A 46,846-nucleotide genomic window follows, 5' to 3' on the forward strand; every position below is an offset into this window, starting at 1 on the left:
CTCACCTGCGACCCGGTCGGCGGCCTGGTCCAGATCCCCTGCATCGAGCGCAACGGCATGGCCGCGGTCAAGGCGGTCACCGCGGCCCGGATGGCACTCCGAGGCGACGGCCGCCACCACGTCTCCCTCGACAAGGTCATCAAGACCATGAAGGAGACCGGCGCCGACATGAAGGTCAAGTACAAGGAGACGGCTCGGGGCGGGCTTGCCGTCAACGTCATCGAGTGCTGAGAGGGCGGGCCGAGCCGCGCAGTTCGGGCAGCGCCCCATAGGGGCGCGGGGCCATGTCGATATGCGGCTCCCCCGCCGGGCGCGACCAGCCACGACGGCGCCGCAGGGAATCGACGGGACCAGGAGTTGAGGCAAGGGGACGTGTGGCGCACCCCCGGTGACGACTTCGCCCTGGCCGCCGGCTTCCTGGTGAGCGAGGGAGTCCTGGCCCGGGCCGAGGAGGTGGCGAACATCGTCTACTGCACGGGCGCCACCGTGGACGGCTCGAACACGTACAACGTCGTCGACGTGTGACTGGCCCCCCGGCGTACCCGTCCCCGACATCACGCTCGAACGGAACGTCTGCACCACCGCCTCCTGCGGACTGTGCGGCAAGGGAGCCTGGACGCCGTACGGACCACCGCGCGACCCGCCGATCGCCGACACGCCCCCGGTCCGCGTCACGCCCGCCCTGCTGTCCGCGCTGCCCGAGCAACTACGCGCCGCCCAGTGAGTGTTCGACCGCACGGGCGGCCTGCAAGCCGCCGCACTCTTCTCGCCCGAGGGCGAATTGCTGGACCTGTGCGAGGACGTCGGCCGGCACAACGCCGTCGACAACTGATCGGCCGCGCACTCCAGTCCGGCCGACTCCCGCTCTCCCAGAGCATTCTGCTGGTGTCCGGACGGGCCTCCTTCGAGCTGGCGCAGAAGGCCGTCAGGGCAGGCATCCCGCTGCTGGCGGCGGTCTCCGCGCCGTCCTCCCGCGCGGTGGACCTGGCGGCGGAGGCCGGACTCACGCTCGTGGGCTTCTTGCGCGGTGCCTCCATGGACGTGTACGCGGGCGAGCAGCGCATCGACCTCATCGCCGAGGCCGTGGCGTGACCCGGCGCCCCCCGCTGCACGGCGGCACCCTCCTCGCCCCGTCCCGCCCGGCGCCCGCAGCCGCCCCCGCCGCGTCGCCATGCTCGGCGTGCGCACCTCACCCCTGCACCAGCCCGGTACCGGCGACGCGGGCGGCATGAACGTCTACATCGTGGAGCTCGCCAAGCGCCTCGCCGCCATCGACATCGAGGTGGAGATCTTCACCCGGGCCACCTCCGCCGCCCTCCCGCCCGGCGTCGAACTCGCGCGCGGCGTCCTGGTGCGGCACGTGGCCGCCGGACCCTACGAGGGCCTGGCCAAGGAGGACCTGCCCGCGCAGCTGTGCGCCTTCACGCACGGCGTGACCCAGGCCTGGGCCGACCATCACCCCGGCCACTACGACGTGGTCCACTCCCACTACTGGCTCTCCGGCCAGACCCCCGAACCCGCGCACCGCGTGCTCGGCGAGACCCAAGTGGCCCGCGCAGCCGACCGGTTGACGGCGAACACCGACAAGGAGGCGGCGGAACTCCTCCACCACTACGACGCCGACACCGACCGGGTCCCGGTCGTCCACCCCGGCGTCAACCTGGAACGCTTCCGGCCCGACGCGTCCGGGGTGGCGCCCGGCCGGGCCGCGGCCCGAACCCGCCTCGGGCTGCCGGCGCACGCCCTCATACCCCTCTTCGCGGGCCGTATCCAGCCCTTGAAGGCGCCGGACGTGCTGCTGCGCGTGGTGGCCCGGCTCCTGGCGGAGCGGCCTCACCTGCGGGAGCGGATCGTGGTGCCCGTCGTGGGCGGGCCGAGCGGCAGCGGCCTGGCCAAGCCGGAGAGTGTGCAGAAACTGGCGGCCTGCCTGGGCATCTCCGATGTCGTCCTGTTCCGGCCGCCGGTCGGCCAGGACCAGCTCGCCGACTGGTACCGGGCGGCATCCGTCCTGGTCATGCCCTCCTACAGCGACTCCTTCGGCCTGGTCGCCGTCGAAGCCCAGGCCTGCGGTACCCCCGTGATCGCCGCCGAGGTCGGCGGCCACTGCGCCGCTTCGCCGACGATCCTGCGCTCTCCACCCGATTGGGTGAGACCGCCGCCCGCCACGCCCGCTCCTTCGGCCGGCACACGGCCGCGGCGGCGACGGCGGAGGTGTATACGGCGGCCATGCGCGAGAGCCGTCAGGCCGTTTGAGGGGCCGTCCCGCACGCCGCAGCCGTCTCCTGCCTCGCCGACGTCGACTCGTCGGAGGTACCGCCGTCCCTGACTGCAGTAGCGTCCTGCGCAAAGGACGCCTGCCCCTACTGCCGCACCAACCGCGGCAAGCCCGCGCGTGATCACCACGGCACCTGCGTGTGCGCCCGCGGACGGCGACCTGACGCGTGAGCAGTGGCGGCGGTATGTGCTTGGCGCGAGGCCACACAAATCCCGAACAGCGCCGCGCCGCCCATCAGAGTGGGCGGGCAGGTCGAGGCGGGTGATCCACAGGCTTCCGCCAGTGTGGCGAGGATGCGCTCGATGACCTCGGCTCCGACCTCCCGGCGCCAGTCCCCGTCCATGACCGCCACGTCGATCACCATCACGTCGACCTGACCGGCATCCGTCGGCAGTCGGCCCCCGATGGCCGTCATGTCCGGCGCGCGCTCCGCGAAGTGCACCTGGAATCCGGCCCGGGCGGCCGGCGCGAACCGGCCGACCTCGGGCACGAGCACCGCATCCGTCAGCGTCTCGCCATAGAGAGGGCCGGCTGCCGCACCCGCTTCGAAAATACCCCCCGGGGTACTCGTGCTACTGTCGAAATACATACCCCATGGGGTATTGCCTCGACGGAAGGGAGTGCCTCGTGTTCTTCGTCGACACGATCGAAGTGGCCGGCCTCGGCAACCGGAGCTATCTGGCGGGCGGCAGGCTCACGGCCGTAGCGGTGGATCCGCCGCGCGACATCGACCAGGTGATCGCGGTGGCAGCGCGGCGCGGCGTGCGGATATCGCATGTGGTCGAGACCCACGTGCACAACGACTACGTCACCGGCGGCCTGGAGCTGGCACGCGTCACGGGCGCCGCCTATCTGGTCCCGGCCGGCGCCAGGGTCGCCTTCGAGCGGGTGCCGGTTGGCGACGGGGATCGCACGGAGGTGGACGCCGACGGTGGGCTGGTTCTGCGCGCGGTGGCGACACCCGGACACACCCCTCACCACACCTCCTATGTGCTGGAGGAGGACGGCGCGGCGGTCGCGGTGTTCACCGGCGGCTCGCTGCTGATCGGCACGGTCGGACGGCCCGACCTGGTCGAACCGCGGCTGACCGAGCGCCTCGCCCGCGCCCAGCACGCCTCCGCGCACCGCCTCGCGGCCGAACTGCCCGACGAGACGCCCGTCCTGCCCACCCACGGCTTCGGCAGCTTCTGCTCCTCGGCCCAGGCGGAGGGCGCGGACACGACCATCGGCAAGGAGAAGGCGTCCAACGAGGCGCTCACCCGGGACGTGGACACCTTCGTCGCCGACCTGCTGGCCGGACTGGGCGACATCCCCGCCTACTACGTGCACATGGGCCCCGCCAACGCGGCGGGACCGGCCCCCGTCGACCTCACCCCACCCGCCGTCGCCGACGCCGACGAGATCGCCGCCCGGCTCGCGGCGGGGGAGTGGGTGGTGGACCTGCGCAACCGCGTCGCCTTCGCCGAGGGGCATGTCGCCGGCTCCGTCAACTTCGAGGCCGAGGGGCAGCTCGCCACCTATCTGGCCTGGCTGATCCCGTGGGGCAAGCCGCTGACGCTGCTGGCCGAGTCGGCCGGACAACTCCTCGCCGCCCAGCGCGAGTTGGCCCGGGTGGGCATCGACCGTCCGGCCGCCGCGGCCACCGGCGATGCGTCGGACTGGGTGCGCGCGGGCGAGACCCCGGTCTCCTTCCCGCGCGCCACGTTCGCCGACCTGTCGGACCGCCTGCGCGACGGGGACGGGCACGTGGTCGTGCTCGACGTCCGGCGGGAGAGCGAACGCGCCGGCGGTTTCGTGGAGGAAGCCGTCCACATCCCCGTCCATGCCCTGCACCGTCGGCTCGACGAGGTCCCCGACGGCCAGCTATGGGTGCACTGCGCCGGCGGTATGCGCGCCGCGATCGCGGCATCCCTGCTGCACGCCGCCGGACGGGACGTCGTCGCAGTCGACGACACCTTCGACGCCGCGGAGAAGGCCGGACTGACCATGGGGAGCGGACCGTGTCGCTGAACCTGTTCAGGCGCCGACCCGGCCGGGTCGATGCGCGGCTGGCCGCGGAGTGCACCGGGCACGTGGACGGTGTCCCGGCGGAGCGGGATGCCGTACTGCTGGACGTCCGTGAGTCGTACGAGTGGCAGGCGGGCCACGCCCCGGGCGCGGTGCACATCCCCCTGTCCGCGCTGGCGGCGGGTGCGGCACTGCCCGAACGGGTGGCGGGCCGGCCCTTGATCGTCATCTGCCGCTCGGGCAACCGGTCCCGGCAGGCGGCCGAACTCCTGACCGCTCGGGGCGCCGACGCCGTGGACGTCATCGGCGGGATGCGCGACTGGGCCCGGCTGGAGCTGCCCGTGGTGGACCGGCGCGGCGAGAGCGGAACGGTGGCGTGAGCGTTCTCGTACTCGCCCTGGTGTCCGGTGCCGTCATCGGTGTGGCGCTCGGTGCGCTCGGCGGAGGCGGCAGCGTTCTGGCCGTCCCCGCCCTGATCTACCTGCTCGGGTTCACCCCGGTCGCGGCCACCACCGCCAGTCTGGTCATCGTGGCCGTCACCACGGCCACGGCGCTGCCCGCACACGCCCAGGAGGGGCATGTCCGCTGGCGTACGGGACTGCTGTTCGCGGCCGCGGGCATCGGACCCGCCATGCTCGGCGGGCTCGTGGCGGCACGGCTGCCGGCAGCCGTAGTCACCGCGGCCTTCGCCCTGGTGGCGCTGGTCGCCGCGGTGCGCATGCTGCGCCCGCGGCCCGGCCCGCCCGCTGCCGTCCGTACGGTCCGGCCCGGCCGGGCGGCAGCGGCGGGGGCCGGGCTCGGGGCGGTCACCGGGGTCCTCGGAGTGGGCGGCGGCTTCCTGGCCGTACCGGCCCTGGTGGGTGTCCTCGGGCTGCGCATGCGGGCGGCGGTGGGGACGAGCCTGCTGGTCATCACTCTCAACTCGGTCGCCGCCCTGGCGCTCCGCGCCGGCACGGCCGACGGACTGGAGTGGGCCGTCATCGGACCGTTCGCCGGGGCCGCCGTTCTCGGAGCATGGGACGGCAAACGCCTCGCCGCAAAGGTGTCGGGGCAGGCGCTTCAGCGGATCTTCGCCCTGGTACTGCTGGGGGTGGCCGGTTTCATGCTGATTGGCTCAGCTGTGTGAGGGCCGCCGACGCGTGCGGCCTCCTCACGCCAGTGACAGGAACAGCTTCTCCAGGCGGGCGCGCATCTGCTCGACGTCCTCGCCGTTCCTGCGGCTGGACTCGACGTCGGTCAGGCACTGCTGCAGACCGGTGGCAATGATGGCGAAACCCGCCCGGTCCAGGGCTCGGGAGGCCGCGGCGAGCTGAGTGATGACGTCCTCGCAGTCACGCCCCTCCTCGATCATCCGGATCACACCGGCGATCTGGCCCTGAGCGCGACGCAGCCGGTTCAGCACTGCTTTGAGTTCCGCACCCGCGAGCTCCATGTCCACGACGACTCCTCCGTCAACCTATACCCCTAGGGGTACTGTACGTCCCGGTTCGGGACGGCGTCGAACACCAACGAACTCAGAGCTCAACAAAGGATCACAACTGCCGTGACCGCTTCCCCCGTTCCCTCCGCCCTCGCCCCCGATCAGGTCCATGGCCTGCTCCACCAGCTGACGGTCATCGATGTGCGCACGCCCGGCGAATACGCCGGCGGCCATCTGCCCGGAGCCCTCAACATCCCCCTCTATCAGATCCGCCGCGCCCTGCCCGACATCCGACAGGCCGCCGAGCGTGGCGACGTCCTGGTCGTGTGCGCCTCCGGGGCCCGCTCGCAGAACGCCTGCACACTCCTTGCCGAGCAGGGCATCCCGGCGGCGACGCTGACCGGCGGCACCGGCGCCTGGGCCGCCGCGGGCCGCGATCTGCACCGGCCGGCGACCCGCAAGGCCCGGGCCGCCTGGGGCATGGAGCGCCAGGTGCGTTTCACCGCGGGCACGCTGATGATCCTGGGACTGGCACTCGGCCTCCTCGTGCACCCGGCCTTCCAGCTCGTCTCGGCGGCCATGGCGGGCGGCCTGGTCTTCTCCGCGCTCACCGGCACCTGCGGCATGGCGGCCCTGCTCGGCAGGCTCCCGCACAACCGGCCCCGCCCGGCCGACCTCGACGCCGCGCTGACGGCGCTGCGCAGCCGCTGACCCGTCCCGGTCGAGACCGTGCGTCGGCCGGCCCTGACCGTGCCGCCGGTACGCCGCGCGAGCGGATGCCGAACGTCTTGGCGGCACCGCCCAGCGCCGCGAGTCCGAGGCCGGGGACCGCCTCCGAGCCGATGGCCGGCGGGAAGGATGCGATCTCCTGGCGCCAAGGCCCCGGGAGACCGGGACCACTCCGTTAGTCTGACAGTGGAGGTGGTCAAGTGGCCGAAAACACAAGGGAGTTGGCGGATCCACCGGAATCCACGACCGTCGTCGTGATCGGCGCGGGCCCGGCCGGTCTGACCGTCGCCAACCTGCTGCGACGCAGCGGCATCGACTGCATCGTCCTGGAACGCCGCAGCCGCGCCTACGTGGCGCAGCGTCAGCGGGCCGGCATCGTCGAAACCCGCGCCGTGCGGATGTTCGACTCCTGGGGGCTGGCCGACCGCGTCCTGGGCGGCATCCCCTACGACGGCATCCTGGAGCTCAGGGTGGACGGCGAGAGCCACCTGGTGTCCGACAACGACGGCTCCGAAGGCCCCCGGGCGCGCCTGTGCCCCCAGCAGGTGCTGGTCCAGAAGCTGACCGCCGCCTACCTCGACGACGGCGGCGATCTGCGCTTCGAGGCCGCCGACGTCTCCCTGCACGACCTGACCGGCGACCGCCCGACCGTCCGCTACCGCACCGCCGAGGGCGCCCTCCGCGGCATCACCTGCGCCTTCGTCGCCGGCTGCGACGGCGACCACGGCATCAGCCGTACCGCCGTCCCCGACGGTGCCCTCACCGCGTACGCCCAGGACCACGGCATCGGCTGGCTCACCGTCCTCGCCGACGCCCCGCCTCCCGCTCACCCGCTCCTCGCCGTCAGCCCGCAGGGTTTCGCCGCCCACTTTCCCCGCGGCCCGCACACCAGCCGCTACTACCTCCAGTGCCCGCCCGACGACCACCCCGACGCCTGGCCCGACACCCGCATCTGGGAAGCCCTGCGCACCCGGCTCGCCGACCCCGCCCTCACCGCCGGCCCGATCACCGACCGCGAGACCTTCCGCCTCCGCAGTCTCGTCCACGACCCCATGCAGTACGGCCGCCTCTACCTCGTCGGAGACGCCGCCCACATCGTCTCGCCCATGGGCGGCAAGGGCATGAACCTCGCCCTCCACGACGCCGACGTCTTCGCCCGAGCCGTCCGGGACTCCGTCCGCGACCACGACGACACCGCCCTGCGCAGCTACTCACAGCGCTGTCTGCGCCGTGTCTGGAACGACCAGGAGTTCTCCCACTGGCTCACCCGCACCCTCCACGACGCCGGCGACGACACCGCCTCCGGCCCCTTCCACCGCAACCTGGCCCGCGCCCGCCTCGACCGCCTCCTCACCTCACCCACCGCGGCCCGCGCCTTCGCGGAACTGATGACGGGGCTGGACCCCGCTCAGGCGTGAACTGGGTTCATCGCTCATGGACTCGGCTTCCCTGCTTCTCCCTCTGCGCGATGAACTCCATGCGTTCCGCGCCTGCCTCGACGGCGACCTGTCCGTACCGATGGAGCACTGCGCGGGGTGGACGCTGCACGACCTGGCGGAGCACCTGGGCACTTCGAATGAGTGGGCGGCAACCGCCGTGACCGAACAGCACGGCGACCACGACCCCGCACCCGCTCCCCGCGATCCGGCAGAGCTGGTGCGATGGTTCGAAGAGACGTCGCAGAGGCTGCTGAAGGTCCTGGACACGGACCCGGCGGCGAGTGCCTGGACGTTCCATCCGCCCCACACGGCCGGGTTCTGGCAGCGGCGCCGCGCTCTGGAGGCGCTCGTGCACCGGTGGGACGCCGAGCACGCGCTCGGTGAGGCGCGCGCTCGACCCCGAACTGGCAGGTGAAGGCGTGGCGGAGGTCTTCGACACGATGGCGCCGAGGCAGCTGGCGCGGGGCCGTGCGCAGCCGCCCCGGAGCGGACTGCGCCTTGCGGCCACGGACATCGGGGCTTCCTGGACCCACGGCCCCGGAACCCCCGCAGCCGCGCTGTCCGCCACCGCGGAACACCTCCTGCTTCTGCTGTGGGGCCGTATGCCCGGCATGAGCGAGGCATTCAGCCGGAGTGGGGACCGGCAGGCCGGTCTGGCCGTCCTGGCGGCCGGCGCCCTGAAGCAGCGATATCTGCTCGCCCCGCACAACTGTGAACTGGCACGCTGCCTCCCATGGACCGTGCGGAGGTGCTGCTCATCGGAGGGCGGGCCGGAGTCGGAAAGACGACGGTGGGGTGGGAGGTGTCCGCGCTGCTGCGGGCCGCCGCGGTCGCTCACGCCATCATCGACGGCGACTTCATGGGCCAGGTGCACCCGGCCCCGGAGGGCGATCCGCATCGCGCGGAGATCACCGAGAGCAATCTGACCGCGGTGTGGGCGAACTACGCCCGGCGCGGCTACCGCCGTCTGATCTACACGAACACGGCGAGTGTGCTCCCCGAGGCGGCGGGCATGTTCGAGCGCGCCATGGGGGCGGAGGTGCGGGCCGTACGGGTCCTGCTCACCGCCACCGATGCCACCGCCCGGGAGCGGCTGGTACGGCGGGAACTCGGCTCGGAGCTGGAAAAGGAGCTTGAGAGCAGCGCCCGCAAGGCCCGGCTCCTGGACCGGCGGGCCCCCGCGGGAGCGGTGCGTGTCATGACGGACGGACGCACCGTCGGCGACATCGCGCGCGAGGTCGTTGCCCTCACCGGCTGGGCGGGACAAGGGAGTTGACCCCGTCCGCGGAGCCCCCACAGCCGTCGGGTCGCGCCGAAGGGTGGGGCACATGAGCATCGACCGTGTTGCGCTGCGTCCGGTGGCCGAGCCCGACCAGTCCGCCATGGAACGCTTCCCGAGGGCATCTGATGGTGGTGCGCGGCGAACCGGCCTGAGCACGGCACAAAGAAAGCAAGGGCAAGGAGGTTGGTCACTCCTTGCCACTCTCAACGTATAGCGCAGTGGGGGGCTTGCGGCAAGGCCCCGGTCGTGCCGCACAATCGCACGCCGAGGCCGGCAGCTGCGAAGTTGGGAGTTCCACGTAGTGCGTGTTCTGTCTGGTGACATGACCCCCCTGACCACCCGTGCGTTCGACCTTCCCGACCGACTCGCCCACAAGGCCGACCCCACCCTGATCGCCGGCGACGAGCAGCACTTCGCGGCGATCGCGGAGAGCCTCGAGCAGACGATCGCCGAACTGTCCGCCCGTCTCGAAGCCGAGCTCAAGGGGCCCGGCGGCATCGGCCGGCAGGCCATGGACCGGGACACGGAGGTGCACCGGCTGACCGGCCGGCTGCGCGCCCTGCGCCGCTTCGGCCTGGACCTGTGCCTCGGGCACATCGTGGCCGCGGACGACCCCGAGCCCGTCTACATCGGACGACTCGGCCTGACCGACAGCACGGGGCGTCGCCTGCTGCTCGACTGGCGCTCTCCCGCGGCCGAGCCGTTCTTCGCGGCGACCCACGCCAACCCGATGGGCCTCGCCAGCCGCCGCCGCTATCGCTGGACCCGCGGCCGTATCAGCGACTACTGGGACGAGGTGTTCACCGCCGAAGGGCTGGAAGGGCGCGCCGCGCTCGACGACCAGTCGGCGTTCATCGCGAGTCTGGGCAGCAACCGATCGGCGCGCATGCGGGACGTGCTCGCCACCATCCAGGCCGACCAGGACGCCATCATCCGGGCGGGATCACGCGGCGCGCTCGTCGTCGACGGCGGTCCCGGCACCGGCAAGACCGTCGTCGCCCTCCACCGCTCCGCCCACCTCCTCTACTCCGACCCCCGCCTCGGGCACCGTCGGGGCGGCGTTCTGTTCGTCGGCCCGCACCGCCCCTACCTGGACTATGTCGCCGACGTCCTGCCGAGCCTCGGCGAGGAGGGCGTGCAGACCTGCATCCTGCGGGACCTCGTCGACGAGGGAGCCGACGCGAGCGTCGAGACCGACCCCGAGGTGGCCCGTCTGAAGTCGTCGGCGGAGATGGTGAAGGCGATCGAGAAGGCCGTCCGGTTCTACGAGGAGCCGCCCGCCGAGGGGATGACGGTCACCGTCGACCGGACCGACGTCCGGTTGACCGCCGGGGACTGGGCCGAGGCCTTCGACGCGCCGGAACCCGGCACCCCGCACAACGAGGCGCGTGAGCAGATCTGGGAGAAGCTGGTCACGATCCTGGAGGACGGATACGACGGCGACGACCTCCCGCCGGAGCAGTTCCGCAGGGCGCTACGGCAGGACAGGGAGCTGGTGGGGACCCTCAACCGGGCGTGGCCGCTGCTCGAAGCGGCCGACCTGGTCGGAGATCTGTGGTCGGTGCCGGCCTATCTGCGGATGTGCGCGCCCTGGCTGAGCCGCGAGGACGTCCGCACGCTGCAGCGGGCGGATGCCCAGGCCTGGACGGTGTCCGATCTGCCGCTCCTGGACGCCGCTCGGCAGCGGCTCGGCGACCCGGAGACGGCCCTGCGCAAGCGGCGGCACGCGGCCGTCATCGCCGCCCAGCGCGAGCGCATGGCGCAGGTCGTGGACAACCTCATCGACGCGGTGGCCGATTCCGGTGCCGACGGTGATGACGGCGAAGGCCTGGTAAGGATGTTGCGCGGCCAGGACGCCAAGGTCAGCCTGGTCGACGAGGCCGAACTGAGCACCGCCGAACCGGACCTGCTCGCCGGTCCGTTCGCGCACATCGTCGTGGACGAGGCGCAGGAACTGACCGACGCGGAATGGCAGATGCTCCTGCTGCGCTGCCCGTCCCGGAGCTTCACCATCGTCGGTGACCGCGCCCAGGCCCGGCACGGGTTCTCGGAGACATGGCAGGAACGGCTGCGGCGGATCGGGCTCGACCGGGTCAGTGTGGCCTCCCTCAGCATCAACTACCGCACGCCGCAAGAGGTCATGACGGAAGCGGAGCCGGTCATCCGGGCCGTGCTCCCGGACGCCAACGTGCCGACCTCCATCCGCAGCAGCGGCCTCCCCGTGGTACACGGCACTGTCCCGGAACTGGACTCGATCCTGGACACCTGGCTCGCCGCGCATGCCGAGGGAATCGCCTGCGTCATCGGCGATCCCACGTTCCAGGCGACGCCCCGGGTCAAGTCGCTGACCCCGGCACTGTCGAAGGGGCTCGAGTTCGACCTGGTCGTCCTTGTCGACCCGCAGGCGTTCGGCACCGACGTCGAAGGAGCGGTCGACCGCTATGTCGCCATGACCCGAGCGACGCAGCAGCTTGTCATCCTCACACCCTGAAAACCTTTGACGGGCCGTCGGGGATCTCGCCCCTGCCACCCTTGGCATAGCAATAAAAACCAGGGCAAAATCGGGCAGGAGGTGCGCGGCTCCCGGTCGTCTGGAGCCGTCGAGGCGCCTCGCGGAACAGGCCCGTGGGAGACATGGATGGAGTGGCTGGTCTCGCTGGTGGGCGTCGGACTGGTCCTGGCTGTCCTGCGGGATCTGTTCCACACGCTCTGGCACCCCACCCGCCACGGAGGCATCAGCCGACTCGTCATGACGAGGATGTGGCGACTGGCCCGGGGCTCGCGGCTGCGTCCCCGCCTGCTCGGGCTCGTCGGGCCGCTGGCGATGGTGACGGTGGTGGGGCTGTGGGCCGTCATCATCATCATGGGCTGGGCGATCATCTACTGGCCCCATATGCCGGACGCGTTCACGCTCACCCCTGGCTCACGAGCGGCCCAGCAGCCGGCGCTCCTCGACTCGATCTACCTGTCCCTGGTCACCGTCGCCACCCTCGGCCTGGGGGACATCACGCCCGGCGAAGGGTGGCTCCGCCTGGTCTCCCCGCTGGAGGCCCTCGTCGGCTTCGCCCTCCTGACGGCCACGGTCTCCTGGGTGCTGGAGATCTACCCCGCATTGACCCGCAGACGGGTCCTGGCCATCCGGCTGTCGCTGCTGCACCGCTCGGCACCGACGGCCGAGCACATCGACGGCGTGGCCGGTGCGGTGCTGCTGGACAGCCTGGCCACCGAGGTCGTACGCGTCCGCGTCGACTTCACCCAGTACGCCGAGGCCTACTACTTCCACGACGGGGAGGACCGCTCGTCCCTGGCGGCCGTCCTCGGCTACGCCGTCGCCCTTGCCCGGCAAGGGCAGGCGGCCCGACGGCCGGACGTGCGACTGGGCGGGGACCTGCTCGCGGGCGCTCTGGACGACCTCGCCACCATTCTCGACCAGCGCTTTCTGCACGTCGACGGCACCACGACGGAGGTCTTCGCCGCGTACGCCGCCGACCACGGCCTTGAAGCCGCGCGGCCCTGATCGCTGCGGGCATGGCGAAGGCGGTGCCGTAGCGGATACGTTTTGTATCGCTGCGAGAAAGCGTTTGCCATACGCGGACACGCCGACGGGGTACAGCCCGACCACACTGTCCCTCACGAAGCCCCGGCCGCCCCGGCTCAGGTGGTTCAGCCGGCGTAGACCTTGCCCTGCTTGACCACGTAGTGCGCCGGCTGGGAGCAGCCGATGGACGGGGTGATCAGCAGGCTGACGGTGAGGGGCGCGGGCTCCATGCTCGCGGTCGAGAACTCGCAGACGGACCGGCTGCCGGTCAGCGGGTACCAGAACCATCCGTCGACCTCGCCCACCGTGACCCGGTCGGACTCCTTCCACCTGCCGCTGTCGTGCGTGTAGACCTGCAGCCGCACCGAGGCGGCGTACTCGTCCTGGGTCGAGCGCAGCGCGGTGAGCGTGATCTTGTAGTCGCTGCCGAGGACGGACGAGGCGATCTGCTGTGTCTGGGGCGCTGCGGCTTCGGCGCCGGAGGCGGTGGCGCCGGCGGTCCCGAGGACGCCCGCCAGCAGAAGGGTGACGCCCGCGGTCGCGGCGCGACGGGTGCGGTGATTGCGGAGCAGGTTCATGTTTTCCCCCGTGGGGTCGAGTGCTGCGGTTCGTGCGGTCGCCGCGATGCTTCACGGCCACGCCGCGCCGACGATGTTCGGCCCTGCGGCGGCGGGGGAGAAGCATTTCGAATGTGCTCGAATCACGGGCAGCTCGTGGACCACGGCGGCTCCGCCGGAGCCGCCGCCACAGCGGCGACTCCCGCTAAGGGGTGCCGCCGACGGCCTGGCCCGTCTGCTGCAATTGTCCTCCGTCTCCGTCCAGGAGCCGGTGGCCCATGAGCGTCGCCGAGTGCCGCACGTACTGTCCCTCGCGCCGGCTCGCCACCAGCCCTCCGTCCCGGAGTACGGCGAGCTGGTAGCTGGCGCTGGGCAGGCCGATGCCGACAGCCGTCGCCACCTCGGAGGTGGTCCGGGGGCCGCCGCGGGCCACCTCGGTGAGGACCGAGGCCCTGGTGCGGCCCAGAAGGCGGTCGAGTGGGTTGTCTTTGAAGGTGGTCGAGTCGAGCGGCCGTGCGGTGACCGGGTAGACCAGGACCGGGCCGAGGGCCGGATCGGCAAGGGCGGTGGGCCTGCGCCAGCAGAAGTAGGAGGGGAGCAGAAGCAGCCCACGGCCCTCCAGATGGAGGTCGCGGTGGGTGGGGTACTCCACTTCCAGGACGGGCGCCCGCCACCGGGCGAGCGGCCGCAGGCTCTCCAACAGGGCCAGGACACCACCGTCGAGGAGGACACGAGAACGCAGGTCGACCTCGTCACGGATGGCTCTGCGGGCATGGGCCCAGCGCGGTTCGAGCAAGGTCGTGGCGGAGATTTCGAGGGACCTGGCCAGAGATCGCAGACCACGGTCTCCCGGTCGGCCCAGCGCCGTGGTCCATCCGGGGAGGGGACGCGCGGCAGCGAGCCTGCCCAACTCGTGCCGCAGCCGGCCGGGAGGGGTGGCCTGTATCTCCTCCAGGGCCGCGGGCAGACCTCCCTCCAGGACGGTCGGGGTGAGGAAGTCGGGGATGTATCCGAAGGGCGGGACGAGTGTCTGCAGCGTGTGCAGGGCACGGCCGGCCACCGGGTCCGTGGCGAGCCGTTCCCGGACGGAGCGACGCCATGCCCCGAACTCGAGCGGTCCCTGGTGTGTGACCAACCGGCAGGCGGCGCAGACGAGTTCCCACAGGGGGTCGGGATGCCGTGCGATTCGGATGTTCTGTAAGTCGGTGGTGGTGAAATGGATACGGAGCATGCGGCCTCATTCGCGGACAGTGGGGGGTTGGCCGAGGGCGAAGAGCGCTGAGCGTCATCATGGGGGACGACTGACAAGTACGGTGCTTGGTTGCGGCGTTGAGCCCGATGTACGGGAGATCGGCTGGATGCCGCCGTACTCGGCTGCCCGCACCGGGCACGCCGTGTCGCACCGTGAAGTGCCGTGCAAATCCTGTGGAAGTGGTGTCAGTGGGGGCGTTTGTGCTGCACCGGACGATCACGCGGCACCAGGGGAAGGTGCGGCATGCGCCTGACCCGTGCCCGCGCGCTGCGCGAGGGGGAGGATCTCAAGGCCGCCACGGCGGAGTGCGTCGCCCTCGCGGCCGAGTCGGCCGACTGGGACGACGACCCGGGGAGCCATGCCATGATCGCCGCTGAGACGGCCGTACTCCTCGGGGAGTCGGGCGAGTTCGCGCGGGCGCGCGAGGCAGCAGAGCAGGCTCTCGCCGCCCGAGGCGCGTACGAGGACGCCCTGGCCGCCTTGGACAAGGCCCTCGAGCTGCTCGGCGAACCGGGAACGGACGACGGGCGGGCCGGCGAGTGGGCCGAGTGCATCCGCCTCGCGGCTGCTGTCGAGGGCCTCTACCTGGAACGCCCGGCGCCCGTCCGCACCCGCCTCGACGCGGCGATCTCCGCCTGACCGCCCTCGGCCGCACGGAGGAGACCGAACCGCTGACCTCTCTGGCGGACCGGCTGCGCGACGAGGAGGTCAGGCCCGGTTGAGCCGTGCGGCAATTCCGTGACCGATCAGCAAATACAGAAGCGCCGGAAGACCGTAATTGAGGATGACGCGTAGACCCTCGGTGTTCATCGTGAAAATGTCCTGTGACCATCCGGCCAGCCAGTCCGACATTCCGTGCACGAACTTGACGAATACATTCGCCTGGTTCGCGTCGAGCAGGAACAGCAGAATCCACAGGACCAGCAGTCCGGCCGCCGTGTCGGCGATCGTGCAGATCGTCAGTGCCGCCCGCCGGCCGGCGGCCTGACGTTGCGCGGAGCGGTCCGGCCCCGGGGGCTGCTGGTATGTCTGGTATCCGGAAACCGGGTCTGTGTTGCTCACGAGAAATTCCGATCTGACGAGTTGTCGTGGTGGCACGGTCGCCCGAGGCGTCTGAATTTGAATCGAGGGTTTCCTACGCCTCTGTTCTTCAGCGCCTCGCCGACGTCGCCGCGTTACACCTCCTTCCGCGATGTCCCCATAATGGTTCCTTTACGACAGCGGCCCGAGGATCTCCTGGGACTCGACGAGCCCCTGGTCGCTGGGTGCCTTGCCGTCGGCGAAGACGCGGGCGGTCTGGCGGGCCCGGAATTCGAGGTGGGCCTCGGCGGGCTTGGCGTAGCCGTAGCGGGCGCGGGCCTTTGCGGGCGTCAGTACTTCCTCCGTGCGGGGAGGGATGCCGAGCTTGATCGGCGCGATCACCGCAACCGTGGAGGGCGAGAGCCGCGCCAGCAGTCGCAGCTCGGCCTTGGGGCTCATGTGGGCGAGCCCGAAGGCCGTTTTCATGACGGGCACGATGAGTGTGTCGAGGAGACGCGACTGCCGGATCCCCGCCATCTCACGCATCCAGCGCGGCAGGGTGGCGGTCGTGGCGATCCGTTGCGCCTTGGCGACAGCCAGGCTCGCCGGCTTTGCCCACCATGGTGTCGGCGGCAGTACGAGCTCGCTCCTCAGCAGGTGGTTCATGGCCTGCCGGGCGATCGGGCTGGCGGAGAGCCGCGGGCGCATGTCCTCGAAGTACGCCCGGACGCCGTCACGGCTGCGGGGGACGTCGTCGGGGGAGCAGGTCTGCAGTTCCGCGGCGAGCGCGCAGGCCTCCCAGTACTCCTGCTCCTCCTGTGCGGTGAGCTTGCCGGGGCCGTACTTCTCGTACGCGTAGAGGATCGAGTGCCACCCGGTGAGCTGGATCCACAGCTGCGAGGCGGGGTCGTTGGCGTCGTAGGTCCCGCCGCCGTGGGGCAGTTCGCCGATCGCCTTGGAGTGGACCTTGACCAGGACGTCGGCGGCCTTGCACACGTCCCGGGAGCCGGCGAAGGCGACCATGGCGAAGTAGCGCAGGGTGCGGTCGTAACGGGTGCGGGGGCGGCGGTAGATGCCCTGGGTCGCGTGGACGGCGGCCACCAGCGGCGGGTCGAGTTCCTCCACCACCACGGCCCGCTGAAAACCGACCGTCGGCGCGGTCGGATGGCTCCAGACCTTCCACACCACCGAACCCGGGCCGAAGAAGCCGTAGTCCTCGTGCGGCTCGACCTCGCTCCACTTCGACTTCGACCTGGCCATGGAGCCGCTCCTCATACGTCCGCGGCCTGCGCCGCCCTCGATTACGACACTACTGTCTTAAATTAAGACACGCATGTCGTAAGATGCCAAGGTGTCAGCACCCCCCGCTTCGCAAGACAGGCCGCGCAAGCGACGCCCCTACGCCCCGCGCGTGCCGCTCGCACAGCGCCGCGAGCAGCTGCTCGACGCGGCCCTCGCCGTGATCGTGAGCGACGGCTACGACCGGGTCTCCATCGACGCCGTGGCGAAGCGGGCCGATGTCGCCCGGTCGGTGGTCTACGGCGCCTTCGAGAACCTCGACGCCCTCCTGATGGCGCTGCTCGACCGGCAGCAGGCCCGTGCCTTCGGGCGCCTGCTGGAGACCATCCCGAGCGCGCAGGACCTGCGCGACCCCGCCGCGTTCGTCTCCGAGGCGGTGCGCCGGATGTCCGCGATGCTCCGCGAGGACCCCGACACCTGGCGACTGATCCTGCTGACCCCCGGCAACATGCCCACGGTCGTCCGCGACCGTATCGAGGCGGACCGCGAGTGGTTCCGGCGCCGAGTCCAGGAATGGATCTCCGTCGTCCTGGCGGACAGGGGCGGCCCGGCGCTCGACCCGCAGGTCGTCGCCCACGCCCTCGTCGCCTGCGCGGAACACTTCGGCCGTATCGCGCTCACCGATCCCGGCAGATTCGACCCGCCGCACCTCGTCGACCAGGTGCGGGTGCTCCTCGGCGCCCTCTGGCCGCCGGTGCGGTGACGGCACATCAGCGCGGCTTCAGGCCATGACGTGGAGAACGGCCCAGCTGGTGGTCCTCTCGGGGTGACGGGAGATTCCGTGCCGGGTGGCGAGGGCCGCGATGATGCCGGTCCCGCGGCCGTTTTCCCGGTGTTCGGCGAGGTGGGGATCGTCGGGCGCGGAGCGTCGTCGACACACCGGTCCCGCGTCGGTGACCTCGATGCGGAGCCCGCGGCAGGTGCCGTCCTGCGGCATGGACAGCCGCAGCACGGCAGGCGGCAGTGCGTGGACGATCGCGTTGGTGGTCAGCTCCGAGATCACCAGGAGGGCGTCGTCGGCCGTCGACGTCGGAACCCGCCAGCGGGCCAGAACGGTGCGGGCCCGTCGGCGCACGGCGGAAACGGCCTCGGGGATGTGCGGCACCCAGAGGTCCTCGGTCCGCGAGGGCGGCCGTGTTCCGGTGTCAGGCGTGTGCGCGGCGGGAGTGCTCACCTCGGTCACCTTCACTGATCTCTGCTTCTGGTGTCGCCGAGCGGCAGCCGGTTCGTGCCGCCGGCGGCCTCAGGGTCACTCGGCGGTGGCGAGGATCTGGGCCAGTGCCGTGACGGCCTGTTCGGCGTCGGGGCCTTCGGCGCGGACGGTCACGGTGCTTCCGAGGGTGGCCCCGAGGCCCATGACGGCGAGTACGCCGGTCGGATTGACCGTCCGGTCGCCGTACTCCAACTGGATGGCACTGGTGAAGGTCGCTGCCGCCCGGGCGAGTTGACCCGCGGGGCGGGCGTGGAGAGGGGCGGGCAGCACGACGGCCGCCTCCTGCCTGGCTGCGGTCGTGGTGGTGGGCTCAGAGCTTGTGGACATGACGGGCCTCCTTGGCGGCGTCGGCGACGGCCTTGAGGTCGGCGCCGGATGCGGCGGTGACGACGGCTGCGACGGCTCCTTCGACGAAGGGGGCGTCGACGATCAGCACGTCGGGGTGGGGGTGGTCCTCCAGGACGGTGCGGGCGGTCAGGACGGAGCTGCCCAGGTCGGGCAGGACGACGACACCCTGACCGCGGTCGACGCTGCGGATGGCGGTGAGGACGAGGTCGTAACTGGTGCCGATCCGGCCGTCGTCGGTGCCTCCGGCCGTGGCGAGGGGGACCGTGTCGGAGCCGATCTGCTCCGCCAGCAGGCGAAGGCCCGCCGCGAGCTCGGCGCTGTGGGACACGAGTACGATGCCGACAGATGCGCTCATGAACAGCTAACCTAGATGTCGGAACGGCGTTCAGCAATAGTGAACCGAGGAGAATTTTTCGATGGTGCAGGCCGTGCAGCGAGCGGTGCAGATACTGCGGGAGCTCGCGTCCACCGGTCCGCGGCTCGGGGTGACGGAGCTGGCCGACCGCCTGGGCGTGGCCAAGCCGACCGTGCACGCGCTGTTGCGCACGCTGGAGGCCGAGGGTCTTGTGGTGCAGGACCGGGACAGTTCGAAGTACCAGCTCGGCCCGGAACTGGTGCAGCTCGGCAATGCCTACCTGGACACCCAGGAGCTGCGCACCCGCTCGCTGACCTGGGCGGACCAGCTCGCGAACCGGACGAACGAGGCGGTCTGGGTGGCCGTGCTCACCGGTGACCACGTCCTGGTGGTGCACCATGCCTTCCGGCCCGAGGGCGCCGTGCAGATCCTCGAGGTGGGCGCCAGCATCCCGTGGAGCACCTGCGCCCTGGGCAAGGCCATCGTGGCCTTCCTGCCGGCCGTCGAGCGTGAGCGGCTGCTCGCGGGTGAGCAGGCGGTGCTCACCGGTGCCAGCATCACGGCCCCGGAGGAGCTGGCCGGGCAGCTGAAGGAGGTCCTCAGGACGGGCTACGCGATCGAGGACCAGGAATCCGCCATCGGTGACGCCGGTATCGCCTCCCCCGTCTTCGACCGCTCCGGCGAGGTGGTCGGCTCTCTCGGCATCGTCGGACCCGTCGAGCGGATTCTGGCCGAATCGGCACGTCAGGAGCTTGCGGTCGCCGTCCGTGAGACCGCCCGCAACCTCTCCCGCGACCTGGGAGCCCCCCGCGGCGCGGCCGCCCGCACCACGTTGAACTGACCCCCCGCCTGATCAGGCCCCTCGGCGCACCGCCGCGGGGCCTTTTTCGTATCGGTCTGCCCGTCAATGGAGCGCGAGGCTGCCGAACCTCTTGACAGGCCGGAAACGCGGGCTTAATTTCCGGAACAACGTTCATCCATAGTGAACGATCTGCAGTCGGAGGCTCAAAGCCGCCCGGCTTCCCCCTCCCTTCACAGCCCGCTCCCCGCGGAGGAGGTGAGACGCCCGAGCCGCCGTTCGGCGCTGGGCGCCTTTCATGGAAGAAAACACCTACCCACAGAAGCTGCTGGCCGAGGTTCTGGGCACCGCGATGCTGGTGTTCATCGGCGTCGGTTCGGTTCCCGCAACACTCATCGTCAACGGCAAGGCCCCGTTCACCTTCGCCGACCTCGGCATGATCTCGCTGGCGTTCGCCACGGTCGTCATCGCGATGATCTACGCGATCGGCCACATCTCCGGCTGTCAGATCAACCCGGCCGTCACCCTCGCGCTCGCCGCCACGAGGAAGATGCCGTGGCGGGACGTCCCCGGATACATAGCCGCCCAGGTCGCAGGCGCCGTACTGGGAGCCCTCGCGATCATCGGGGTGCTCGGCCACAAGGCCGTGACCGTCGGTCTGGGCATCGCCTCCTACGGCCCTCAAGTCAGCGTCGGCCAGGCCTTCTTCGCGGAAGCGCTCGGCACGGCCGTCCTCGCCTTCGTCGTCTTCGGCGCGATCGACCGCCGTTCGGCCGGCGGGTTCGCCGGTCTCGCCATCGGCCTCGCCGTGTTCGCCGTCATCATGGTGGTCGCGCCCGCCACCAGCGCGTCCATCAACCCTGCCCGCACGATCGGGCCCATGCTGGTCGGCCAGTTGTTCAACGGCACGGTCCACTGGAGCCAGCTGCCCGTCTACCTGATCGCCGAGGTCGTGGGAGCGGTCGCCGCCGGTTTCCTCTACGTCGCCCTGAACGCCCGCAGAGGCGTCACCACCCTCGCCGAGCCGACCCCCGAGCCCGTCGCAGCCGCCGAAGGAGCCCTGTCATGAAGAAGCTGATCAACGCACCTGAAGCGGTACTGGCCGACGCGCTGTCCGGGATCGCCGCCGCGCACCCCGCGCTGAAGGTCGACGCGGAGAACAGGGTGATCGCCCGCGCCTCGGGCACCAAGCCGGGCAAGGTCGCCCTCGTCTCCGGCGGCGGCTCGGGCCACGAACCCCTGCACGGCGGCTTCGTGGGACAGGGGATGCTGGACGCGGCCTGCGCCGGCGAGGTGTTCACCTCGCCCGTGCCCGGCCAGATGCTCACCGCGGCCCAGGCCGTCGACGGCGGCGCGGGCGTGGTGTTCATCGTGAAGAACTACACCGGAGACGTCCTCAACTTCCAGATGGCCGCCGAACTCGCCGTCGAGGAAGGCATCGCAGTGGAGACCGTCCTGGTCGACGACGACGTCGCGGTCCAGGACTCCACCTATACGGCCGGCCGCCGGGGCACCGGGGCCACCGTCTTCGTCGAGAAGATCGCCGGGGCCCTCGCCGAGCAGGGCGCCGACCTCGCCACGGTCGCCGAGATGGCCAAACGGGTCAACGCCGCCTCCCGGTCCTTCGCCGTGGCCCTGACCGCATGCACCACGCCCGCCTCCGGGAAGCCCGGCTTCGAACTGCCCGAGGACGAGATGGAGGTCGGCGTCGGCATCCACGGTGAACCCGGACGGCGCCGCGAGATGCTGCGTCCCGCCAGGGAGATCGTGGCCACCGCCCTGGACGCCGTCCTCGGCGACCAGCCGCTCGACGCCGGTGACGAGACCATCGTCATGGTCAACGGTCTCGGCGGCACCCCGCTCATCGAGCTGTACGTGGTCTACAACGAGGTCGCCGCCGCACTCGCGGACAGGGGCGTGGTCATCGCCCGCAACCTCGTCGGCAACTACGTCACCAGCCTGGACATGGCGGGTGTTTCCCTGACCGTATGCAAGGCCGATGCCGACATGCTGTCCCTGTGGGACGCACCCGTGAACACCCCGGCTCTGCGCTGGGGCGTCTGAACCGAGCCGGGGGCGGGCCGCGCCATCCCGCGGCCGCCCCGCCCGGACCGCACCCCGCGCGCCACCGCCCCGCCCCCGGCTCACCACACCACCCGCCAACCCCGTACCGACCCCGATCGGAGACTCCGTGGACACCGACCTCGCCCGCACCTGGGTGCAGGCCATCGCAGCCGCCGTGGACCAGCACAAGGACCACCTCACCCAACTCGACTCGGCCATCGGCGACGCCGACCACGGCACCAACATGCACCGCGGCTTCTCCGCCGCCGTCAAGGCCCTGGCCGACTACGCGCCGGACACCGTGGGGGCCGTACTGGTCAAGACCGGCACCACCCTCATCTCCACCGTCGGCGGCGCCTCCGGACCGCTCTACGGCGGCGCCTTCCGCGCGATCGGCAAGGCCCTGGACACCGCCACCGCCGACCCGCAGCAGCTCGCCTCCGCACTGGCCGCCGGCCTCGCGAGCATCGAGAAACTCGGAGCGGCCGCCCCGGGCGACAAGACCATGATCGACGCCTACGCCCCCGCACTGGCGGCCTTCCGGCAACAGGCCGACGCCGGGGCCGACTTGGGCGCCGCGGCCGCGGCCGCCGCCGACGCCGCCGAAGAGGGCATGCGCGCCACCGCCCCGATGCAGGCCCGCAAGGGCCGCGCCTCCTACCTCGGCGCCCGCAGCATCGGCCACCAGGACCCGGGTGCCACCTCCACCGCCCTGGTCTTCCGCGCCCTCGCCGAGACGCTGGGGGCCCGGTGACCGACCGCCACACCTTCACCGGGCAGGCCGCCGCACCCGGCACGGCCCTCGGCGTCCTCCACCGCACCGACCGGCCCTTCACGAGAGGGTCACTGCCCCACCGCACCGGCGGCGATCCCACACAACAGATCACGGACGCCTTCGACGCCGTTGCTGCCCGCCTGCTCGAACTGTCGGCCTCGCTGCGCGAACAGGGCAAGGACGAGCAGGCCGACATCATGGAGGTCAACAGCTACATCGCCCAGGACCGGGATCTGCGCGACCAGGCCGTCAAGGGGGCGAAAGACGGGCGGCCGGTACCCGTCGCCGTCCGGCAGGCCGTCGACGGCTACGCCGCAATCATCGCCGCCCTGGACGACCCCACCCTCGCCGAACGCGCCGCGGACGTACGGCAGGTCGGCCGCCGCGTCCTCGCGCACCTCCACGGCGACACGGATCCCGCCCCGGACCAGCCCCTGGTCCTGGTGGCCCATGAGATCGGCGCCGCCGACCTGCTGGAACCCGGCCGGACCGTGACAGCCGCCCTCTCCGTGACGGGCGGCCCGAACTCGCATGCCGCGATCGTCGCCCGCTCACTGGGCATCCCCTTCCTGCTGGCCGTCGACCCGCGACTGCTCGAACTGCCCGACGGTCAGGAGATCCTGCTCGACGCCGGCCAGGCCGACGCTGTCGTCCACCCCGACGACGAGGAACGCAACAGGGCCCTACGAGTCATGGAGGCCGCCCGCACCCGCAGGATCGCCCTCGCCGAAGAGCGTGACCTGCCCGCCGAGACACTCGACCGTCACCGCATCGTGCTGCGGGCCAACGTGGCCACCCCGGCCGAGGCCCGCGCGGCCCTGGCCACCGGGGCCGAAGGTGTCGGCCTGCTCCGCACCGAGCTGCCCTTCCTCAACCATCGCGCCTGGCCCACCCGTGACCAGCACGCGGGCACCCTCGTCCCCGTCCTTCGCGCTCTCACCGGGCAGGTCGTCACAGCGCGCACGCTCGACTTCGCCGACGACAAACTGCCGCCGTTCCTCGCCGAGAGCCGGGAGGACGGCCGGCTCGGGCGCGGGCTGCCCCTCATGCTCGCCCAGCCGGACGCCTTCGCCGACCAGTTCCGCAGCCTGCTCGGCGCCGGAGCCGGCACCGACCTGCGCATCATGATCCCCATGGTCGCGAGCGTCGACGAACTCAGCGCCTGCCGACGCCTCCTGGAGGCCGCGGCCACGGAGGCGGGCGTCCCGGTGCCACCCCTGGGCATCATGGTGGAACTGCCCGAAGCGGTCGCCGCCGTCGGCGACCTCGCCCGGGAAGCCGCCTTCTTCTCCATCGGCAGCAACGACCTCACCTGCCAGATCCTGGGCCTGGACCGGCGCGACCCCGCGGCCACCCCCGCCATGGCGGCACACCCCGCGGTACTCGACGCCATCGCCCGCGTCGTGGCCGCTGCCCACCGCCACGATCGTCAGGTCTCCGTCTGCGGCGACGCCGCCGCCCACCCTCTGGTGACCCCCCTCCTCATCGGCCTCGGCTGCGACGGCCTCTCTGTCGGCCCCGCCGCCCTCGACGAGGTCCGGGCCCGCATCCGTCGCCTGCGCCACGACACCTGCGCCTCCCTGGCCGCAGTCGCCCTCACCCGCGAGACCCCCGAAGAGGTCTGGCGGCTCGTCGAGCAGTGCTGTCAGCCGTCGCTGCCGTGGGACGAACGCCCCTGAACTGCGAGGGGGCGAAGTCGTGTTTTTGTTGTGAGTCTGCTGTGGAGCAGTGTGGCGGTGTTCTGGTTTGATGCCCCACGTGTCGCTGCACGAACTGCGCATGACGGTGCTCGGCGAGGTCCGTGCCGGATTCCGGGGGCGCCCGCTGGAGCTGGGCGGGCGGCGGCAGCGTGCCGTGCTCGCCCTGCTGATCGTCGCCCGGGGCTCGGTCGTCTCCCGCGACCGGCTGGTCGAACGGGTCTGGGGCGGCACACCGCCACCCAGTGCCGCCGCCTCGCTGCACGCCCATGTCTCCCACCTCAGGCGCTGTCTGGAACCGGAGCAGGAGGCGAGGGCCCGCGCCGGCGTCATCGTCAGCGAGGGACCGGGATACGCCTTGCGGCTGCCGGATGACGCGGTGGACGCCTGGCGGTTCGAGGCGGCGCTGCGGTCCGCCTCGGTGCACTCGGAGCGGGGACGACCCGCGCAGGCGGTGTCCGTCCTGGAGTCAGGGCTCGCGCTGTGGCGGGGCCCCGCCTACGCGGAGTACGCCGTCGAGTCCTGGGCGCGCCCGGAGGCGGTGCGCCTCACCGAACTGCGCGAGCTGGCCCGCGAACGTCTGCTCGCCGCCCGACTCGCCCGCGGCGAGGACGCCGTCCTCGTCCCGGAACTCGAATCCCTGGTCGCCGAGGACCCGCTGCGTGAGGAACGCTGGAGCCTGCTCGCCCTCGCCCTCTACCGCGCCCACCGCCAGGCCGACGCCCTGGAGGCCCTGCGCCGCGGGAGGAAGCTGCTGCCGGCCGGGTCGTGTGCTCCAGGGACGGATCTGGGCGACCTGGAAGCCAGAATCCTCGCCCAGTCGCCCGTGCTGGACGCCCCTTCCCGGCAGATACCGCACACCGCTCCTCCTGCGGCCGACACGTCCGCTGCCTCAGGGCCGGCGTTCGTCCCTCGCCCCGCCCCGCGCACCGACGCGCTCGTGGAACGCGATCTCCAGATGGCCGAGCTGCGTGACAGCCTGCGCGCGGCCCTCGACGGCAGACCCGGCGTCGTGCTCATCGAGGGCCCGGCCGGCATCGGCAAGAGCCGCCTGCTCGGGGAGGTCTCCGAACTGGCCGCCGGAGAAGGGGCCCTCACCCTCGCCGCCAGGGGCAGCCAACGGGAGAAGGACTACGGCTTCGGGGTCGTACGCCAGTTGTTCGAGCGGGTGGTGAGCGGCAGGGAGGAGCCCCTCCTCGCCGGGACCGCCGTCGCGGCGGGCGCGGTGTTCGGAGGGGTACGGGGACAGCAGCCGCAGAGTTTCGCCGTGCTCAACGGCCTGAGCGAGCTGACGCGGAAGCTGGTGCAAGCCCGCGGGCCGCTGGTGCTGGCCGTGGACGACGTGCAGTGGAGCGACAGCGGTTCGCTGCGGTTTCTGGCGTATCTGGCGGGCCGGCTCGAAGGGCTGCCGGTGCTCATCGCCCTCACCCTGCGCACGGGGGAGCAGCGACCGGGCGAGGAACTGCCGGGGGCCTTGACGACGGATCCCTCGGTGGTGCGGATCAGCCCCACACCGTTGACGGCGAGCGGGGTCGCCGGCCTCGTACGCCGGACGCTCGGTGAGGAGCCCCAGGAGGAGTTCACGGCGGCCTGCCATCGCGCCACCGCCGGAAACCCGCTGCTGCTGCGGCAGTTGCTGCGCGCGCTGCACGCGCGCGGGACACGGCCCGACGCCGCGCACAGCGGGGAGGTGGCCGAGACGGGGGCACGGGCGGTGTCCGGGCTGGTGCTGGGCAGGATCGCCCGCCTGCCCGAAGGGGCGCGGGCGGCGGCGCAGGCCGTCGCGGTGCTGGGAGACGGGGCGGCGACGCTCGCCGAGGTCGCCGCGCTCATGGAGCGGTCGGAGGCGGAGGCGGCGCAGGCGATCGTGCCGCTCGTGCAGGCCGAGATCCTGCGCGACGGCCGGCCCTACGCCTTCGCGCACCCCCTGGTCGGTGAGGCCGTCTACCGTGAACTGCCGCCCGGGGAACGGCAGTTGCGGCATGAGCGGGCGGCCCGGGTGTTGTCCGCCGCGGGCGCGCCGCCGGAGCGCACGGCGGCCCAGCTGCTGCTCGCCCCGCACCGGGGCGACCCGGGTGTGGTGGAGATCCTCTGCGCGGCCGCCCGCGAGGCCGTGGGCCGGGGCGCCCCCGACGCCGCCGCCACCCACCTCACCCGCGCTCTCGACGAACCACCCGCCCCCGAACGCCGCCCCGAGGTCCTTCTCGAACTCGGGCGCGCCGAGATGCTCGGCAACGGCCCGGCCGCCGTCGACCATCTGCGTCAGGCCTACGACACCCTCGCCGACCCGCCGCGCAGAGCGGTCGCCGCCCTGCTGCTCGCCCGGATCCTGGTCTTCGCCGGCGGCCACGGCCAGGCCACCGAGTTCGCCCGCCGGGCGGCGGCGGAACTGTCCGCCGAGCTGAGGGACGAACGGCAGGGACTGCTGGCGCTGGAGCGCATCAGCGGCTTCATGCACGGTCTGGACCAGCGGCTGTGGCGCACCGTCGAGAACCCGGTCGTCGAGGGCGAGGGCCCCGGCGCGCGGATGCTCGCCGCCAACCTCGCCCGGGAGGCGGCCTCGGACGGCAGCAACCGGACCCGGGCCGTCGAACTGGCCCGCTTCGCCGTCGCCGGCGGAGTGCTCCAGGCCGCCGGGGAGGAGATGCTCTGGTACACGGCCGCCATCGTGCTGCACCTCGCCGACGAGGAGGTCGGCGAGCTGTGGGACGCGGCGGTGGCACGCGCCGTCGAGCGAGGCTCACTGTTCTCCGTGCTCGCCACCCACCTGTGGCGCGGCTTCACCCAGTGGCACCACGGGGACCTGAACGCGGCACGGCAGTCGCTGGAGACCGCGGTGGGACAGTCGGAGACCTGGGGGCTCGCGCCGGGCGCCCCGCAGGGTCGCACCTTCCTGACCGCCGTCCTGCTGGACCTCGGCGACACCGCGGGGGCTCGTGCCTGTCTGGAGCGGATGCGCGGCTGGATCCGGGGGACCGAGGGGCAGCGGCTGCTGAGGGAGAGCGAGGCGGGCGTGCTGAACGCGGAAGGCCGCTACGCGGAGGCGCTCGCCGCCCTCGACGGCGTGGGCCACCTCCAGCCCCCGGTGGCGAACCCGGCGTGGTGGCCCTGGTCGCTGCTGCGGGTGCGGGCGCTCGCGGGTGTCGGCCGGCGAGCCGAGGCGCTGGCGCTCGCAGAGGAGCAGCTCACGGTCGCCCGGAGGTGGGGAGCTCCCAGCACGCTGGGGCGGGTGCTGCGGATCGTCGGACAGCTGCGCGGACCCGAGGGCGAGCCCCAGCTGCGTGAAGCCGTCGCCCTCTTGGCACTCGGACCGGCACGGCTGGAGTACGCCCGCGCGCTGTGTGCGCTCGCCGCGTACGCCGAGGAGGACGAGGCCGGCTCCCTGCTGCGCCGGGGGCGGAGCATCGCGGGGGAGTGCGGGGTCGTGGGCCTCGCGGAACGGCCTAACAGGCGTACCTGAAGCTGGTCGAGGCCGTCACCCGGTCAGGCGACAGCACTTCGAGGGTGGCGGTGGCCTTCATGCTGCCGTGGCCGTCGAAGCTCCAGCGCAGTACGACCTTCGAGCTCTTGACGTTGCGGCCGACGTCCTGGTGGAGGACGGCCGACGCCGTGCCGTCGCTGCGCTTCCAGCGGTAGTCGACGGTGCCGGGACGGCCGTCCGTCCTGAGGACTCCGGTGACGACGACCGTCTTCGCGCAGTGGCCGACCTCGGGCGCCGTGACCGTGGCGTCCAGCACCTTCAGCGGTGGTCCGGCAGCCGTGCAGGAGCGCATGGCCAGTACGACGGCCACGACCACGGCGACCACCACCAGCAGGAACCGCAGTTCGCGCCGCCACCGCGGCCGGGGGCGGCGGGCGGTCACGCCGGACGCGACCTCGGGGGTGACCGTGCCTCGCCAGAGGCCCGTCGCGCGGTTGTCGTCCGTGCCCGGCGCACCGGGCACGCCGGGCCCGAAACGGGTCTGTGCACCGGTCGCTTCCGAGGGAGGAAGGTGCAGGGTCGCGGCCGGATCCGTCGGCGGGAGGGTGGCCGTGAGGTCGGGGTCGCCGGGGCGGGACGCCGGGTCGGTACGGGCGAACCGCAGTCGGGGGTCCTCGGAGGGTGTGCTCATCGGGGCGGGTCGCAATCGACGGGAGCCGCAGTGGACTGGAAGGAACCGTTGCCGGAGTCGGCGGCGGGATCGGTCGTGATCCTGACGCCGAGGTAGTCGTAGCGCGTCGGGACGGGGAAGGCGTGGGTGTAGCGGCCCGAGATCTGGGTCTTCCCCTTGGGCAGTGCGACGGGGTCGGTGGCGACGACGGTGCCCATGGCGCCGGCCGAGTCGCTGACGTACCAGCTGAGGTAGAGCGTGCCGTCGGCGGCGCCGTCGGTCGTCACGCTGACGGAGGCCACGATCGTGCAGGTGGCCGAGGTCGGGCCCACCGCGTTGATCTGCGCCGAGGTGACGTCGAGGGCGGGCGGGGGCGTGGAGGTGCCGCCCCCGCTCGTGGAACCACCGCCTGCCGTCGTCCCGCCGCCGCTGGTGGAGGAACCGCTCGTGGTCGTTCCGCCGCCGGAGGTGCTGCCGCCGGTGGTCCCACCGCCGCCCGTGCCGCTCGTACCGCCGCCCGTCGTGGAGGTCGTCCCTCCTGTGCCCGACGATCCGCCGCCCGTCCCACCGGAGGTCCCGTCGGTGCTGGGCGAAGCGTCCTTCGCGGACGCCGACGCGGAGGGCGCATCACTTCCGGACGGGGACGCGGAGCCGTCCGGTGCCGAGGGGCTGCCGTACGGGGAGTCGGACGACCCGCTCGGACCGGTCCCCTCGGCGGAGCCGGCCCCGGCTCCGTTCGTGGTGCGGTGCCCACCGCCCCCACCCGTGGCGACGGCCGTCACCGCGACCCCGCCGACCACCAGCACGACCCCCGCCGCCAGCCCCGCCAGGACCTTCCGCCTCCCGCCGGGCAGCCGACGGGCGCCCGATCCGAGGGTGGTCGTGGCCAGGGCGGTCGTGCCCGAGGCCGTACCGTCCGAGAGCGGGAAGAGCAGGAGGAACAGGGCAGCCAGGGCGGCGAGTTCGCGTCGGCCGTTCTCCTCCCACTCCTCTCCGTACGCGCCCGCCGCGACGGCTTCGAGCTCCTCGACGAACGCCGCCGCGCTCTCCGGGCGCTCCTCGGGCGTCTTGGCGAGGCCCCTGCGGATCAGCGGGCGCACCGGTTCGGGAGCCAGCTCGGCCGGGATCGGTGCCTCGATGTGCTGGACGGCCAGCTCGGCCAGCGTCTGGCCCGGGTACGGCTTCATCCCGGTCAGGCACTCGAAGAAGGTCGCGGTCGCCGCGTACACGTCGGTGGCCGGTCCGGCCGCACCGCCGGTCCACTGCTCGGGCGCCATATAGGTCGGGGTGCCCGAGGCATTGGCCGCCACCCCGCTGGGCACGGCGATGCCGAAGTCCACCAGCTTGGAGGAACCGTCGGCGGCGACCAGGACATTGTCCGGCTTGTAGTCGCGGTGCACGACACCTTCCGCGTGGGCCGCCGCGAGGCCGAGCAGCGACCCCTTGAGCACGACGAGCGCGGCCTCGGGGGTCGTGGCACCGTGCTCGCGCAGCAGCCTGCGCAGCGGCACACCGTCCACGAGTTCCATGACGATGGCGGCACCGCGCGGACTCTCCACGTATTCGTACAGCGCCACGACATGCGGGGAGCGGAGCTCGCCCAGCAGCCGGGCCTCGGCGCGGAAGACCTCACGGAAGGCCGGGTCGTCACAGAGCTGCTCGGCGAGGTACTTGATCGCCACATGGGTGCCGGTGGTGTCGTGCGTGGCCAGGACCACCCGCCCACTGGCTCCCGAGCCCAGCTCCTTGATCTGCGTGTAGCCGGCGACCGCCCATGGGCCCCCGCCGCGTATCGCTTCGCTCATGTCCTCTGCATCCGGCCCGTCCCCCGGACCGCCCCCGTTCGTGCTCCTGCGGTGCGTCTGCCTCGTGATGCGTCTGCTTCCTCCGGGACATGTGACGATGCACCATCGGTCTTGCGAACCGCTTGCAAGCCGATCGCAAGTCGGGCGTCGGATTCTCCTCCCGACGGTCTGCCGTACGCCGGTCACACAGGGGGGAACCGGCGTACGGCGCCGTCCTTGGAGCTGTCCCCGCAGGTCACGGCATGCAGGGACCGCAAGGCACGCATGTGCTCCAGGCGAGCCGGACCGTCGGCCGCAAGGGCGAGCGCCTCCCGGAGTTCGGTCGCGCCGCCGGGCCCGCGCGCCTCACCGAGCAAGCGCAGCACCCGGGCGACGGCGCCGGGTGCGCCCCACCTGCGGGCCATCACCAACTGCTTCCGCGCGAGCTGTTCGGCCCGGTCCCGCTCGCCCAGCCCGGTCAGGGCCCGCACCCGCAGCAGTTCCCCGTCCCACCACACCGGGTTCACCACCGCGGGCTGGAGGTGCCGCACGCCGTCCAGCACGGCGAGCGCCTGCGCGTACCGGCCCTGCGCGATCAGCACGCGAGCCTCGCTCTCCCCGTGCAACCGCGCCCCCTCCGCACCCGCGCTCCGCTGCCGCATCCGCTCCAGACAGGCACGCGCCCCTGCGATGTCCCCGAGGTCGAGCAGCACCCCCGTCAGGAAGGCCCGGCACTGCGGGGCGCCGGGTGTGACGCCCCAGGCGCCGAACTGTTCGAGCGCGACCTCCAGCGACCGGCGCGCCTGGTCCAACTCGCCGTGCCGCCACCGGGTGAACCCCTGCCACAGGTGCGCCGAGAGTGCCCCGATCAGCGACCCGTGCTGAGCCGCGTACGTCAGCGTCTCGTCCCACAGCCGCCGCACGTCCTCGCCGGCCAGGTGCAGCACGACGCCCGCGGTGCACCAGGAGAGGATCTCGCCGCCGTGCAGCAGCACCCGGTCGGTGAGCGCGAAACGGGCGGAGGCGACGGCCGTCGCGCGGTCGAGTCCCCATACGGTGGCCTCCCTCGCCGTCTCGGCGGCGAGCATGCGGGCACCGGGTCCGTCGCCGAGGGGACGTGGCAGTTTCCCCTGCGTGCCGTCGGTGCCGGAGGTGTGGAGCCCGTGCGCGAAGGCGCCGAGCCGGGCCAGGGCCACCAACCCCTGCCACTCGTCGGCCGTACCGTCCGCGGCGGCGCGCCCGGCGGGCGGCAGCTGGGCCGCCGCCCGCGCCGCGAACTCGGCCGCCTCACCGGGCTTGCCGGTGTAGATCAGCGTCTGCGCGAGCAGACGGGCGGCACCCGTGGCCGAGGGTGACCTCTCGTACGCCTCCCGCAGATGCCGGGCCGCCGCCCGCCCGTCGACGAGGGCTTCGGCGCGGCCCAGTTCCAGCAGCACCTCGGGCCGGACGTCCCACGCGGGCGGTTCGAGCAGCGCCCGCGTGAGCAGGGTGGCGGCGGCGTCGTTGGCGCCGCGGGCACGCGCGCGTGCCGCCGCGGTGCGCAGGACGTCGACCACCCAGGGGTCGTCCCGGTAGGGGACCAGGAGCAGATGCGCGGCGATCCGCTCCGGAGCCGCCCCGGCACGGCCGAGCAGCCGTGCCGCCCTTTCATGCAGGTCCGGGCGCTCCCGCTGGGACACCGTCCGCAGCACGGCCTCGCCGGTCAGGGGATGGACGAAGTCCAAGGGGTACTGGTCCCGGACCACTTCGGCCCGCACCAGGGCCGCCGTCGCCGTGGCCACCTCCTGCTCGGACAGCTCCGTGAAGGCGGCGACCGCCGGTAGGGAGGCGCCGCCGCCGAGGACCGCGATCGCCCGTACGACATCCGCGGTGGCGGGCGGCAGCCGGTCCGGCCGCGCGAGCAGGAGCTCGGAGACGGCACGGATTCCGGCCTCCTCCACGACACACGGGTCTGCTCCCTCTCCCGCGGTCTCCAGGGTCCCGAGCACGTGGGTCAGCAGGAGCGGCAGCCCCGCCGACACTCGACGGCAGGCCTGGACGACCTCCTCGGGCGTCAGGGCGCCGAGCCGTCGCCGTACGAGACGATCGACACCTGCCGGGCCGAGAGGCTCCGGCCGGATGTGCACCACCGTGGGGTCCTGCACGATGTCGGCCAGTACCTGCACGTTCTCGTCCAGGGCGGGAAGTTCTCCCGTGCGCAGCGCGGTGACGACCAGAATCGGCAGGGTCTGGATGCGCGGCAGCAGATGGGCGAGGAAGCGAAGGGATGCCGTGTCGCACGCCTGCAGATCGTCCACGAGGAGGAGCAGGGGCCGCCGCGCCGGGTCGTCGGCGGTGACCAGGCGTTCGATGCGCCGGTACAGGGCGTGCAGAACGCCGAAACCGTCCGACCCGTCGGCGACCGGGGTCGCGGCGGCCGCCGGCAGACCGCCCTGCTCGGCGACCTCCGGGCCGAGCAACTGGCGTACGACCTCGTAGGGTTCGCGCAGGTGGGTGGGTGAGGAAGCGCGCGCGCCGTGGACCCGTACGCCCGACTCCCGAGCCGACCGGGCAGCCTCCGCCAGCAGTGCGCTGCGGCCGATCCCGGCGGGGCCCTGCACACACACCAGTGCGCCGCGGCCCGCGACCGCGTCCGCCAGACAGTCCCGCAGTTCGGCCAACTCGTGTTCCCGCTCCACGAGTTGACCGGAGGGAGAGGTGATCCCCGACGCGGTAGCCGGGACCGGCACGGCGAGGCGCGGCGCATGGGACAGGACCTCGGCCTCGACGCCGCGCAGGGCGGGACCTGGATCAATGCCCAACCGGTCGGCAAGAGTGCGGCGGGCGCGTCGCAGTACCGCGAGGGCCTCGGCCCGGCCACGGACCCGGTAGCAGGCAAGGGCCAGCAGGGACCAGCGCTCCTCGCGCAGGGGCTGTTCGGCGACGAGTTCCTCGGCCTCGTCGAGGACCTCGTCAGGGTCCCCGCATTCCAGACGGGCCGCCAGAAGCCGCTCCCGTACCACCTCACGCAGTTCCGCAAGGCGAGCCGCCTCCGCCCGTGCCCAGGGTGCGTCCTCGAACCCCTCGAAGGCCGGTCCCGTCCAGAGGGCGAGCGCCTCGTTGAGCAGGCCGGCCTTCTCCGTCGCCGACGGCGCGTGCCGGCCGGCCTGTTCGAGCAGCGCTTCGAACCGCCAGGCGTCGACCTCGTCGGGGGCGAGACGGATCGCGTAACCGGTGCCCTCCCGCACGAGGACGCTGCTGCGGGTACCGGTCGTACGGGCCGGTTCCAGCTCCCGTCGCAGCCGTGAGACGTACGCCTGGAGGGCACCGACCGCGCTCGCGGGCGGTGCCTCGCCCCACATGGCGTCGACCAGCCGGTCGCAGGTGACCACAGCGCCCCGAGCCAGCACCAGCAGCACGAACAGCGCGCGCGGCCGGGGCCCACCGAGGCTCAGTGCCCGTCCGCCGCGCGTCACGGTCAACCCACCGAGGACGCGGACCCGCAGCCCGGCGGCCCCACGGGACTCCGGCCCCGGGACGCCCGGTCTCGGTCCCTCACCGTCGGCGTGCTCCATACGCCCCATAGTGCCTGGCATGCGCCCACCTGGATGCTCGTTCAGGCACCGCAGCGGGGCATGGTGCGGCACCACGGCGAAACTTCCAGGGGCTCCGCCGGCAGGGGAACCGGGGCCCAGGTTCGCCCCACAGAGGAACGAGGACAATCCGGTGGCATCCGGAGAGTGGATGGGGAAGGCTGGCAGCCATGTTCTCGGTGGTGCAGAACGTGGCGATCGACTGTGCGGATGCCTACGAATTGGCCCGGTTCTGGAGTGGGGTCACCGGCCGTCCGCTGCATCCGGAGGACAAACCGGGTGATCCGGAGGTTCAGGTCTTGCTGGCGGAAGGCCCGGTGCTGCATTTCAACCAGGTGCCCGAAGCCAAGACGATCAAGAACCGGATCCATCTGTGTCTGCGCCCGGAGACCTCGCGTGAGCAGGAGGTGGAACGGCTGCTGGGCCTCGGTGCCACCTTTGTCGCCGATCGCCGGAATCCCGATGGATCCGGCTGGGCGGTCCTTGCTGATCCCGAAGGAAACGAATTCTGCGTTCTGCGCAGCGAGTCCGACCGGGCCGCCGTGACGTCCTGACGATCCCGAGGGGGATGGGCCCCGCAGGAGCGGCGGGGCCCACGGGGTCAGCAGGTGGAATTGGTCTGGGTGAGCAGGGCCAGACGCCACGGCAGGCTGTTGTAGTCACCGCCGGCGTTGGGGTCCTTGCCCTGGTACAGGTACTGCAGCTTGCAGGCCGGGATGGTGAGCGTCTGGTCGTAGCCCGCGCGGATCATCTCCCCGTGACTGATGTCCCGACTCCAGGCACCGGCGGGGAACGCCACGTTGCTCGACCTCGCGAACGGATTGCTCTCGGACGCGGCCAGGGGTGACCACGAGCCGGCGAGGCTGCTCGCGCTCCAGGAGCGGAAGTAGCGCCGGCCGTCCGAGCCGACGGCCTCGACGAGGAGGAGGTACTGGTTGCTGCCCTGCACCTTGTACACGTTGCTCGCTTCGAACAGGGCGTACTTGTTGGAGTCCTGGGCCGCGATGACGGTGTTGGTGAAGCCGTTCGGGAACTGGCCGACGGTCGTCTGCGAGCGGTAGAGGTGCCCGTTGTCGTCGGAGGAGAACAGGTAGCAGTTGGCGCTGTCGCAGATCACCCACATGTCGACCCAGTAGCCGCCTCCGATGTTCTGCCGGATGATGTCCGGCATCGACGAGTAGAAGTTGCGCGGCGCGCTCCACCCGTTGGGATTGCTGATGTCGGGGTTGGTGGAGTACGAGGCGTTGCCGGTCTGGTAGACGAGGTACCACAGGCGCTGCGGCGCGTAGTAGAAGACCTGGGGCGCGGCCCGGTACCCGGTGCCGATGGCGGTGCGGTCCAGATAGTGGTGCGTGGCCGAACCGGCCTGGGACCAGTCGCTGAAGTTCAGGTACACCAGGCTGTACCCGGAGGCGCTGGCGACGCTGGCGAACACGTGGTACTTGCCGTTGTACTGGACGACCGTCGGATCCTTGATCCCGGCGATGTTGTGGGTGGCGTCCGGTTTGGGTGCGATCAGCGGGCCGCTGGAGCTCCATGAGTAACGGCTGGGCAGGGCGGCGGCTTCGGCGGCGCTGCGGGTGGCGGCGGGCGTGCCGCCCATCGCCGTCAGCGTCGCGTTGTACGCGGGCTTCTTGTTGCCGTTGCGGTCGAACAGCAGCGGGTTCTCGCCGCTGCGCCAGGAGTCGCTGTCGCGGATGCCCCAGGCGGTGATGCCGGTGCAGCGCGGCACGTTCATACAGGCGCGCACCGTGTTCGCGTACGCCGTCGGCGAGGCCTGCGCGATGTCCAGCTCCGTGATCTGCACGTCCACGCCGAGGGCGGCGAAGTTCGACAGGGTGGTCTGGAAGCTCGACGGAGGGCCGCCGGTGCCGAAGTGGGACTGGAACCCGACGCAGTCGATGGGCACCCCGCGCGCCTTGAAGTCGCGGACCATGCGGTAGACGCCTTGGGTCTTGGCGTCGCTCCAGTTCTCGATGCTGTAGTCGTTGTAGCAGAGCTTGGCCGCCGGGTCGGCCGACCGGGCGGTGCGGAAGGCCTGCTCGATGAAGCCGTCGCCGAGCAGGTTCTGGAACACCGAGGAGCGGTGCTGGCCGCTGCCGCCGTCGGCGAAGGCCTCGTTGACGACGTCCCAGGCGTAGATCCTGCCCTTGTAGTGGGTCATCTCCTGCGTGATGTGGTTGTTCATCACGCTGCGCAGGGTGTTCGCGTCCCTGATGGAACTGACCCAGCCGGGCAGTTGGGAGTGCCAGACCAGGGTGTGGCCGCGCATCCTCTGCCCGTGTGCGGCGGCGTGGCTGACGATCTGGTCGGCGGGGCCGAAGTTGAAATTGCCGCGGGACGGTTCGATGGTGTCCCACTTCATCTCGTTCTCGGGCGTGATCGCGTTGAACTCGCGGTCCAGGATCCTGCTGTACGTGCCGTCGCCGAGCCGCCCGGCGGCCACGGCGGTCCCGAAGTACCGTCCGGACTGGGCGGCTTGGGCGCCCAGCGTGGATGCCTGGATCGTGGGGGCGGGTGCGCCGGCCGCGGTCCCGGGTGTCACCAGGGCGGCCACGGCGAGCAGGCCTAAGACCGGGACTCGGCGACGGCCGAGCCATTTCAGTGGCTTCATTCTTCTCCTCAGGTTTGATGCGTTCATGACATCCCGGGGAGCGTTCTCGTGCGGGATGCCGAACGTCAGTTGACTTGCCGAGCACCACGGATGTTAGGGACGCGGTAAAGCTCGTCAATACTTCCCGCATGATTCGTTAGCAACTTCGAAACTTTCGAGTGCTCTCACGTGTCGATGCTTCCGGCCGACTGCCGGAAGCATCGACACGCTCGATGACCCGCCCCCCATTTGTGAGGCCGTGAGTTTCGGAACGGACAGCGAAAGTTGGGGAGTTGCATGCCGCCAAGGGGGTGACCGGCGTGATCAGTGCCGGGCGAACTGGACCCGCGTCGGTTGCACGACGTCCGGCCGCAGTGCGATTCCGCTGACGGTCAGCTGCTCCCCGTACAGGTCCGTGACTCTGATCGAGCCGCCGCACCCGCCGCCGTCGGCGGAAATGAAGTAGTTGTAGTCGGTGCGCGGCAACTGCCGCCAGCCACCCGAGGTGCGGACTTCGAGCCGCGCCACCGGATTCCGGTGGCCGATCACCTGGATGCCGCACCAGTAGGGGCTGGACCCGGTCTTGTACCTGATCGACATCGTGCCGACCGTGCCGGGGCTCACCAGCTGCCAGGTGATCGACAGCCGGCCGACCTTGAGGTCGGCGAGTTTGGCGAAGGCCTGCTGGCTGAGGTCGAGTTGCCCGGGTGCGCAGGGCAGGGGGCATTCGTTGGTGATCCGTACGGTGACGGAGGCGCCGTTGGCCGCGTGGACGAGCACGTACGCGCCGCACGCCCTGGCCGTCTCGTAGTCGGTGGTGTTCATCGCGGCGATCATGAGGTCGTCGCTGGGGCCGAACAGGCAGGCGCCGTTTCCGTCGCCGGCCGCGTAGGCGGTGGCGACCCCGGTGTAGGTGGTGTGGGGCCGGATCCGCCCTGCCGGTGCTGCCGTGGTGGACCTCGTTCCCCGGGAGCGCGGGGTGCCCTTGGCCGACGGACGCGCCGAAGCGCTGGTCGTAGCGGCCGTCGGCGACGGCGTGCCGGTCGTGGTCGGTGACGCCGACGTGGCCGCGGGGCGCGCCTCGGCCGAGCCGGAGGCGCTCACCTGGGTGGTGGCGGAGGATGTACCCGCGGCAGCCCCGGCATTCGCGCCGTGGCCGGGGAGGACCCCCATGACCAGGTAGGCGAGAACGCCCGCGGCGGTCAGTGCCAACGTGCTGCCCAGCATGAGCCGGCGTCTGTGCCTGCGCTGCCGCGCGGCCTGCCTCGCTGTCTTCATACCTGTCCGTTCGGAAGATGGAGCCGATGGTGCACTGCTCAGTTGCCGCCGACGGCGAAAAGGTTGCCGACCTTTTTCTGTGGGTCGCCCGCGGTTCCTTCCGGCCGGACGGCGGCTGCGGCAGCGCACGAGAAGTGCGCCACCGCAGACGCTCGCATATTCCGGGGATCAGAGGGCCGTGAAGGTCCACAGCAGGTTCGTACTGCTGCCGTACGTCCACTGCTTGGTGACGGAGCCCGAGGCGACGTTGCCGCCGCCGTCGAGGACCAGGCCGGTGGTGCGGTTGGCGATCGAATAGCTGCCGCCGCCCCGGTGGGTGATCTTCCACTGCTGGTTGGTGCCGCCGTTCCAGGCGGCCTCTCGGGCCGCGGAGCCGTCGGCGGTGGCGCCCCAGCCGTCGGCGACCATGCCGTTCGTGCGGTTGACCAGCTTGTAGTAGCCGTCCGCGACCGCCACCGCCTGCCACTGGAGGTTGGAACTGCCGTTCCAGGTCCACTGCTTGAGGTTGGACCCGGAGGCCACGTTGCCGCCGCTGTCCAGGGCGAGTCCGTCGGTGACGTTGGTGACCCGGAAGTACGAGGCCGGGTTGAACTGGACCCTCAGTGAGCTGATCTGGTCGTTGTTGCCGGTGACCCGCAGATCGGGGTTGTCAGCGGTGAAGGTCCAGGAGGTACCGGTGAAGTTGTCCCCGGAGTAGCCGGTCACCTGGTAGCCGGGGGAGGGCCGCAGGGAAGAGATGGTGTCCGCGCCCAGTCCCGCCGCGTTCAGGTCGGCCGCGGTGAAGTCGCCGACGGCGAACACGGCCGAGTTGCCGGTGTAGTTGACGTCCGTGAAGGCGACGGCGCCCGCGACCGGCAGCAGCCCCGGGATCGAGCCGGAGAAGGCCAGCTTCAGGACGTAGGCGCCCGCGCTGTACGGCGCCGAGGAGGGCAGGGTGACCGTGAGCCCGGAGGAGCTCTGGACCGGTGCGGGCAGGTCGATGTAGGTGCCGGCGGTGGTGCCGAGGAGCTTCACCGAGGTCAGTGACGACAGGTTGATGCGGTCCGAGCTGAGCGTCTTGATCGTCAGCGAGCTGCCCGGCCAGCCCAGGACGGTGGCGTACAGGGTGTTGTCGGCCTTGTTGCGGGTGAAGCGGATGTCCTGCGCCGTGCCGGCGTGCGGGGTGGTGAACGAGCCGCCGCCCATCTTCGTCGGGCCCTCGCCGTACACCGCCCAGGCGCGGGTCGCGTACAACGACTCACCGAAGCGCTTCAGATGGTCACCGATACCGAGCAGGATGTCCTTCTGCGCCTGGGGGATGGTGCCGTCGGCCATCGGCGCGATGTTCAGCAGCATGTTGCCGTTCTTGCTGACCCGGTCGATGAGCGAGTGCAGCATCTGCTGGATGCTGTAGTAGCCGATGCCCTGTGTGTAGCACCAGCTGGAGCTGGAGATGCTGTCGTCGGTGAGCCAGTACGGGGTGGTGATGTCGGCCGGGCCGCCGCGCTCGTAGTCGAAGACCTCGCCCTTGTTGTTCAGGCCGTCCTTGTAGGTGGCGACGACCTCACGGCCCCAGCTGCCCGCCTGGTTGTAGTAGTACGACAGGAAGTTCAGGCGCTGGGTCTCGTCGATGGCGTCCAGCTTGAAGTCCTGCCACAGGATGTCGGGCTGGGCGCGGTCGATGACCTCCTTGAGCTTGTCGTACCAGAGCTGGTTCTCCGCGGCCGAGCCCAGCTGTCCGTACAGCTTCTTCAGGCTCGGGTCCGTCTGGGCGGGGGCGTACTCGTAGTAGCCGTTGAAGTTGTACGCGTGGTGCATGGCGACCAGCAGCTTGAGGCCCTTGGCGCGGATGGCCGTGGAGAAGAGCTGCAGCAGGTTCAGCCCCGGGCCCTTGTTCACCGAGTTCCACTCGTTGACCTGGCTGTCCCACATGGAGAAGCCGTCATGGTGCTCGGCGACCGGGCCGGCGAACCTGGCGCCCGCGTCGACGAACAGTTGCGCCCACTCGTTGGGGTCGAAGTTCCCGCCGGCCGACTTCAGCTTCGGCGCGAACTTCACGAAGTTGCCCGCCAGGTCCTGCGCCCCGTTGATGAAGTTGTGGTACGGCCAAGCCGACGGCTGGCCGTAGGTCGCGATGTGGTGCTGGTTGGCGTTGCTGCCCGCCTGGTACATGTTGCGCGGGTACCACTCGTTGTCATAGGCGGGGACGCTGAAGACGCCCCAGTGGAAGTAGATCCCGAACTTCGCGTCCTGGAACCACTCCGGTGCCGGCGGGTGCTGGTCGACCGAGTTCCAGTCGGGCGTGTACGTGCTGGGCGCCGCCTGGGCGGTACCGGCGCCGAACACACCTCCGGCGACGGCGGCAGCGGCCACGCAGGTGGCGCCGGCCAGGAAGTGGCGTCTGCTGAGCGAACTTGGCATGGAACATCCCTGGTTCGGAAGGGGACAGGGGGTGCAGCGGGCCGCTTGTTACGCATGAAGGTCCGCCATGTCTCCGTGGGATGTCAACCAGCGTGCAGGGATGAAAAGAGCTGTACGCCATGGCAATTGAACCGGTTTGCGCCATGTTTAGTCCGTTTTGTGGATACGCAAACATGGCATGTCTGTCGAGGTCTCGCGATCGCATGCGCGCGCCCGGCGCTATGGATTGATGGGATGCATCTTCAGCCTCGATAACGCCAGCCGTATCAACGAGACGGCTGTGACCTGCCACTTCAATTGGAGTTCGACGGGGGTCTAGACAGCGGGTCGAAAACGAGCCTATAAACATCCCATCTCTACCGCGCGGCGATACACAGATGTCGTCGAGGCGAAACATCTCCCGCCCAGGGACGAGCGCGAGGAAGCATCGATGAGACTCAGAACCGCCCTCTGTTCAGCCGTCTCCGCCGTGTCCGCACTGACTCTGCTCAGTGCGTGCAGCAGCGGCTCCACCACCTCGGCGTCGTCGGGCGGCAAGCCGCTGGTCGGCGTCGACTACCCGCGCTCCGACACCGACTTCTGGAACTCCTACATCAAGTACACGCCCCAGTACGGCAAGGAGCTGGGGCTGGACCTGAAGACCACCAACTCGCAGAACGACGTCGCCAAGCTCACCGCCAACGCGCAGACGTTCATCAGCCAGGGCGTCAAGGGCATCGCGATGGCCCCGCAGGACACCGCCGCCATCGCGCCCACCCTCGCGCAGCTGGAGGCGAAGAAGATCCCCGTCGTCACCGTCGACACCCGCCCCGACAGCGGCAAGGTGTTCATGGTCGTGCGCGCCGACAACCGCGCCTACGGCGAGAAGGCCTGCCAGTACCTGGGCACCAAGCTGGGCGGCAAGGGCAAGGTCGTCATGCTGGAGGGCGGCCTGGACTCCATCAACGGCCGTGACCGTACCGAGGCGTTCAACGACTGCATGAAGAAGAACTACCCCGGTATCAAGGTGCTCGGCGAGGCCACCAACTGGGACGGCGCGGTCGCCGCGCAGAAGCTCCAGACCGACCTGACCGCCAACCCGGACATCAAGGGTGTCTACATGGAGTCCAGCTTCGCCCTGTCCGGCACGCTCCAGGTGCTGAAGCAGAAGGGCCTGTTGGTGGACCCGAAGGACAAGAAGCACGTCTTCATCGTGTCCAACGACGGCATCCCCGAGGAGCTCAAGTCCATCGCCGCGGGCAAGATCGACGCCACCGTCTCCCAGCCGGCCGACCTGTACGCCAAGTACGCCCTGTACTACCTGAAGGCCGCGATAGACGGGAAGACGTTCAAGCCCGGCAAGACCGACCACGACAGCACGATCATCAAGGTCCGCGACGGCGTGCTCGAGGACCAGCTCTCCGCCCCGCTCGTCACCGTCGACGGCGCCACCTACGGCGGCGTGGCCAGCGTCAAGAGCGACGACAAGTCGCTGTGGGGCAACAACCTCGGCTGATCCTCCTCCGGAACACAACGGTCCACGAGAACAAGGCGGTTGAGATGAGCGACGGGGAGCGAGCAGTCACCCCCGCGCCCGCCCCGGCGGACGACGGGCGGGCCCCCGCAGCCCCGCCCGTCGTCGAGGCGACGGGCATCGTCAAACGATTCGGTCCGACGGTGGCCCTGAACGGCGCCCGGATCACCATCAGGCCCGGCGAGACCCACGCGCTCGTCGGCCGCAACGGAGCCGGCAAATCGACGCTGGTGTCCGTCCTCACCGGCCTCCAGGCCCCCGACGAGGGCACCGTGACCTTCGGCGGCGAACCGGCCCCCCGGCTCGGCGACCGCGACGCCTGGCGCCGGCGCGTGGCCTGCGTCTACCAGAAGTCGACGATCATCCCCACGCTGACCGTCGCCGAGAACCTCTTCCTGAACCGGCACGACCACGCGGCCGGCCGGCTCATCAGCTGGCGGGCCACCCGCCGGCGTGCACAGGAGCTGCTGTCGGCCTGGTCGGTGAACGTCGACCCGCAGACCCCCGCCGCCGAACTGAGCGTCGAGCAGCGGCAGTTCGTCGAGATCGCCCGCGCGCTGTCCTTCGGCGCCCGGTTCATCATCCTCGACGAGCCCACCGCCCAGCTCGACGGGGCCGCGATCAACCGGCTCTTCGACCGCATCCGCGACCTGCAACGCCAGGGCGTCACCTTTCTGTTCATCAGCCACCACCTCCAGGAGGTCTACGAGATCTGCGACATGGTGACCGTGTTCCGCGACGCCCGGCACATCGTCACCGCCCCCGTCGCGGACCTGCCCCGCGCCGACCTCGTCGCCGCCATGACGGGCGAGGCGGCCGCCGACCGGCGCGCGGAACGGGCCGCCACCCTCGACGCCGCCGCCACGCCCGCACTGAACGTCCGCGCGCTGCAGGGCGAGGGGTACGACGACGTCAGCTTCCGGATCGGAGCCGGCGAGATCGTCGGCCTCGCGGGGGCCGCGGGCAGCGGTCGCACCGAGGTCGCCGAGACCGTCGTAGGACTACGGGCGGCAGCGGCGGGGGAGGTGGAGATCGCCGGGAAGCGGCCCCGCCCGGGCAGCGTGCCCGCGGCCCTCGCCGCAGGCACCGGGTTCGTCCCGCAGGACCGGCACCACCAGGGCTTCGTACCCGACATGTCGATCGCCGACAACGCCACGCTGTCCGTGCCGAAGCGGCTCGGTACGAACGGCTTCCTCAGCCGGACCCGACGGGACCGGCTCGCCGAGGGCATGATCGAGAAGCTGGCGATCAAGACCCCCGGACCCGACCTGCCGGTCTCCGCGCTCTCCGGAGGCAACCAGCAGAAGGTCGTCATGGCCCGCGCCCTGGCCGACGACCCCCGGCTGCTGGTCCTGATCAACCCGACCGCGGGCGTGGACGTGCGCTCCAAGGAGTTCCTCCTCGGCAAGGTCGAGGAGACCGCGCAGTCCGGCACCGGAGTGCTCATCGCCTCCGACGAACTCGACGACCTGCGCATGTGCGACCGGGTCCTGGTGATGTTCCAGGGCCGAGTGACCTCAGAGATCGCCCGCGGCTGGCACGACCACGACCTCGTGGCCGCGATGGAAGGAGTGGACCTCCATGCCTGAAACCGTCCTCGCGGACACCGCCGCGGCGGGCACCCCCGAGCCCGCGGCGAAGCGGACCGCGCTGCTCGGCGGCCGGATACCCCTGGCCCGGCTGCGCGACCTCGCGCTCGTCCCGGCCATCGTGGTCATCGCGATCGTCGGACAGATCGTCAACCCGGTGTTCCTGCAGGCCGACAACCTCATCAACGTCCTGCAGACCATGTCCGAGATGGCCCTGCTGGTCCTCGCCCAGACGATGATCCTGATCGTCAAGAAGATGGACCTGTCGCTCGAGTCCACCATGGGCCTCGCACCCGGCGTCGCGGCCTGGCTGGTGGTACCGGCCGGCGCCGGCCACGGACTGGGTCTCCTTCCCGGTGCCTGGGCCATCCCCGTCACACTCGCCACGGGCCTGCTGATCGGCGTGATCAACGCCCTGCTGATCATCCGCTTCGGCCTCAACGGGTTCATCGTCACCCTCGGCATGCTGATCGTGCTGCGCGGTGTGCTCACCGGCATCTCCGGTGGCCAGACCTTCTTCCAGCTGCCGCCGTCGATGCTCTACCTCGGCACCACCGAATGGTTCGGGATGCCCGCGTCGATCTGGGTCTGCCTGCTGCTGTTCGCCGTCGCGATCGTGGTCCTCGGCTGGACCAGCTTCGGCCGCTCCCTCTACGCCATCGGCGGCAACGTCGATGCCGCGAAGGCCGCCGGCATCCGCACCGACCGGGTGCTGTGGATCGTCATCGTCACCGGCAGCCTGCTCGCCGCCCTCGCCGGACTGCTGCTCTCCGGACGCCTGGCCTCGGTCGCCTCCGCACAGGGCAACGGCTACATCTTCACCGTGTTCGCCGCCGCCGTCATCGGCGGGATCAGCCTCAACGGCGGCAAGGGCACCATGTTCGGGGCCTTCTGCGGGATCCTGCTGCTCTTCATGATCCAGAACGTGCTCACGCTGGCGGGCGTCCCCGCGCAGTGGATCGGCGCTCTCAACGGCCTGATCATCCTGGTCGCCCTCGCCATCTCACGCATCACCGGCGGCAAGGTCCAGGAGTGAACCGGGCGGCCCTCCGGCCGCCCGGCACCCTCCACCGCACCGCCATCTCGTCGCACGGGGCCGTATCGCCCCTGCTCTCACAGGAGTTGCCGCCATGTCATCCGCCCTGTCCGCTTCCCCGGCATCTGCCCGCATCACCGCCCTGGACGTGCTGGACGTGCGTTTCCCGACGTCCGAGCACCTGGACGGGTCGGACGCGATGAACCCCGAGCCCGACTACTCCGCCGCCTACGTGGTCCTGCGCACCGACGCCTCCGACGGACTGGAGGGCCACGCCCTCGCCTTCACCACCGGCCGCGGCAACGATGTCCAGGCCGCCGCCATCGCGGCTCTCGCCCCGCACGTGGTCGGCCTCTCGGTCGAGGACGTCTGCGCCGACCTCGGCGCGTTCTCCCGCGCCCTCGTCCACGACCCCCAACTGCGCTGGCTCGGCCCGGAGAAGGGCGCCATCCACATGGCAACCGGCGCCGTCGTCAACGCCGCCTGGGACCTGGCCGCCAAGCGCGCCGGCAAGCCCGTATGGCGCCTCCTCGGCGAGATGACCCCCGAGGAACTGGTCGCGCAGGTCGACTTCCGCTGGCTCTCCGACGCCCTCACCCCCGAGGAGGCCCTCGAAATCCTGCGCCGCGCCGAGCCCGGCCGCGCCCAGCGCATCGACCACCTGCTCGACCGGGGCTACCCCGCCTACACCACCACCCCCGGCTGGCTCGGCTACTCCGACGAGAAGCTGGCCCGTCTGGCCCGCGAGGCCGTCGCCGACGGCTTCACCCAGATCAAGCTGAAGGTCGGCGCGGACCTTCAGGACGACATACGGCGCATGCGCGTCGCCCGCGAGACCGTCGGCCCGGACATCCGCATCGCCGTCGACGCCAACCAGAGGTGGGACGTCCAGCCCGCCATCGACTGGATGCAGGCCCTGGCCCCGTACGACCCGTACTGGATCGAGGAGCCCACCTCCCCGGACGACATCCTCGGCCATGCCGCGGTCCGCAAGGCGCTCGCCCCCATCAAGGTCGCCACGGGCGAGCACATCGCCAACCGGGTCGTCTTCAAGCAGCTCCTCCAGGCCGGCGCGGTCGACATCGTGCAGATCGACTCCGCGCGCGTGGGCGGAGTCAACGAGAACCTCGCCATCCTGCTGCTCGCCGCGAAGTTCAAGGTGCCGGTCTGCCCGCACGCGGGCGGCGTGGGCCTGTGCGAGATGGTGCAGCACCTGTCGATGTTCGACTACGTCGCCGTCTCCGGCACCACCGAGGACCGCGTCATCGAGTACGTCGACCACCTGCACGAGCACTTCGTCGACCCGGTCCGCATCGCCGACGGCCACTACCTGGCGCCACAGCTGCCGGGGCTGAGCGCGCAGATGCACCCCGAGTCCCTCAAGGAGTACGCCTACCCCGACGGCCCCGTTTGGACTGCTCGTGTCTGACGCCCAGGCCCTCGTCGACGCCCACCACCATGTGTGGGACCTGGACCGCAGGCCGCAGCCCTGGCTGGACGAGCCCGGTCACGAGCCGATCCGCCGCAACTTCAGCTCGCACGCCCTGCGTTCGGCCGCGACCCGGCCGATCGCCGGACGGCGGCTGACGAGCACGGTGGTCGTGCAGTGCATCGCCTCCGTGCCCGAGACCCGTGACCTTCTCGCCCTGGCCGAAAGCGATCCGCTGATCGGCGCCGTGGTCGGCTGGGCGGACCTGACGTCTCCCGCGATCGGCGACGTACTCGACGAGCTGCGGGCCGGTCCCGCAGGCCGGTACCTGCGCGCCGTACGGCACGTCGTGCAGGGCGAGTCCGATCCGCAGTGGCTCCAACGCCCGGACGTGGAAAGGGGGTTGCGAGCGGTGGGGGAGCGGGGTCTCGGATACGACGTGCTGGTCCGCAGCCACCAGCTCCCGCAGGCGATCCGCCTCGCCGAGCGGCTCCCCGAGCTGCCGCTCGTCCTGGACCACGCCGGCAAGCCGCCCATCGCGCAGCACGAACCCACCGATTGGGCACAGCAGTTGCGGACGCTGGCCCGGCATCCCCAGGTCCACTGCAAGGTGTCGGGTCTGGCCACGGAGGCCGACCACGAGAAGTGGACCGCCGCCGACATCCGCCCGGTGTGGGACGTCCTGCTCTCCGCCTTCGGGCCCGACCGGCTGATGTTCGGCTCCGACTGGCCCGTCTGCGTCCTCGCCGGCGGCTGGGACCGCTGGGCCGCCGCCGTCGAGGAGCTCCTGTACGACTGCTCCGGCACGGAGACCCAGGCGGTGCTCGCCGGCACCGCGACCGCTTTCTACCACCTGACCCCCGCCCCTGCTCCGACAAAGGAGGGGACGCCGTGCTCCTGACCGAACTGCTGCACCCCGGCATCCTCGAATCCCTGGCCGGAGCCGGCCACGGCGCCCGTGTGCTGCTCGCCGACGGCCACTACCCGGCGAGCACCGCCACCGGCGAGCGCGCCAGAACCGTCCACCTCAACCTCGCCCCCGGTCTGCTCGACGTCACCACCGTCCTCGACGTGCTGCTGCGCGCCCTGCCCGTCGAGGCGGCGCATGTGATGGTGCCGCCCGAGGGCGAACCGGAGCCGCCCGCCATCGCCGAGTACCGCTCGAAGCTGGCGCCCCTCCCGGTCGACACGCTCGGCCGCTTCGAGTTCTACGACGCCGCCCGCTCACCCGACCTGGCACTGGCGATCGTCACCGCCGACACCCGCACCTACGCCAACCTGCTGCTGACCATCGGCGTCCGCGCTGAAGGGACCCTGATCGCACGATGACACTTGCCGCCCGCTATCTGTCCGCCCGCACCCTGGACACCGCTCCCGCGGCCACTGCGCCTCCCGGCCCCGGTGAGGTGGAGTTGGCCCCCGCCTACGTCGGCATCTGCGGTACCGACCTGCATATCTTCCACGGCGACATGGACGCCCGGGTGGCCGCGCC

At 71.3% G+C, this 46,846-nt stretch carries 39 protein-coding genes and 5 pseudogenes; 29 read left to right on the forward strand and 15 right to left on the reverse strand.

Annotated elements, in window-relative coordinates:
* From ACWC1K_RS45770 to ACWC1K_RS45780, 3 genes and pseudogenes are all read left to right on the forward strand, one after another.
* Nucleotides 1–231 (forward strand): L-serine ammonia-lyase, iron-sulfur-dependent, subunit alpha (locus ACWC1K_RS45770; RefSeq protein WP_450839606.1); only part of this gene is annotated, 231 nt, incomplete at its 5' end.
* Nucleotides 232–378: 147 nt separating this feature from the next.
* Nucleotides 379–1,092, forward strand: a pseudogene (fdhD, locus tag ACWC1K_RS45775) (formate dehydrogenase accessory sulfurtransferase FdhD); the annotation flags it as partial.
* Nucleotides 1,028–2,253, forward strand: a pseudogene (locus ACWC1K_RS45780) (glycosyltransferase). The pseudogenes fdhD and ACWC1K_RS45780, both read left to right, overlap by 65 nt.
* A gap of 143 nt (nucleotides 2,254–2,396) precedes the next feature.
* Here ACWC1K_RS45780 and ACWC1K_RS45785 read toward each other — a convergent pair.
* Entirely contained in the window at nucleotides 2,397–2,771 is a 375-nt protein-coding gene (locus ACWC1K_RS45785; protein WP_450839607.1) for a hypothetical protein, read from the reverse strand.
* 131 nt (nucleotides 2,772–2,902) lie between these two features.
* On the opposite strand from ACWC1K_RS45785, the gene ACWC1K_RS45790 reads away from it, so the two are divergent.
* From ACWC1K_RS45790 to ACWC1K_RS45800, 3 genes are read left to right on the forward strand one after another with little or no spacing between them, the layout of a single operon-like run.
* Nucleotides 2,903–4,285 (forward strand): MBL fold metallo-hydrolase, encoded by a 1,383-nt coding sequence (locus tag ACWC1K_RS45790; protein WP_450839609.1) that lies wholly within the window; start codon nucleotides 2,903–2,905, stop codon nucleotides 4,283–4,285.
* Entirely contained in the window at nucleotides 4,282–4,662 is a 381-nt protein-coding gene (locus ACWC1K_RS45795) for a rhodanese-like domain-containing protein (RefSeq protein WP_450839654.1), read from the forward strand. The genes ACWC1K_RS45790 and ACWC1K_RS45795 overlap by 4 nt, the downstream gene beginning before the upstream one ends.
* Nucleotides 4,659–5,408: a sulfite exporter TauE/SafE family protein gene (locus tag ACWC1K_RS45800; protein ID WP_450839610.1), complete on the forward strand. Its 750-nt coding sequence runs from the start codon at nucleotides 4,659–4,661 to the stop codon at nucleotides 5,406–5,408. The genes ACWC1K_RS45795 and ACWC1K_RS45800 overlap by 4 nt, the downstream gene beginning before the upstream one ends.
* A 24-nt stretch (nucleotides 5,409–5,432) precedes the next feature.
* On the opposite strand, the gene ACWC1K_RS45805 is transcribed toward ACWC1K_RS45800, so the two are convergent.
* Nucleotides 5,433–5,720: a metal-sensitive transcriptional regulator gene (locus ACWC1K_RS45805; protein ID WP_450839612.1), complete on the reverse strand. Its 288-nt coding sequence runs from the start codon at nucleotides 5,718–5,720 to the stop codon at nucleotides 5,433–5,435.
* Nucleotides 5,721–5,825: 105 nt separating this feature from the next.
* Between ACWC1K_RS45805 and ACWC1K_RS45810 the strand changes: the two genes are divergently transcribed.
* The 7 genes and pseudogenes from ACWC1K_RS45810 to ACWC1K_RS45840 all read left to right on the forward strand — a co-directional run bounded on the left by ACWC1K_RS45810 (nucleotide 5,826) and on the right by ACWC1K_RS45840 (nucleotide 12,669).
* Nucleotides 5,826–6,413 (forward strand): rhodanese-like domain-containing protein, encoded by a 588-nt coding sequence (locus ACWC1K_RS45810; RefSeq protein ID WP_450839613.1) that lies wholly within the window; start codon nucleotides 5,826–5,828, stop codon nucleotides 6,411–6,413.
* A gap of 218 nt (nucleotides 6,414–6,631) precedes the next feature.
* Complete coding sequence (locus ACWC1K_RS45815) at nucleotides 6,632–7,849, forward strand: 4-hydroxybenzoate 3-monooxygenase (protein WP_450839614.1); 1,218 nt, start codon at nucleotides 6,632–6,634, stop codon at nucleotides 7,847–7,849.
* Nucleotides 7,850–7,865: 16 nt separating this feature from the next.
* Nucleotides 7,866–8,285, forward strand: coding sequence for a maleylpyruvate isomerase family mycothiol-dependent enzyme (locus ACWC1K_RS45820; protein ID WP_450839616.1), 420 nt, complete (start codon nucleotides 7,866–7,868; stop codon nucleotides 8,283–8,285).
* Nucleotides 8,286–8,310: 25 nt separating this feature from the next.
* A pseudogene (locus tag ACWC1K_RS45825) lies at nucleotides 8,311–8,460 on the forward strand (maleylpyruvate isomerase family mycothiol-dependent enzyme); the annotation flags it as partial.
* A 143-nt stretch (nucleotides 8,461–8,603) separates the two neighbouring features.
* Nucleotides 8,604–9,146 carry an AAA family ATPase gene (locus ACWC1K_RS45830; protein WP_450839617.1) on the forward strand — a complete coding sequence of 181 codons (543 nt, stop codon included), beginning with the start codon at nucleotides 8,604–8,606 and terminating at the stop codon, nucleotides 9,144–9,146.
* A 328-nt stretch (nucleotides 9,147–9,474) separates the two neighbouring features.
* The gene (gene helR / locus ACWC1K_RS45835) at nucleotides 9,475–11,643 is read left to right on the forward strand and encodes an RNA polymerase recycling motor ATPase HelR (RefSeq protein ID WP_450839619.1); all 2,169 of its coding nucleotides are present in this window, start codon (nucleotides 9,475–9,477) and stop codon (nucleotides 11,641–11,643) included.
* Between the two features lie 147 nt (nucleotides 11,644–11,790).
* On the forward strand, nucleotides 11,791–12,669 hold the full coding sequence (locus ACWC1K_RS45840; RefSeq protein ID WP_450839620.1) for a potassium channel family protein: 879 nt from the start codon (nucleotides 11,791–11,793) through the stop codon (nucleotides 12,667–12,669).
* Nucleotides 12,670–12,815: 146 nt separating this feature from the next.
* On the opposite strand, the gene ACWC1K_RS45845 is transcribed toward ACWC1K_RS45840, so the two are convergent.
* On the reverse strand, nucleotides 12,816–13,268 hold the full coding sequence (locus ACWC1K_RS45845; protein WP_450839622.1) for a hypothetical protein: 453 nt from the start codon (nucleotides 13,266–13,268) through the stop codon (nucleotides 12,816–12,818).
* Nucleotides 13,269–13,452: 184 nt separating this feature from the next.
* Nucleotides 13,453–14,478: an ArsR/SmtB family transcription factor gene (locus ACWC1K_RS45850; protein WP_450839623.1), complete on the reverse strand. Its 1,026-nt coding sequence runs from the start codon at nucleotides 14,476–14,478 to the stop codon at nucleotides 13,453–13,455.
* A gap of 264 nt (nucleotides 14,479–14,742) precedes the next feature.
* Between ACWC1K_RS45850 and ACWC1K_RS45855 the strand changes: the two are divergent.
* Nucleotides 14,743–15,221, forward strand: a pseudogene (locus ACWC1K_RS45855) (hypothetical protein); the annotation flags it as partial.
* Here ACWC1K_RS45855 and ACWC1K_RS45860 read toward each other — a convergent pair.
* Nucleotides 15,208–15,561 carry a hypothetical protein gene (locus ACWC1K_RS45860; RefSeq protein WP_450839624.1) on the reverse strand — a complete coding sequence of 118 codons (354 nt, stop codon included), beginning with the start codon at nucleotides 15,559–15,561 and terminating at the stop codon, nucleotides 15,208–15,210. The pseudogene ACWC1K_RS45855 and the gene ACWC1K_RS45860 overlap by 14 nt on opposite strands.
* 150 nt (nucleotides 15,562–15,711) lie before the next feature.
* Complete coding sequence (locus tag ACWC1K_RS45865) at nucleotides 15,712–16,779, reverse strand: oxygenase MpaB family protein (protein WP_450839625.1); 1,068 nt, start codon at nucleotides 16,777–16,779, stop codon at nucleotides 15,712–15,714.
* A 151-nt stretch (nucleotides 16,780–16,930) separates the two neighbouring features.
* Here ACWC1K_RS45865 and ACWC1K_RS45870 point away from each other — a divergent pair, with 151 nt between their 5' ends.
* Nucleotides 16,931–17,521 carry a TetR/AcrR family transcriptional regulator gene (locus ACWC1K_RS45870; RefSeq protein WP_450839627.1) on the forward strand — a complete coding sequence of 197 codons (591 nt, stop codon included), beginning with the start codon at nucleotides 16,931–16,933 and terminating at the stop codon, nucleotides 17,519–17,521.
* A gap of 18 nt (nucleotides 17,522–17,539) precedes the next feature.
* Here the strand turns inward: ACWC1K_RS45870 and ACWC1K_RS45875 are convergent, their stop codons facing one another.
* The 3 genes from ACWC1K_RS45875 to dhaM all read right to left on the reverse strand — a co-directional run bounded on the left by ACWC1K_RS45875 (nucleotide 17,540) and on the right by dhaM (nucleotide 18,734).
* A complete protein-coding gene (locus ACWC1K_RS45875; RefSeq protein ID WP_450839628.1) occupies nucleotides 17,540–17,992 on the reverse strand; it encodes an ATP-binding protein in 453 nt (150 codons plus the stop codon).
* A 75-nt stretch (nucleotides 17,993–18,067) separates the two neighbouring features.
* Entirely contained in the window at nucleotides 18,068–18,358 is a 291-nt protein-coding gene (locus tag ACWC1K_RS45880; protein WP_450839630.1) for an HPr family phosphocarrier protein, read from the reverse strand.
* Entirely contained in the window at nucleotides 18,342–18,734 is a 393-nt protein-coding gene (gene dhaM / locus ACWC1K_RS45885) for a dihydroxyacetone kinase phosphoryl donor subunit DhaM (RefSeq protein WP_351483298.1), read from the reverse strand. The genes ACWC1K_RS45880 and dhaM overlap by 17 nt, the downstream gene beginning before the upstream one ends.
* A gap of 61 nt (nucleotides 18,735–18,795) precedes the next feature.
* Between dhaM and ACWC1K_RS45890 the strand changes: the two genes are divergently transcribed.
* From ACWC1K_RS45890 to ACWC1K_RS45915, 6 genes are all read left to right on the forward strand, one after another.
* Nucleotides 18,796–19,575 (forward strand): IclR family transcriptional regulator, encoded by a 780-nt coding sequence (locus ACWC1K_RS45890; protein ID WP_351483299.1) that lies wholly within the window; start codon nucleotides 18,796–18,798, stop codon nucleotides 19,573–19,575.
* A gap of 256 nt (nucleotides 19,576–19,831) precedes the next feature.
* Nucleotides 19,832–20,602: an MIP/aquaporin family protein gene (locus tag ACWC1K_RS45895; RefSeq protein ID WP_450839632.1), complete on the forward strand. Its 771-nt coding sequence runs from the start codon at nucleotides 19,832–19,834 to the stop codon at nucleotides 20,600–20,602.
* Nucleotides 20,599–21,597, forward strand: coding sequence for a dihydroxyacetone kinase subunit DhaK (dhaK, locus tag ACWC1K_RS45900; protein WP_450839633.1), 999 nt, complete (start codon nucleotides 20,599–20,601; stop codon nucleotides 21,595–21,597). Before ACWC1K_RS45895 ends, dhaK begins: the two co-directional genes overlap by 4 nt.
* 127 nt (nucleotides 21,598–21,724) lie before the next feature.
* Nucleotides 21,725–22,351 carry a dihydroxyacetone kinase subunit DhaL gene (dhaL, locus tag ACWC1K_RS45905; protein WP_351483302.1) on the forward strand — a complete coding sequence of 209 codons (627 nt, stop codon included), beginning with the start codon at nucleotides 21,725–21,727 and terminating at the stop codon, nucleotides 22,349–22,351.
* Entirely contained in the window at nucleotides 22,348–24,051 is a 1,704-nt protein-coding gene (locus ACWC1K_RS45910) for a phosphoenolpyruvate--protein phosphotransferase (RefSeq protein WP_450839635.1), read from the forward strand. Before dhaL ends, ACWC1K_RS45910 begins: the two co-directional genes overlap by 4 nt.
* Nucleotides 24,052–24,121: 70 nt before the next feature.
* The gene (locus ACWC1K_RS45915) at nucleotides 24,122–27,529 is read left to right on the forward strand and encodes a BTAD domain-containing putative transcriptional regulator (RefSeq protein WP_450839636.1); all 3,408 of its coding nucleotides are present in this window, start codon (nucleotides 24,122–24,124) and stop codon (nucleotides 27,527–27,529) included.
* Here ACWC1K_RS45915 and ACWC1K_RS45920 read toward each other — a convergent pair.
* From ACWC1K_RS45920 to ACWC1K_RS45930, 3 genes are all read right to left on the reverse strand, one after another.
* On the reverse strand, nucleotides 27,513–28,181 hold the full coding sequence (locus ACWC1K_RS45920; protein WP_450839637.1) for a hypothetical protein: 669 nt from the start codon (nucleotides 28,179–28,181) through the stop codon (nucleotides 27,513–27,515). The two genes, ACWC1K_RS45915 and ACWC1K_RS45920, sit on opposite strands and share 17 nt — an antisense overlap.
* A complete protein-coding gene (locus tag ACWC1K_RS45925) occupies nucleotides 28,178–29,965 on the reverse strand; it encodes a serine/threonine-protein kinase (protein ID WP_450839638.1) in 1,788 nt (595 codons plus the stop codon). The genes ACWC1K_RS45920 and ACWC1K_RS45925 overlap by 4 nt, the downstream gene beginning before the upstream one ends.
* A 182-nt stretch (nucleotides 29,966–30,147) precedes the next feature.
* A complete protein-coding gene (locus ACWC1K_RS45930; protein WP_450839640.1) occupies nucleotides 30,148–33,498 on the reverse strand; it encodes a BTAD domain-containing putative transcriptional regulator in 3,351 nt (1,116 codons plus the stop codon).
* A gap of 188 nt (nucleotides 33,499–33,686) precedes the next feature.
* Between ACWC1K_RS45930 and ACWC1K_RS45935 the strand changes: the two genes are divergently transcribed.
* Complete coding sequence (locus ACWC1K_RS45935) at nucleotides 33,687–34,070, forward strand: VOC family protein (RefSeq protein ID WP_450839642.1); 384 nt, start codon at nucleotides 33,687–33,689, stop codon at nucleotides 34,068–34,070.
* 47 nt (nucleotides 34,071–34,117) lie between these two features.
* On the opposite strand, the gene ACWC1K_RS45940 is transcribed toward ACWC1K_RS45935, so the two are convergent.
* The 3 genes from ACWC1K_RS45940 to ACWC1K_RS45950 all read right to left on the reverse strand — a co-directional run bounded on the left by ACWC1K_RS45940 (nucleotide 34,118) and on the right by ACWC1K_RS45950 (nucleotide 39,787).
* Nucleotides 34,118–36,130 carry a non-reducing end alpha-L-arabinofuranosidase family hydrolase gene (locus tag ACWC1K_RS45940; RefSeq protein ID WP_450839644.1) on the reverse strand — a complete coding sequence of 671 codons (2,013 nt, stop codon included), beginning with the start codon at nucleotides 36,128–36,130 and terminating at the stop codon, nucleotides 34,118–34,120.
* Nucleotides 36,131–36,433: 303 nt separating this feature from the next.
* Nucleotides 36,434–37,387, reverse strand: coding sequence for an expansin EXLX1 family cellulose-binding protein (locus tag ACWC1K_RS45945; protein WP_450839645.1), 954 nt, complete (start codon nucleotides 37,385–37,387; stop codon nucleotides 36,434–36,436).
* Nucleotides 37,388–37,555: 168 nt separating this feature from the next.
* A complete protein-coding gene (locus tag ACWC1K_RS45950) occupies nucleotides 37,556–39,787 on the reverse strand; it encodes an alpha-L-fucosidase (RefSeq protein ID WP_450839646.1) in 2,232 nt (743 codons plus the stop codon).
* Nucleotides 39,788–40,217: 430 nt separating this feature from the next.
* Between ACWC1K_RS45950 and ACWC1K_RS45955 the strand changes: the two genes are divergently transcribed.
* The 7 genes and pseudogenes from ACWC1K_RS45955 to ACWC1K_RS45985 form a co-directional block, all read left to right on the forward strand.
* Nucleotides 40,218–41,282, forward strand: coding sequence for a sugar ABC transporter substrate-binding protein (locus tag ACWC1K_RS45955; protein ID WP_450839648.1), 1,065 nt, complete (start codon nucleotides 40,218–40,220; stop codon nucleotides 41,280–41,282).
* A gap of 44 nt (nucleotides 41,283–41,326) precedes the next feature.
* Entirely contained in the window at nucleotides 41,327–42,889 is a 1,563-nt protein-coding gene (locus ACWC1K_RS45960) for a sugar ABC transporter ATP-binding protein (protein ID WP_450839650.1), read from the forward strand.
* Nucleotides 42,882–43,925 carry an ABC transporter permease gene (locus ACWC1K_RS45965; protein WP_351483313.1) on the forward strand — a complete coding sequence of 348 codons (1,044 nt, stop codon included), beginning with the start codon at nucleotides 42,882–42,884 and terminating at the stop codon, nucleotides 43,923–43,925. Before ACWC1K_RS45960 ends, ACWC1K_RS45965 begins: the two co-directional genes overlap by 8 nt.
* Nucleotides 43,926–44,019: 94 nt before the next feature.
* Nucleotides 44,020–45,354, forward strand: a complete 1,335-nt coding sequence (locus tag ACWC1K_RS45970) for an L-fuconate dehydratase (RefSeq protein WP_450839651.1) — start codon at nucleotides 44,020–44,022, stop codon at nucleotides 45,352–45,354.
* Nucleotides 45,347–46,255: an amidohydrolase family protein gene (locus ACWC1K_RS45975; RefSeq protein ID WP_450839652.1), complete on the forward strand. Its 909-nt coding sequence runs from the start codon at nucleotides 45,347–45,349 to the stop codon at nucleotides 46,253–46,255. Before ACWC1K_RS45970 ends, ACWC1K_RS45975 begins: the two co-directional genes overlap by 8 nt.
* Complete coding sequence (locus ACWC1K_RS45980) at nucleotides 46,246–46,683, forward strand: RbsD/FucU domain-containing protein (protein ID WP_450839653.1); 438 nt, start codon at nucleotides 46,246–46,248, stop codon at nucleotides 46,681–46,683. Before ACWC1K_RS45975 ends, ACWC1K_RS45980 begins: the two co-directional genes overlap by 10 nt.
* A pseudogene (locus ACWC1K_RS45985) lies at nucleotides 46,680–46,846 on the forward strand (Zn-dependent alcohol dehydrogenase); the annotation flags it as partial. The gene ACWC1K_RS45980 and the pseudogene ACWC1K_RS45985, both read left to right, overlap by 4 nt.

The sequence above is a fragment of the Streptomyces sp. NPDC001492 genome (assembly GCF_053597275.1).

What these genes read in the sequence shown, in the direction of transcription:
- ACWC1K_RS45820 (WP_450839616.1), top strand. Translation starts at nt 7,866, where the DNA reads ATGGACTCGGCTTCCCTGCTTCTCCCTCTGCGCGATGAACTCCATGCG.
- ACWC1K_RS45830 (WP_450839617.1), top strand. Translation starts at nt 8,604, where the DNA reads ATGGACCGTGCGGAGGTGCTGCTCATCGGAGGGCGGGCCGGAGTCGGA.
- helR (WP_450839619.1), top strand. Translation starts at nt 9,475, where the DNA reads ATGACCCCCCTGACCACCCGTGCGTTCGACCTTCCCGACCGACTCGCC.
- ACWC1K_RS45840 (WP_450839620.1), top strand. Translation starts at nt 11,791, where the DNA reads ATGGAGTGGCTGGTCTCGCTGGTGGGCGTCGGACTGGTCCTGGCTGTC.
- ACWC1K_RS45845 (WP_450839622.1), bottom strand. Translation starts at nt 13,268, where the DNA reads ATGAACCTGCTCCGCAATCACCGCACCCGTCGCGCCGCGACCGCGGGC.
- ACWC1K_RS45850 (WP_450839623.1), bottom strand. Translation starts at nt 14,478, where the DNA reads ATGCTCCGTATCCATTTCACCACCACCGACTTACAGAACATCCGAATC.
- ACWC1K_RS45865 (WP_450839625.1), bottom strand. Translation starts at nt 16,779, where the DNA reads ATGGCCAGGTCGAAGTCGAAGTGGAGCGAGGTCGAGCCGCACGAGGAC.
- ACWC1K_RS45880 (WP_450839630.1), bottom strand. Translation starts at nt 18,358, where the DNA reads ATGTCCACAAGCTCTGAGCCCACCACCACGACCGCAGCCAGGCAGGAG.
- dhaM (WP_351483298.1), bottom strand. Translation starts at nt 18,734, where the DNA reads ATGAGCGCATCTGTCGGCATCGTACTCGTGTCCCACAGCGCCGAGCTC.
- ACWC1K_RS45890 (WP_351483299.1), top strand. Translation starts at nt 18,796, where the DNA reads ATGGTGCAGGCCGTGCAGCGAGCGGTGCAGATACTGCGGGAGCTCGCG.
- ACWC1K_RS45895 (WP_450839632.1), top strand. Translation starts at nt 19,832, where the DNA reads ATGGAAGAAAACACCTACCCACAGAAGCTGCTGGCCGAGGTTCTGGGC.
- dhaK (WP_450839633.1), top strand. Translation starts at nt 20,599, where the DNA reads ATGAAGAAGCTGATCAACGCACCTGAAGCGGTACTGGCCGACGCGCTG.
- ACWC1K_RS45915 (WP_450839636.1), top strand. Translation starts at nt 24,122, where the DNA reads ATGCCCCACGTGTCGCTGCACGAACTGCGCATGACGGTGCTCGGCGAG.
- ACWC1K_RS45920 (WP_450839637.1), bottom strand. Translation starts at nt 28,181, where the DNA reads ATGAGCACACCCTCCGAGGACCCCCGACTGCGGTTCGCCCGTACCGAC.
- ACWC1K_RS45925 (WP_450839638.1), bottom strand. Translation starts at nt 29,965, where the DNA reads ATGAGCGAAGCGATACGCGGCGGGGGCCCATGGGCGGTCGCCGGCTAC.
- ACWC1K_RS45930 (WP_450839640.1), bottom strand. Translation starts at nt 33,498, where the DNA reads ATGGAGCACGCCGACGGTGAGGGACCGAGACCGGGCGTCCCGGGGCCG.
- ACWC1K_RS45935 (WP_450839642.1), top strand. Translation starts at nt 33,687, where the DNA reads ATGTTCTCGGTGGTGCAGAACGTGGCGATCGACTGTGCGGATGCCTAC.
- ACWC1K_RS45940 (WP_450839644.1), bottom strand. Translation starts at nt 36,130, where the DNA reads ATGAAGCCACTGAAATGGCTCGGCCGTCGCCGAGTCCCGGTCTTAGGC.
- ACWC1K_RS45945 (WP_450839645.1), bottom strand. Translation starts at nt 37,387, where the DNA reads ATGAAGACAGCGAGGCAGGCCGCGCGGCAGCGCAGGCACAGACGCCGG.
- ACWC1K_RS45950 (WP_450839646.1), bottom strand. Translation starts at nt 39,787, where the DNA reads ATGCCAAGTTCGCTCAGCAGACGCCACTTCCTGGCCGGCGCCACCTGC.
- ACWC1K_RS45955 (WP_450839648.1), top strand. Translation starts at nt 40,218, where the DNA reads ATGAGACTCAGAACCGCCCTCTGTTCAGCCGTCTCCGCCGTGTCCGCA.
- ACWC1K_RS45960 (WP_450839650.1), top strand. Translation starts at nt 41,327, where the DNA reads ATGAGCGACGGGGAGCGAGCAGTCACCCCCGCGCCCGCCCCGGCGGAC.
- ACWC1K_RS45965 (WP_351483313.1), top strand. Translation starts at nt 42,882, where the DNA reads ATGCCTGAAACCGTCCTCGCGGACACCGCCGCGGCGGGCACCCCCGAG.
- ACWC1K_RS45970 (WP_450839651.1), top strand. Translation starts at nt 44,020, where the DNA reads ATGTCATCCGCCCTGTCCGCTTCCCCGGCATCTGCCCGCATCACCGCC.